The sequence below is a fragment of the Clostridioides sp. LIBA-7602 genome (genome assembly GCF_056688945.1).
This window is the reverse complement of record NZ_CP196991.1, coordinates 2018499-2076169: the sequence shown is the minus strand read 5'-3', so window position 1 is coordinate 2076169 and position 57671 is coordinate 2018499. Positions and strand designations below refer to the sequence as shown.

Genomic DNA, 57671 nt, shown 5'->3' with positions numbered 1-57671 from the left:
TACATTTATCTATAGCTCCAAGTACCATGAAGACTACCATTACATAGATTATAATTTCGTTTATACTCATAATTCCCCCCATTATTTTATTAGACTTGTTATTATTTGACTGTCTACTGATGATATTACAGTCTTATAGATTATTTCTTTTTCTTTTACAACATTTTCACTTTCTTTTAATGCATATTCTAAACTACTTAAATCTCCTGATACTATATATACTAATTTTCCACCTATAGCAAAAGATAATTGGAGTTTTACCAATACTAAGTCACCTGATTTTAAAGTCTTATCAAGCATTTTTATTCCAGCACATACTTTACTACTTTCAACAACACCTATAGAGACTATATTATCTAATGCCTGGTACTTATTTTTAAATCCATTTAATATTTCTTGTGAAATTGAATTTATTACAAAATTATCTACAATGTATCTTTCTCCAAGCTCCATTCCATAATTTATACATTCATTTACATAAGAAGTTTCTCCACCTACTATTATTAAAAATTTACCTGGACAAATACTCTTTAAATATAGTACATCAACTGAGGATTTTTTTACCATTTCATTAGATACTTCTATACCTTTAGCTATACTTTTAAACTCTATAGCACCTATGCTTTTATTCATCAAATACCTCAAATGAATCAACCACTCCAACTATAGTTGCATCTACTGGAACATGCTTTTTTTCAATAGACTCTCTTGCTGAGGAACCTTTGGATATAAGAACTAAGTCTCCATTTCCTGCTCCCGCATTATCGGCTGCAACCATGAAGCCTTCTTTGTATGTGTCTTTAGTTTTTAAAATCTTTACTACTAAAAGTTTTTGACCACACAGTTTTTCATCTTTTCTTGTAGCCCAAACATTACCTACAACTTTTCCTATATCCATAAAATTACCTCCTTACATTTTCTTTAGCTTGAGATGGTGTATTCTCATGAAGTCTACTGCTAATGGAGTTATTATACTTTTTTTATTAACCAATATATTCTTAACACCATTTATAGTAGGTTTTCTTAAATCAGCTTCTGATATAAGCTTTTTATTTCTTAAATCTAAACTAAATTCATTATCTATATTTGTATTCTCTGTATTGATTAAACTTATAGAGTCTTTATTTAAACTTTGTTTATTTTCGCTTTCAAAGCCTATATCACTTGATATTCCACTTTGTGTACTTAACTTACTTTTAGCTACAGTATTTAAATCTTTTATAATTTCTACACCAAATTTACATATTTCATCTTCAAATGATATAAATTTTTTATATAATGCTTTTGGTGCAGTATTTTTATATTTTTTGTATTCAATTCCTTCGTCTAAGACATATACTTTTTTACCCTTCATAATCATTTTTAGTATAAATCTTTCTTCTTCACTTGTTGAATTTCCAAGCGCTAAGTTTGATAATCCTCTCATACAAAGCTTTGAAACTATCACTATTTCACATTCTTTTACACTTTTATCAAATTCTACTATTTCAAGTTCATCTTTTAATACGTTGAATTTACTGATATCCTGTTCAAATACAATTACAGCTTTAGGCTTATTAGATACTTTTAGTTCATCGTTATTTATCTTTTTATAGATTTCTTCCATTATTAAATCTATAAGATTATCATAATTCATATTAAATCCTCCCTAGAGGTAATCTACATAGCAGATTAAATTTATGCTTTCTTTATTATTTTAGCAACAGTTCCCTTAGAATAACCACATGCATTGGCCTCATCATAATCTATGTGCATGTAAGTTTTAAAATTGTCACTAACTCTTATTACTACATCATCAAATGTTAAAGGTCTCTGACCCATAACCTTAGCTTCAACTATTTCTTTATCACATACATTGAATTTTTCAGCATCATTAGGAGTCATATGTATATGTCTTTTAGCAACCATTAACCCCTTGTTAAGTTCAACTTCACCATGTTGTGTTGATATTTTAATACTTAAAGTACCTTCTAAGTCTCCGCTTTGTTTTATAGGAGCTTTTAATCCAAGAGTTGAACCATCTGTTAAAGAGATTTCTACCTGAGTTTTTTCTCTACATGGCCCAAGTACAACTACATTTTTTATACTTCCTTTAGGTCCAGTTATTGTAACTCTTTCCTTACAAGCATATTGACCTGGTTGAGATAAGTCTTTTAATTTTGTAAGGGTATAGCCCTTTCCAAATAGCTTATCTACATCTTCTCTACTTAAGTGAACATGCCTTCCTGATGCTTCAACTTCTATAAACGCTTCCTTTTTAACTCTATTTATTACTTCTTCTACTATTTCGTTTAATAGACTCTCCATTACATCCTCCAACTACTTATACTTATTAGTTCTAATTTTATATATCATTATCCAAAATACAGATGATAATCTATTAAGTGCCCTTATTAAATCTTCTCTATGAACATTTCCATACTCACCTTTAAAAGCTTCATAAGCTGCAAGTTCAACCTCTCGTGTATTACTTCTTATACTATTTATAGCAACTACAGCTTCACCCATTTCATAACTTGGGAATTCGTGTCCTATGCCAAAATATTTTTTTGGATAGTGAGATTGTTCTCTAAGTTCTTGTGGAGTTAATCCTAAAAGTTTAAAGTCTTCTAGTTTTTCTTCCAAAACTTCACATCTCATTATATTTCTTACAAAGTCTAATACCTCTTGTAATTCCTTAACAAGCTTTGGCATATCTAGCTTTTGACAAAGAACTTGAGTTTTTAGTATTTCTGATTCAAGGGAATCTATTTTACCTCTTAGTATTATTCTTTTATGGTCTTTAAAAACTAAAAGATTTCCATATAATTGAGTCATATGTTCTGGCTTTTCATCCAATTTAGCACCAAATATAGTAGTATATTTATACGTTTTCTCTTTAACTACTTCTTTTATGACTTCTTTAGGTTCATTATTTATAGCTGAAAGTTTATCAACATATTTAAGTTCAATACTTCTCTCAGCTAAATAAGATTTTGCAGAAGGCGTTATTATTTGTCCTTTTTCTATATAAAATTCAGTTATATTGTCTTTGTTTTTTCCAATTTTTCTTTTTACTTCATTTTCTGTTAAAACACCCATTTTATCACATCTCCTATTAGATGTATAAAAAAGACTACCTCAAAATACATTGAGTTTATTGTAAGACTCATTTTTGAGATAGCCTCTTTTTTTAATCAAAATTTAAATTTTAAAAGTATGTTTATATTACTCAGCTGATACTTTTGGTAATATAGCATCTACTTCAAAATGTGGTCTTGGTATAACATGAACTGATATCAGTTCTCCAACTCTCTCAGCAGCTGCAGCTCCAGCATCTGTAGCAGCTTTAACAGCTCCAACATCTCCTCTTACCATTACAGTAACTAATCCTCCACCTACTTGTTCTTTTCCTACTAATTGCACGTTTGCAGCTTTAACCATTGCATCTGCTGCTTCTATCGCTCCTACTAATCCTTTAGTTTCTATCATTCCTAATGCATTTGCACTTGCCATAATCTTATCCTCCAAAAATTTAATATTATTTTATAGTTTGTATTTTTAGAAATCTATAGTTATAAACTATAAATTTCATTGTTTATTTTAGTTATGCTAGTTCTTTGACTAATCTTTGAACTAAAAGATTTATTAATTCTTCTTTGTCCATTGAGTCAAACATTGATTTTTCAACTTGAGATTTACTTCTTCCAAGTTCTTCTATTTCTTTGATTCCATAAGCCACTCTTTTAATATTTATCAAATCAAGTGGACCCACATTGTTTGAAGTTGAGCTTCCACCTATTGCACCACAACCAAGTGTTAGTGCTGGTATAAGGTTTGTTGATGCACCTATTCCTCCAAGTGCTGAAGGAGTATTCACAAGTATTCTTGATACTGGCATGTTAAGAGCAAATCTTTTTACCAATTCTTCATCATTTGCATGCATTGAGAAAGTGTGTCCAGCACCTTCATTTAACAGTATTTCTCTACATCTATTCATAATAGCATCCACATTATCTTCAACATAGAATGCGAGTATTGGTGTAAGTTTTTCTCTTGAATAGGCTACATTATGGCCAACTTTAGTTTCTCTTGCAATTAGAACTTTTGTATTTTTAGGTACATTTGTAAGGTCTGCTAAATTCGCTATTACTTCAACACTTTTACCAACTATTTGTGGATTCATAGTACCATTAGCTCTTAATATAAATTTTGCTAATCTTTCACTTTCTTCTTCATTTAAAAGATATGCACCTTGATTTTTAAGTTCTTTTAAAACAGTTTCTTCCATAGACTTTTCTACTACTATTGATTGCTCTGATGCACATATAACACCATTATCAAAAGTTTTAGAGTCTATTATTCTCTTGACTGCTAATTTAACATTTGCTGATTTATCTATAAATGCTGGTCCATTTCCAGGCCCAACTCCTATAGCTGGTGTTCCTGAAGAGTAAGCAGCTCTAACCATTGCTTCCCCTCCAGTTGCTAATATTAAGTTTGTATCCTTATGCTTCATTAATTCGTTTGTTCCAACTATACTTGGATTAGTTATACATAATATTGAATCCTCTGGTGCTCCAGCATTTATAGCTGCCTCATTTATTATTTTAACTGTTTCAAGTATGCATTTTTTTGCATTTGGATGTGGGGAGAAAACTATAGTATTTCCTGCTTTTATAGATATTATGGTTTTATATATTACTGTTGATGTTGGGTTTGTTGAAGGTATAAGCCCTGCTACAACTCCAACTGGTGTAGCTATATCTATAGTGTTTTCTTTTTTATCCTCGCCAATTATTCCAATAGTTTTTGTATCTTTTAAAGTTTCATAAACTCCCATAGATGCAAAAGTGTTTTTAATTACTTTGTCTTCCCATTTTCCAAATCCAGTTTCTTCATTTGCCATTTTAGCTAACTTAGTAGCATTATTAAATGCTGCATCTGCAATAGACTTTACTATTTTATCTATTTGCTCTTGGCTCATTTTAGAAAGTTTCTCTTGAGCCACTTTAGCCCTTTTTACAAGAGTTCTGACTTCTTGTATAGATACTAAATCTTTATCTAAAAGTGTCATAACTATCTATCCCCTCTGCTAAGCTTTTTAACTAAGTCTATTAACTCTTCTTTTTTAAGAATATTTAAATCCTTATAAGTTATTGAAGAATCTAACTTCTTAGCCATAGCTTTAAGTTTTTTCACACTGTTTTTTGATAAATCATCTTTATCAAAATCAATGTTTTCTATTTTAACTTGTTCTAATATTTCTTTACTAGCATTAGAATCTTCTATTTTTTCTTTATTAATTTCAGTTAAACTACCATCAACTATTTCTATTTCATCGTTGACTTTATCTATATGGCTATATAATTTTTCATTATCTTTTTCACTATTTTCAGTGCCATCTAAAATTACATTATCTTTTTCTGATGTAATATTTTCTAATGTATTTTCAAAATTCCTATCTATCTTTTCTAAAGCTTCGCACACTTTAGATTCTTCTTTTTTAAATAAAATATCTGTTACTTCATTATGAATTCTTGGTATAATATGTGATGCTCTTAATGTACCAATTCTTGAAGCTGCCATTTCACCCGCTTCTAGAGCAGATTTAACAGCACCAACGTCTCCACATATTGTTAAAGTAACAATACCTGCTCCAACCTTATCGATTCTTACAATGTTAACATTTGCAGATTTTAAACAAGCATCAGAAGCTTCTATCGCAGCAACATATCCTATTACTTCTATTAAACCTATAGCATCCATCTAACTATCCTAGAATCCTGTTGGATTATCTGCAACTGATTTTACTGCTTCGGCAAATGCATCACATGCTGCTTTACAAGCTGACTGAGAACCTGTAAGTAATGCTCCACCAAAGTTTGTTTCAGTTGGAGGTGCAAATAATTCGCACATTTTAACATCTGCTGCCTTCATCGCTGCATCTAAAGCATACATTGCTTCAAGTGGTGGTGCTACTAAATAAGCTAATGCCTCACCTTCTCTTATTCCTGCTACTTCTGAAAGGTATGTTCCTGTTCTTGATACACAATGAGCATAATATGCTATTGAATCATCATCATTTGCACTTATAAAAGTTGCTCCATACTCCATAAAATCAACTACTGCATTTAATCCACTTCTTACTTCAGCTGGACTTGGTCCTGCTATTATTCCTAACACTTCACCAGCAAGTTTTGTTGAAGCATTTGCTGCCCCTGCATACATTGATTTTGCATATACTACATCAACTTCTGAAGCTTTAGTTGCTTCATCAAGAGCTGTGTATGTAACATCATCACAGTCTGCTGTTATTAAGCCCAAGCTTTTATGATGTGCTTTTAATTCTAGTTTTTGTGCCATTTCTGGGCTTATATTTGAAATTATTTTAACTCCTAGTATATTAGGACGAATCATATCGTTTTTCATATTCTACACTCCCTCGACTTTATTTAAGGTCTATTCCTGAAGCTTTTTTGTCTAGCATAGTTTTTATCAGTTCAGCTATATGAGCACCTGCTTCGACTGCAGTTGTTCCACCTTTGTGAATGTTTGATATAACTGTTCTCTTTGCTTCAGCCATTCCTATATATGGCTTATATGCTATATATGCTGACATTGATTCAGCAGTAACCAATCCTGGTCTTTCTCCAACCAACATACATATAACTTCACAACCTAATTCTTCACCTAAGTGGTCCATAGCACCAACTCTACAGTGTTTAACAAATAAAATTTCACTTGAGTCTATGCCATACATTTTTAGACCTTGTTTTATAGCTGGCACACAATCTTTTAAGTTTGCTTCTATAGCGGCTGAACTAAGTCCATCTCCCACTAATATTAAAACCTTTTGATTTGTTCCAAATTTAGATTTTATACTGTTTATAGTTTCTGGAGAGAATTTTCTTCCTAGGTCTGGTCTAGTTAAGTATTCATCTTTATCTTTACATAAAGTTTCTACTGCAAACATATTGTTTTCTTTTATAAATTCTTCATCTACATAAGAGAATACAGCATCTTGTGCAGCAGCATGGTCTGCTCTAAATCTTAAAACTGTTTCTGTCTTATATCTTGTACCAGCTCTTCCTATACCTAATCTTGCAGGCGTTTTAGCTTTCATATCTAAGTAAGCTTCTGCATCCTTAGGTTTTTTTACTAGTAATTGCTTTCTTATATCAACTTCTGTTATATCATCTATACAAGCATCGTTATCAATTATAGTTTCAGTTGCTTTCTTAACAGTTTCAGATACAACATTAGTATCTAATTCTCCAACCATTTGTCCAACCAACTGTTCTACTAATGCTTTTAAATCCTTCTCATTCATACTAAATACCTCCTATCCTAATAATATAGATGCGTCTCCTGCTAACTCTGTTAACTTACCATCTTTAGAGAATCCCATCTTTTCCATCCAAGCATCAAATTCTTTTATTGCAGTCAATCCAAACATTTCTCTAAGTGATGCTGTTTCATGGTATCCTGTTGTCTGGTAGTTAAGCATAACATCATCTCCATGAGGTATTCCCATAAAGTATGTACATCCTGCTGTTGTCAATAGTATAGCTAAGTTTTCCATATCATTTTGGTCAGCCTTCATATGGTTAGTGTAACAAACATCAACACCCATTGGTAATCCATGTAATTTACCCATAAAATGGTCTTCAAGTCCTGCCCTTACTACTTCTCTAGCATCATATAAATACTCAGGCCCTATAAATCCAACAACTGTATTTACTAAGAATGGTTCATACTTTTTAGCGAATCCATAACATCTAGCTTCCATAGTAACCTGGTCTATTCCATGATGTGCTTCTGAAGAAAGTTCTGAACCTTGCCCAGTTTCAAAATACATAACATTAGGTCCAGTAGCTGTACCATGTTTTAAAGCTAGTTGTCTGGCTTCCTCGATAGTATCACCATTAAATCCAAATGCTTCATTTCCCTTTTCAGAACCTGCTATAGATTGGAATATTAAATCTGCAGGGGCACCATTTCTTATAGCTTCCATTTGTGTTGTAACATGTGCTAATACGCATGTTTGAGTTGGTATTTGATATTTTTGTTTTACTTCTTCAAATCTTTTTAACACTTTAGTAACACTTTCAACTGAGTCGTCAACTGGGTTTAAACCAAGTACTGCATCTCCTATACCAAAAGTTAAACCTTCAAGAAGTGATGCAAGTATTCCATCTGGGTCGTCTGTAGGATGATTAGGCTGAAGTCTTGCTGATAATGTACCTTGTTCTCCTATAGTTGTATTACAATGAGCAGTAACTTTTATTTTTTTAGCAGCATAAACTAAGTCCATATTTGACATTAACTTTGCAACTGCTGCTATTATTTCAGAAGTTAACCCTCTTGATATTCTTCTTATATCAAGACTTGTAGTATTTGAATCTAATATCCATTCTCTAAGTTCTGATACTGTCCATTCTTTTATTTCCTCATAAACTTTTTCATTTACAGCATCTTGTATTATTCTTGTTACTTCATCTTCTTCATACGCTACTGCAGGATTATTTCTTATATCCTCTAGCTTTATGTGTGATAAAACAACCTTTGCTGCTATTCTTTCTTCAGCTGATTCTGCTGCAAGACCTGCTAATTTATCTCCTGATTTTTCTTCATTAGCTTTAGCCATTACATCATATAAGCTTTTAAACTGATAAGTACGTCCAAATAATTTTGTCTTTAAAATCATTTACTTACCTCCTTCTATTAATTAAAAACTAATGTTTTTATTACCACAGGTAAAACTTTACCTTCAACTATAGGTTTCCCAATGTCAATATAGTCTCCATTTTCGACCTTGACACTGTCTATACAAACAATTTCTTTTTCATAATTTAACAATGCATATATTGCTTGACCTAATACTTTTGCCATATCATTTTCAACAATTACTACAAAAGGCAAATCATTTTCTATGATTTGTTGCATTCCATCCACAAATCCTTTGGCATATTCTTGTATATCTGAAAAGGCTGGATTTTTCTTGCCTATCATAGCTATAGCAACTTTCTGTAAATCATTTTCTAACTTAAACCAGTTAAGTTTATTTTTTATAGCTTCACTGATTTGTTTTGAAGTACCTACTTCTTCATCCATTGATAATTTTAAAACTGGCAAGTTTTTAAGTGGAAAATTTTTACTAGTATATGTTATTGTGCTTCCACTTACCTCAGTAGTATGAGAACCTGCACCAACTACTGTAGCTCTTATTGTCTCCATGGACTTGACTATGTTCACTTTTTTAAGGTATTCACAATTTTTTATTGCTTGACCAAGTAAAATTCCCAAATCACCATATTCAAAATAATCTTTTATTTCTCCATCATAGTAAATATAATCAGCTACCCCACCTGAAAATGAGACATTCTTAATATCTTCATCTATATTGATTGATTTATTAGTTATTATAAAATCAAATAAAGGTGTCTGAGTTTTTAATCCTATACTTTCCATTAATAAGTCAACCATTATATTAACTATTGGTTTTGTATTTTCTATTGTAGCTACAGTTCCCACTTGAAGATTTAAATTATTATCTTTTATGATTTTATCTATTTTAGGTGATATATACGTTATTTCTTTACTTATTTTATCTACTTTTATAAGCCTTCCACCTATATCTAAGCATCCAGTATCAGTTACTTCTCCTCTTTTAAATGAGGCTATATTACTAGTTCCCCCACCTATATCTATATTTACAATTGTAGTCGAATGTTCTTTTGAATAAATATGAGCTCCAGCTCCTTTACCTGATATTATACTTTCTAGGTCAGGACCTGCTGTTGCAACAACAAAATCTCCTGCAAATCCACTTAAAGTATGAAGCACATCATTTGCATTTTCTTTTCGGGCTGTTTCTCCAGTTATTATTACTGCTCCTGTATGTATATCTACTTTAGATATATTTGCTTTTTTATATTCACTTTCAACTATTTCTTTTATTTGCTGTCCATTTATTTCATTATTTGAGATAAGGGGAGTGAAATAAACCTTACTTTTATAAATAATTTCTTTGTCTACTATACTTATCCTAGGCACTGAAAAATTTGATTCAGTATTTTCTACTATTAACTTAGAAAAAATCAACTGAGTAGTACTTGTTCCAATGTCAATACCAACACTTAATAACTCTTCTCTCATTTTCTCACCTCCTAAAGTTTAAGTATGTCTTAAACAAGCAAAGAGGCTTAAAGCTATAATAAATATCTGTTAAATTGAATATATATTTACAAGTTTTATAAATACATTCAACTAACTTAATTTATTAATAACCTTAAGCCTCTTTGCTCAATTAAAACTACTACTTTGTAGATGAGTTATTATTTAAATATTAATTTGTGTAGGTATAGTAATTAATACTTCTGTCCCATTTTTACTACTCTTTCTTTTTATACTTCCTTTTAACATTTGAGTTATATAACTATCTATTATATATGTTCCTAAACTATTTTTATTTATATTGTCACTATCAAATCCAACTCCATCGTCTATAATAGCTATATTTCTAAAATCATTATCCTTATTTATTAGTATTTGTATGTTGCCACGTTCTCTATCAACGAAAGCATGGTCATAACAATTTTGTAATATTTCATTTATAACTAAAAGTATGGCTGTTGCTTTTTCTCCACTAATTTTAAAATCTTCACCTGTTATGCATATATCTATATCTTTACTAAACAGATAACCACCTTGAATATTTGATACTAATAAGTTGATACCTTCTCGTATAGATATATTATTATCTACTTCCTTGGATAATAGATAGTGAGTTGAAAGTATTGCAAACACTCTATTTATTATATTATCTAAACATTGTTTAACTTCCTCGTTTTGAGATAATCTACTTTGCTTTTTTATTATAGATATTACTGTATGAAGATTATTTTTCACTCTATGGTGAGCTTCTCTAATAGCTACTGTTTTTAAAACTAGTTCTTCTTCCTTTCGCTTTAAATCACTTATATCTTGTACTATTTTACAAACCTTAAATTCATCGTCTTTGATGTATATAGTTTTTATTTTGAAAAACATATTACCTATTGAAACTTCATTTGTTTCATCATAATTTTCATCTATTATTATATCTTCAAATACTTTAGTCTCTATATATAAGTCATTATAATGCATATCTTGTATATCACATTCAAATCCAAGGTTTTTATACATCTCATTTGCAATACGATTTTTAATTTTTAGTTTTCCATTTTTATCAAATATAAGTATAGCAGAATTTAAATTATCAACTAAAAAATCATTATTTCCTATCAATTTTATAAACTGGTGTAAACTTTTATTTTCTTCATCTTCGTTAGTTTCAAATTCGTTTTTAACTTCACTACTTATATCTTTTTCAACGATTAATACTGCTAGAACTTTGTCTTCTAATATTATTGGCTGAATATTTTGTTTAACCAGCTTGTATTCTTGTGTTAAAGCTTTTATATCTCTTGCTCTTTCTCCAGTTTTTAGACATTTTATAACTCCTGGTTCATTTTCAATTAGAGCCTTTTTACCTACAACACTTTCACTGTACACTGACTTTTCTTTAGGTCTGCTATGTGCTACAACAATTGCTTCATCATCAATTTTACTTAGTACATCTATAAAAACATCAGCTTCATAAAAGGAAGCCATTAAGTCTAAGGATTTTGATACCTCTATAATTTTTTCAATTTCATTATTATTTAAGTATGTTTGTGTAGTTGCTATTTTTTTTATCGTATTAGTCATCGTATCCTATTATAATCATTTTGGCAATTTCCATCATTGTAGTTCTTTTATCCATACTTAATTTTCTTATTCTAGTGTATGCTTCATCCTCAGAAATTTTAAATTCTCTTATAAGTATACCTTTTGCTCTTTCTACTAATTTTCTTTCATTTAATTTAGAATTTACCTTTTCTAAATCTTTTTTCATTTTTTCAAATTCATTTACCTTATTTAAACACATTTCTATAGTTGGTATAAGTGATTTTTCACTTGCTGTCTTTACTAAGTATCCATAAGCACCTATACTTTTGGCTTTTTCTATGTATTCTTTATCTTCAAATGAAGTTAGTAAAAGCACTCCACCTGCTAGATTTTCTTTACATATTATTTTGCCTGCTTTTATACCATCAAGTATTGGCATTTCTATATCCATTATAACTAAATCGGGTTTGTGTTTTTTGCACATTTCAACAGCTTCAAATCCATCACTTGCTTCTCCTATTATTTCATAACCATGACTTTCTAGTATATCTTTTGTATCCATTCTTAACAGTGGTTCATCATCAACCAATAGTATTTTTTTCCCCATGTTCCTACCTCACTTAAAGATTAAATCTTCTTAGAATAGTTTATATATTTTTTTATAAAATACTAATTTATATTTTCTTTAACTATCCATATAATTTTATCATATTTTTTAGTTAAAAAAACATTTCCCCTTAAATTTCATCTATATTTTTAGATTTTTCTAGATATTTAAATAATTTTTCAAGCCCTATATTATCCACTGTATCTACTTTAAAGATTTGGCTTGCTCCTGCTAGTGAGAGTCTCTCATAAGCTATGTTTACTTCATCTTTAGTAGCTTTATTTATTTTAGTTATAATCCCTATTACGTCTTTGCAAAACATACTTGCAAATCCTGGTGCTATATAATTTTCTTCTTGTGTAGCATCATACACTATGGCTATAATTTTAGCATCTGCTGATGTTGTTATTAATGCATTGTATAGACTTCTATTTTCCATATATTCACCTGGAGTATCTATTGCATTATTGTAGAGTTCTACTGACTGAGTTTTTCTATATTTCAATTCCAATTGGTCTAGTTTTTGACATAGAGTAGTTTTCCCACTACCTGTCTTTCCCATAAATATTATATTCTTCATTGTATTATTATGTCCTTGTTATTTTTGTAGATGAGAAGTTTAACATATTTCCTAAAACTTCTAAAACATCATCTAATGCTGATTCTACAGAACTTACATCACCTGATATTACTACAGAACCACTAAATCTATCTATAAAACCTAAAGATACATTTGAAGATTTTGTAGCAACATCTGCTGCTATTATTGATGCTTCACTTGGTGTTATAGTAAGTATTCCTATTGCATCTTTTTTATCGAGTACCAATCCTAACTTCTTATATATATCTTCATTAGGATTAGCTATTATATGTGCTAATGTGACCTGTTTCCCAGGAACATATTCTTGAATAACTCTTTGCTTAGATTCTTCAGCCAAATTTATTCCCTACTTTCTTTAAATATAGTTTACTAAAAAGTTATTTGCTTAAAATAAAAGAAGCTCCATAAGAATAGTATTAATATTCCTAAGAAGCTCCGTTGCTTTTTACTAAAGTATCACGCCTTTGTGATACTTTCATTATAGTTTTATGTTTTATATTTGTCAATATATTATTTATATTTTTAAAAACATTTTCCCTATTTGTATAATATTATGTTTACATGTAATAAAGTGTAATTATTTAATATTATTTAATATACTTATTATATCCTCTTCAGTTGGCACTTTAGGATTGGTTAATGTGCAAGTATCTTTTATAGCAAGTTTAGCTATTTCTCTTTCTTCATTAATTATATCTCCTAAACTTAATTTACACTGTGTCAATTTAGTTGGCATATTCATCTCTTTTTGTAATTTTTTTATTTCATTTACTAAGTTTTTAACAGCTATTCTTATATTACCATTCCCAAGCCCTACTAATTCTGCTATTTGTGCATACTTCATAGCTGTATCTGAGTAAGTTGGATTGGTATATCCGACTATTGATGCATTATATTCTATAACATGTGGAAGTAATATTGAATTTGCTCTTCCATGTGGTATATGAAATTTCCCACCTAATACATGTGCTATAGAATGATTTATACCAAGTGATGTTTGGTTAAATGCCATACCTGCCAGACAAGATGCATTGTGCATTTTTTCTCTAGCTTCTATATCATTTCCATCTTTATATGCCTTTATTAAGTACTTAAATACTAGTTTTATAGCTTTTTCGGCTAGTGCATCTGAAAAGTCATTAGAATTTGTAGATACATAAGCTTCTATAGCATGTGTCAATACATCCATACCTGTATCTGCTGTTATAAAGTTTGGTACAGTTTTTACAAGTTCTGGGTCTAGTATTGCCATATTTGGAAGTAAATCATCACTTACTAATGGATACTTACATCCCTTTTGATTATCTGATATTACTGCAAATGATGTTACCTCTGAACCTGTTCCACTTGTTGTTGGTATTGCTATAAATTCTACTTCGTCAGTTGTTAATATTTTTTTAGAAAAATCCATTATAGATTTCGCAGCATCTATTGCAGAACCTCCACCTAATGCTATTATTACATCTGGATTTATAGATTTAAATGCTTCTATTCCCGCTACTACTATTTCTATTGGTGGGTCTGGTACTATTTCTTCAAAAACTTGATATGTTGAATTTATTAAATTACATGTTATTTTATCTATTGTTTTTGATTTAACCATAAATGGGTCTGTTATTATTAATACGTTTTTGTTTTTTAATTCTTGTAGTGCTTTTAGTGAACCTTCTCCAAATTTTATTTTGGTTTTAATCTCAAAATTATTCAAATTACCATCCTCCTTAAGTTAAATACGCAAAAAAGCTCCATAGACTTTATCTATGGAGCTCCATTGCTCTTTTAACACTTCGTTGTGCTATATTTAAAAATATACTATTTGATTAATATAATGTCAAGTCATAGTATATTAAAATCAATAATCTAAGCTTATGTATCAACTTTACTTACATTTAATTCTTTTTCTAAAACAGTAAAAGCATTACTTAAAACTTCTTTAGGATATTTTTTACTTATTATATTCACAAACCAGTTGGCTTTAGCCATCTCTATTTCATTAAGTTTAGCTTCATCTTTAGGAAAAGTCTCTATAACCTTGATTTCCATATGCAAGCCTCCTACATGTTTTTGTTATAACCACTAATTTTAAAATATTTGGATTCTGACCCTCTTATATTAATCTATGAAGTTATAGATTTGTCCTGATACAACTAAGTATCAAAATTTCTAATTGATTTGAAATTTTAGTGGCAAAGAAATAAAAGAAATAAATAGTCATATATTATAAAGAGGAGAATTATATAAATTCAACCAATTAATATGTTCATTTGAAATACTTTATATAAATGATTTCAAATATATAGCCTAATTTGTAGGAGGTCTTAATTTTGAAAGCTGCTATTTATTCAAGAAAATCAAGATTTACTGGTAAAGGTGACTCTATAGAAAATCAAATACAATTATGCATGGATTATGCTAAATCTATTGGTATAAAAGATTTTTTTATATATGAGGATGAAGGTTTTAGTGGTAGTAACATAGATAGACCTCAATTTAAAAAGATGATGCAAGATGCAAAAGATAAAAAATTCAATCATCTAATTTGTTATAGATTAGATAGAATATCGAGAAATGTATCTGATTTTTCTACTTTAATAGAAAAATTAAACAAACTAGATATCTCATTTATATCAATTAAAGAGCAATTTGATACCTCTACTCCAATGGGAAGAGCTATGATGTTTATATCAAGTGTATTTGCCCAATTAGAAAGAGAAACAATTGCAGAACGTATAAAAGATAATATGTACGAATTAGCTCGTAGTGGTAGATGGCTTGGTGGTAAAACACCTCATGGATTTAATAGTGAAAAAATCACTTTTTTAGACGAAAACCTAAAAGAAAGAAGCATGTATAAGCTTCAAGTAAATAATGAACAAATGGAAGTTGTAAAGCTGATATATAATAAATACCTAGAACTTGGGTCTTTATCAAAATTATACAAATATGTCTATCATAATGGGATAAGAGGTCCTCATGGTGGTAAATTTGACCCTAGTTCTTTATCTAGGATACTTAGAAATCCAGCATATGTAAAAGCTAATGATGAAATTTTAAAATATCTTAGAAACAATGGTATGGACGTTGTAGGAACTCCAGATAGAAGATGTGGAATACTAACATATGCTAAAAATACATCTGATTCAATAGCAGCAATTGCAAAACATCATGGAGTCATAGAGCCTGACATATGGCTTGAAGTTCAAATTCAGCTAGATAAAAATCGTGATAAGACACCAAGAATAGCAACTGGTAAAACTGCTCTTTTATCTGGTCTTATAAAGTGTGGTAAGTGTGGTGCTAATATGAGAATCACTTATAAAGGTAAAAAAACTGATAAGGATTTAAAATATTATTATGTATGTGGTACTAAAAAAACACTTGGTGTTGATAGTTGTAACTGCAAAAACCTTAATGGACCATTAGTTGAAAGTTTAGTTGTAGATAAAATTAAAAACTGTAATGTAGAGTCTATCATAAGTGCATTTAATATCAATAAAATTAAAATTTGCAATATTTCTAATGATTTACACTCTGAAACTAATTTACTTAAAAGTCAGGTTTCAGATAAAGAGAAACTTATTAACAATTTAATTAAAGAACTTGCAAAAAATACTGGCAGTATCGCTTCTGATTACATAATTTCTCAAGTTGAAAGTTTAAATAATGAGATTAGTATCTTAAAGGGTAAAATTAATGACTTGAAATCTAGAGATGTAAATATTAGTAGTAATCATCTTAATTTAGACATCATCGTTAGCAATTTAAAAAGATTTAGTGATGAAGTTGATAATGCTAATTTAGATGATAAGAGATTATTGTTATCTACTATTATTGATTCTGTTATTTGGGATAGCAGTTTAGGAAATCTTAATATTATTTATATGGGTGCTGAAATAGATGATTCTGTTTCTTTAAAACATTAGTTGCACTTTCTTAGCGATAGTAGAAGCAATAAGCATATCAGATAAGGTTGCAATATTATCTAAAAGACCTGCTACCATAAAAAACATTTACGACATTGAACTTAATATGGATGGAACAAAAACGCCTCTCAAAACACGTAAAGTTCCTGATTTTCAAAAGTATTTCGACATATTATGGAAGGAGCTAGATACACATGAGGCTTAATAAAAGATCTGAAGGATATATAAACTATGTTAAAGGTGTAAAAAGAGAAAAAAGAAATGTATTGTTCTACCAGTTATTAATTCTAATTGGTTTTATTGTAGTCTGGGAGCTTCTAGCCGACTTAAATGTTATAAATACATTTCTATTTAGCAAACCAAGTGATATTTACAATTTATTTATTCAATATGCATCTAGTGGTCAATTATTTAAGCATATTGGAATATCTGTATATGAAACTGTTCTTGGTCTTGTTATAGGGACTGTTTTAGGTATTTTGGTAGCAATTGCTCTTTGGTGGTCAGAGAAATTATCAAAAATATTAGACCCATTTTTGGTAGTTTTAAATGCTCTTCCTAAGACTGCTTTGGCTCCTATAATCATAGTTTGGGTAGGTGCTGGAATAGAAGGAATCGTCGTAACAGCTGTAACTATTTCTGTTGTTGTTACTATACTTTCAGCTTATAATTATTTTATAAATATGGATGAAGAGAAAATTAAAATGTTAAAAAGTTTTGGAGCGAGTAAATCTCAAATACTTTTTAAACTTATACTACCTGCAAATACAGGAAACTTGATAAATTTAACTAAGATTAATATTGGTATGGCATGGGTAGGAGTAATAGTTGGAGAATTTTTGGTTTCAAGATATGGAATAGGATACTTAATAGTATACGGCTCTCAAGTATTCAAATTAGATTTAGTAATGATGGGTGTATTTGTATTGGCTATCTGTGCATGGGCAATGTACGCTGTAGTTAATATTATAGAAAAAATATACAATTCTAGATAAATAAAATTTTATTCAAGATATTTGATTATTTTAGTGATTATAATAAGGAATGATTTCTTATAAGTAATCATTTTTCGAAATTAAAGAGATACATTTTTAATAATTAAAGCTGTAGGAATATTTGTGAAGATATAAGACAAATTTACCTACAGTTTTTAGTGTGTAAATAAGAAAGTAAATAATAAAAAAGATTAAATAGTAATTATTTAAGTGATAATTTTAAAACTTACTGAATATAATTATATGTCGGTTAACGACGTATGAAAATAAAAGGAATTTAGAAGTTCTATGTTGTATAAATAGTGTATATGCAGCATGTAATAAATCTTAGCACTATTTATATTCTGTACAAAAAGATATTTGAAGGGAGATTAAAAATGGGAATATTAGAGGGAGCTGCAATGATAAGAAAAATTGCAATTAAAATAGCTAAAGAAAAAGGAATTACAGAACAAAAGGCATGGCCTGAAGCTGTAAAAGAATTTAAAGAAAAATATGAACTTGTATTATAAACCTTGATTATAAAACTGTCTCGATTTTATTGAGACAGTTTTCTTATTTTAAATTACTTTATTTATAGTATATTTATAATATAAATTTGTTTTTAATACTACTTTTAAGGTATAAATCTTATATATTAGACATAAGTTTGGAGGGATTAATTTGGAAAATAAAATTGAAAATAGATGTTCATGGCAAGAATATTTTATGAGATTGTGTGAAACAGTAGCTGAAAGAGGGACTTGTGATAGAGCTTATGTAGGCGCTATAATTGTAAACTCAGAAAATAGAATTGTGTCTACTGGTTATAATGGTAGTATTTCTGGAGATAAGCATTGTAGCGAAGTTGGTCATGAGATGAGAGATGGACATTGTATTAGAACAATTCATGCTGAACAAAATGCTCTTTACTATTGCGCAAAAGAAGGTATTGCAGTTAAGGACTGTTCCATTTATGTAACTCATTTTCCTTGTTTAAATTGTACTAAGGCTATAATTCAATCTGGAATTAAACATATATATTATAGAAATGGATATAGAATGGACGAATATGCTATAAAATTATTGCAATCAAGCAATGTCTTATATACAAAACTATAACTTTAATACATTTACCTAAATACTCTATGAATTTACAAGATATCTTATATTAAATCTATAGGATATAAAAAGAAACAAATTTCTAAGTTATGCATATATTAAATAGAAGTTAAATTTAATTGAAAAGGAGATGCATAATTTGAAAGTAGTAGTAATACCAGGGCATACTTTAACTGGAAAAGGTACAGGAGCTGTTGGGTATATAAATGAAGGTAAAGAAACAAGAATAATGAGCGACTTGATTGTCAAATGGCTTAAAATAGGAGGGGCTACTGTTTATACAGGAAGAGTTGATGAATCAAATAATCATTTGGCAGACCAATGTAAAATAGCAAACAAACAAGAAACTGACTTAGCTGTTCAAATTCATTTTAATGCAAATGTCACAACTTCAGCTCCAGAAGGTACAGAAACAATATATAAAACTACTAATGGTAAAATACATGCAGAAAGAGTAAATGCTAAATTAGCTACAGTATTCAAAAATAGGGGTGCAAAATCTGATGTTAGAGGTCTTTATTGGCTTAATCATACTGATGCACCAGCAATATTGATAGAAGTTTGTTTTGTAGATAGTAAGGCAGATACAGATTACTATATTAACAATAAAGATAAAGTTGCTAAATTGATAGCAGAAGGAATATTAAACAAATCTATATCAAATTCTCAAGGGGGAAATAAAGTGTATGAAAATGTAATAGTTTATACAGGAGACGCAGACAAAGTAGCGGCTCAAATTTTATACTGGCAATTAAAAGATGCTTTAATGGTTGAAGCATCTAGTTATAAGCAAGGTTTAGGTAAAAAAGTTTATGTTGTAGGTGGAGAAGCTAATAGGCTTGTAAAAGGCGATGTAGTAATAAATGGTGCTGATAGATATGAAACTGTTAAATTGGCATTAAAACAAATAGATAAATTATAAAATAAGAATTATTTTTTAAAAACCTAATAAAAGATGTATCTAATTATTAGTTTATTAATTAATAGATACATCTTTTATTCATATTCATTTTATTGACAAATTATTTTCTGTTTTAATACTAACTTTCTTATTAAAACCAATATTATTTTTTATCTAGAAAAATATTTTTAATTATGGTCAATATATCAACTATAACATCCATATTTGATTTGACACTATCTTTAGTAACAAGAAAGTCTGCTGTAACTTCAGTAACCGCTTCTGTTACATCTTTCATATTTTCGCCTACTTCTCCAAAATTCTCTACAACACTAGGAAGATTATTTAAAGTTGTATTTATATTTTGAGTATTTTCATTTAACATATTTCCAACAGTATTTAAAATCTTATGTAATTTAACAAGTACAATAATTAAATAAACTAGAGCAACACATCCAAGTACAGCTAATAATATATATATTATACTTATATTAATTGTTATTGTATTGTTCATTCCTATTCCTCAGTAACACTAACTGGTTCAACAATATCTATTACTTTATCTTCCTCATTAGAATGTTCAATATTCTTTTTGTTATCTATATACTTTCTTATTTTTTTCTTTGATTCTATAAAATTTCCTTTTCTATCCTCTAGTTTATCAGACATTTTATCTTTTATATCTACTGTTTTTATGTTTATTTTTTCAACAATTTGTTGTGAAGCATCTTTTATATCTTCTCTTGTCTCTTTGCCTGACTTAGGAGCCAACAACACTCCACTCACTGCACCAGTAACAGCTCCTAGCACTACACCGGCTGTAGCAACTTTGGCTTGTTTAATTTTTTCAGCTCTTTGTTTAGCTTTTCTTTTATCTTCTATTTTCTTTGATAAACTCATATCCAATCGCCCCTTATTATAATATTTCTAAATATTATAATACATTTTTTTCCATAATGATATAGTTTCTAACTAAATTTTTAGAAAGCAATAAAAATTCTTTTATATATTTTCACATGATGATAAGATTATTCATATTATTCCATAAATTACATTGCATTGATGGCTAAAATACAAAAAAATCTTTAACATAAGTAAATATATTTATACTCTAATTCTTCTATATAAAGTTATTTAGTAGCTCAAAAAACAATAAGAGAGGAATTAATCCTCTCTTTTAAATTTAATTAGATTTGGCAGGGCGGCGTATCCTGCATCTCTATTAACTACTCCATAGTAGCGTATTGGGTGCCTTTTCCAACCTCAAATCTAACTAATAAATATCTACGTATATATTATTATTATAACTTATTTAATAATATTCTTCAATAGTTTTGGAAAAATAATAATATTATGTTAACTGTCGTATTGTTTTACTCTTCCACTACTAATTCTACTTTCTAGTTTTGCTTCTTTTATGGCATATAGCGAAGATACATATAAGTAGCCTTTTTTTGTATCTAGTTCTGTAGCTACTAAAATATAATCATCAATTTTTTTTATAAACTCTACACTTTTCCCAGGTTTTTTGGGATGACTACCTATATATTCAGGAGACTTGAGTACCATTTTTATAGTATCTATTATATCATTAACAATATCCTTGCTTAATTGACACCTATGTTTTTTCTTTATATGTTTTATAACACCAGAAGAAGCATAAATTTTACCAGTATATTCAATTCCAGCAAGTTCTGATATTTCTTCATCTATGATTCCAACAACTTTGTCTGTAGACATATAAAGCACGTTCCTTTCTAAGATAAATTACTGTTAATACAGTAAAATTTATTAAAATTAAATATATCTATTTAAAGTATAGTTTATTCCAAAAAGAAAAGATAGTATAATATAGTTTTTTCATATGTGACTTTATATAATCTCTTTTTATATAATTTATAAATAGTAAATAATGTCCTTTTTACAAGTATTTTTTAAATTTATTTAGCTTTGTAGATTTATATTGTTCATATAGGATTATTTGACTAAAAGAAAATAATCTAGTATTTACATGTTACAAAACGTTTTCTTTTAAAGTTTTCTATGATAATATTATTTATATATAAAATAAATTTCCAATAGGAGGATATTATGAACACTCAACAACAAGAAGTATATAGAAAATTGGATGAATTAAATATACCTTATGAAGCTGTGAGTCATCCACCAGTCTATACAATTGAAGAAATGGAACAATTAAAGACATTACATATGGAATTTGTTGTAAAAAATTTATTTCTTCGCGATGCTAAAGGGAAAGAACATTTTTTAGTTGTATTAGGTAAAGACAAAAAAGCAGACTTAAAAGATATTCGTCAACAAATTGATAGTAAACCTCTTAGTTTTGCATCAGAAGAAAGACTTCAAAAATACTTAAAACTTACTAAGGGAGCTGTAACTCCTTTTGGTATATTAAACGATACAGAGGCTATTGTAAAAGTTGTATTTGATAAAGATTTATTAAAAATGGATAAAATAGGTATACATCCAAATGATAATACTGCTACTGTGTTTTTAAAATTTGAAGATATGAAAAAACTTATCGAACAAAATGGAAATGAAATATATTATGTAGAAGTATAATTATTACTTGATAGAAAGGGCAAAAGAGCTCACTACTTTTGCCTTCTTTAAAAATACGATTGCCCTTTCAGTTTATCAGTTGAAATTTTATTTATAGTTAAATTTACTGTTTTTACTATCTTTTTCTTGCAGCTACAAGCAACATCATAGGTCTGCGTAGCTCATCTTTCATTTCAGGAATTGTATCTAATAGTTTTTCTTCTGGTTGAGGTTCGATTATTTCTAATATTTCAAATCCAGTTTTATTCAAAGTATTTAGATAAGTTGTTAGTGTTTTATGATATTTTATAACTTCTTCTCCTAAAAAATTAGCTTTACGTACTCCTTCTGTAAAGTATCTATCTACTGGCCAATGAAGATGATTACCATCCTTGTCACAATACCATTCTTGAGTTCCATATGCAGTGAATATAGGGTGTTCAACAGAAAATACAAAGTCACCTCCACTTGAAAGGCAATCACTTATTTTCTTACATATATCTTCAAATGATTGAATGTAATGCAATGCCAAAGAGCTAATAACCATATCAAAACTATCTTTTGGAAAATTAATATCTTCAATAGGCATACATATGTATTTTATATTATCAAATTTTGTTTTACTTCTAGCTTCTTTTAGCATTTTATCTGAAATATCAATTCCAACAGCAGATTCTGCTCCATTTTCAACTGCATATTGACAGTGCCATCCAAATCCACAACCTAAATCTAAAACTCGTTTTCCTTTAAAGTTAGGTAACATTTTTTTTAAAACATGCCATTCTCCAGCACCTGCTAGTCCATTTATAGAACGTTCCATTTTACTATATTTGTCAAAGAATTCGTCATTATCATATTTATTTTGTTTCATATAATTTCCTCCATTTTTATTATGTTTACCCAGTAATTCTCAATTAAATTTGCACTATAAAGTTAGGTAATTTCATATAAAAACAATCATAATATAACTTTATATATATAAATTCTTTTCATATAAATTAATCTATTTTGTATATATAATAAATTAGTATTTATATATAATACATGAAAATGATAGTATTTTAATTTTACCCTTTAAATTATAAATAATCAATATAATTTACCCACGATTATATATTACTTAAAATCTAAACATAAAACTTAAATTTATTTTTAGGTTTTTGTAGAAATAGAATAAATATAGATACGTTTTTGTAACAACTACAATAAATATTTAATACTATATATTATTCGGATGTCTTATGGGAGGTATTTATTATGTTAAAAAAAATAGTCGCAATTGCAAGTTCTATTATTGTAGGCACGCTATGTCTAACTGGATGTGATTTTAATTCTAATGATAAAAAGGATGACTCTTCTTCATCTAAAAATCTAGATAAAGTAACTATAGCAGAAGTTACTCATTCTGTTTTTTATGCTCCTCAATACGCTGCTATTACAAAAGGTTTTTTTGAAGATGAAGGTATAAAAATAGACCTTATAAATACTCAAGGTGCAGATAAAACTATGGCTGCTTTGATTTCAGGCGAAGCAAATGTAGGTCTAATGGGTCCTGAAGCATCTATATATGTATATAATCAAAACAAAAATGATTATGCAGTAAACTTTGCTCAATTGACTAAAAGAGATGGAAGTTTTCTAGTGGCTAGAAAAAAAATGTCTAATTTCTCTTATGAGGATTTAAAAGGAAAAGAAATATTAGGTGGTAGAAAAGGTGGAGTTCCACTTATGACTTTTGAATATGTTCTAAAAGATAAAGGACTTACTATTGGAGAAAATCTAAAAGCAGGTAATGTTAATGTAAGAACTGATGTACAAAAATCAGTATGTTTATAACATAAACTTATAATCCCTAAACTACATATTTTATAATTGCTTAACTTAAATACAAAACTTCAAAGCTTGAGGATACAGAAATTAACCATAATTTATTTCTGTATCCTCGAGTTTTTTATATTATATAGTTTAATTAACTTGGTGTTTTTTAAAATTATTTTTAATAAAAGGTAAGAAAAGAATTGCAAATACTAAACATGTAAAAATAATCATAGTTGGTAAATCTATTATTAGATTGCCAATCTTGTAATCTATATAATTAGCAAACGAAAATGAAATAGCATTTGATGGCAAAATTCGTAAAATCAGATTATAAAGTTTGTTGGTTTCGCTATATTGTAAAAATATCGGTACGAAAAGTATTATTATATTCGTAATTAAAACTGGAAAAGGTGATTTCATGCAAGAGGATAATAAAAGTGTAAAACTAATTAATGCTATTAATATAATATAAATAACTAATATACTTAGTAAGGTTGCCTGTAAAAGTGTATATGGATATGGAACTGAACTAGTTGTAAGTTGTAATGGTAAATTCCATCCATCCATTCCAAAAGACAAAGTGAGTATCCCAACACATACAATTGTGTTTATTATAAAAATAATTGTCCCAAATAAAAAGGAACTTATTATTTTGGCTGTTATAACTTTACTTTTTCCATATTTAGAAGATAATATCACTGAATCAGTACCCGATTGATATTCTCCTGAAAATACAGAAGCTATACTTATACAAATAGCTAATATAGTAAAAATCAGTAAATCTCTCGATAATATGAAATAATCCCAACCTTGATAATATCCATTTAAATAGGGTTCGCTTATTTCCTTATTCTTAGATAACCAAAAGTCCTTTTCTTTTTGTGTATAATTTCCATCTGCATATTCCATATTTAAGATTGTATTTATTTTTTCATTTCTAGACTTATAAAAATCAACACCATTTTTTAGTGACATTGTTTTAATTATAGAGGAATCAAAATCATTAGGCTTACTATATGACTCTATTATAAAACTGTAAAAACTCTTATTAGGATAAAAAAATTTCCAATAAATATCTGGTTTAAAATCTGAAAAACCATTTTCATCTTTTATAATATTGTCTGGATTATTAAACATTTTTTGATATTCTTTAACTGAGCTTTCTACTTTTTTATCTGTTATGTATCCATCATTTAATTTAGATTGTTGCTTTTTTAGTTCAATAGCCTGTAGACCTCTATACTCTTTTCCACTCTCATCATTAGCTCTTTCTTGAAGTGGCATTAAAGAAAAAAGAATTATGCTTAAGGCTAAACTTCCTAAAATAACTGCTACTGTAGACTTTCTTTTTATTATTTTTTTTAGTTCAAATTTAATTAGTGTAGACATACTTATCTCCTTATATATATTTATAGTACCTCATTAATACAATATAAATACAAATCTTCTAATGTTGGTTTTAAATTACATGCATTATCATGTGGTTTCATATCACTTATAATTCTAAGATTTACGACTCCTCCAGAATGATGAATATTTGCTAAACAATATTTATCCGACATATAGTCTACTTCATTTTCATTAACGACACATTTCCATATTTTATCTTTTATTTTTGAAGTTACCTCTTCAACTGAACCAGTTAAAATAAATTTTCCTTTTTTCATTATCAAAATCTTATCTGCAATATGTTCTACATCAGATACAATATGAGTAGATAAAACAACTATTTTCTTTTTAGAGAATTCTGAAATTAAATTACGAAATCTAACTCGTTCTTTAGGGTCTAGCCCTGCTGTTGGTTCATCTAATATTAAAATTTTAGGGTCATTAAGTAGTGTCTGAGCAAATCCTAGCCTTTGTTTCATGCCTCCAGAGAAAGTTTTTATTTTTTTATTGATTACACCTGATAAACCGACCATTTCTAATAATTCTTGTGTTTTTTTCTTTGCATGACTAGGTATCAACCCTTTTAATGAAGCTATATATAGCATAAATTCTTTTGCAGTAAAATCTGGATAATATCCAAAGTCTTGTGGAAGGTATCCAACCATATCTCTAAAATCTTCTCCCATATCCAAGTTATTTTTCCCATCTATCTTTACTTCTCCAGATGATGGGCTTAATATCCCACAAATCATTCTCATAAGAGTTGTCTTTCCTGCTCCATTTTCTCCTAAAAATCCATATATACCTTCATTTAATCTAAATTCTATTTTATCTACTATAATTTTGTTATTATACTGTTTTGTTAAGCCTTCTACACTTAGCTCCATACTTATTCCTCCCAATACTGTATATTCTTATTTTTTACTTACACAATAATATTTTCAAATGAACGAATATGTCTCCATGTTTTTCTTGTTTCATACATTAAGATTACTGATGTGATTATAAAAACAATTAACCATTGGTTTATTGCTTCAAATTGATATATACTTTTTCTAAAAGTACCTAGTGTAAATATTAATAATACAAGAAATACGCCATATATCATACAATAATAATTTGTATTTTTACATTTGTTTCTATTTATAATTTCCATACATCCTATACACATTAGATTAAAAGGCACTAGTATATAAATTATTATGTACAGGATATCTAGATTAATGGTTTGTTTTGCAGATATCAAGATAATAAGCATAAACAATAAATCACTTATCCCAAATACAAGCATTCTAGTAGTAATAATTTTATGTAACGTATTTTTTGTTGAAAATTCTATCTCTAAAACACTACTATTATATACTTTTGCTAACTCTTCTATATTAGTTAATATAAGAAGTGGAAATGTCGCAGAAATCAAGGACAAAGTATTGTAAAGTGAATTACTATCTCTTGATGTACTGAATAAAAATACGCATATTATACACAGTACTAAAAATTGAATAACCCAAGTTCTTTTTCGTATAAAACCAATTTGAGAGATGAAAAATTCCATACTATTCATCCTTTTATTAGCATTATTAAATGTTAACTCATGTATAGTTTTAACAGTCTTTTCAAATGCCGAAACATCATATTTTGGAACCTTATATTTAGATAGACTTTCTTTAACTTCTTTATTATTCATAGTTTACCCCCTTCCAGATATAATTTTAGTTTTTTTAATGCTCTATTCATCCTGTACTTAGTAACAGAAACACTTGAATCCATAATCTTAGCAATATCCTTAAATTTTAAATCATGATAATACCTTAAAATTATCACTTCAAATTCTACTTCTGGCAATTTAACCAAAGCTTCTTTTACAAATATTTTGTTTTCAACATCTACTAATTCTTGCTTTGACATCTCTTTATCTAATGACTCTAAATATATTGGTTGCTTTTTCTTCCATAAGTCCTTACACTTGTTTTTTGCAATAACATATAAATAGTTTTCAAACTTACCATAATGTTTATAATCACTTATGTTTTTTATAACTGTTATAAATACATCTTGGGTTAAATCTTGTGCAGTCATTTGATTGTCTACATGGCGATAACAATAACAATAGATGCTGTCATAGTATTTTTTTATTAGAGTATCAAACAATTCTTTTTCTCCTGCTTTTATTCGTGATATAATCCGAGCATCATTCACTATTATCACCTCCGTCATTATATATAACGATTCAAATTATAAAAAAGTCAGTATAAAAAATAATTTATTATTTTTTATAATTATTTATAAATGCAACTATCTAACAATTACCCATACTATTAATCAATACACAAACGATTCCATTATGTCAAATATTATACTTTTCATTTTAAGTACTTATAACTCAATAACGAATAGTTTTATCTTTATAAATCCAGTCTGCATAGTACAAATGACTTTTATCATTTTATATAATAAAAACATACTAAAAATCTGATTATCCCCTAGAACACAGTACCTATCCGCATATATACAGGACTAACAAAGCCATTTTACTACTAATTTACTACTACCGAATGAGCCTTGATACGTTGATAAGTCCTAGAAATGCAAAGATATGGTATTAACACATCAGTATTGTATCAAAAAAAACTAAATATTTTATAGAACATGGAACACGAAAAAAGATGTTCCTTTTCTATTTGCAGGCGTTCTTAATTGAGCGTCTTCTTTCATACAAAATTACTATGAAAGGAAATACTAATCTGACTGAAAACCTACAACAGTTGAATAGTGAAATGGTTCGCTCGGATATTCCTACTAGTTCTATTGTCAACAGCTTTCAAGTATGGAGTGCGACACAGAACAATGAAAATGCCTATGATGTACTCTTTTCAGTAGGACAACAGATTTCAGAGGGCGAGAACAAAAAGAATATCGCTTCCACCTATACTGTTACTGTCTATGTAGATGAAGTAGGCAATATGGTAATTATTAAGAACCCTACCATTGACAGCAAGCCACAAAAGTCAAGCTATGAGCCTGTACTTTCTGATAGTGACTAAACGGTGGACGCAAATACAACAGAGGAAATTAATAGTTTCCTAGACACATTCTTCAAGCTCTATCCTACTGCAGCAGAAAAAGAGCTATCTTACTATGTAAGTAATCAAGCACTTAATGTAATTAATAAAGATTATGTATTTGTGGAACTTGTGAATCCTGTTTATACACAAGTTAACAATCAAGTGACCGCTATTGTAACAGTGAAATACCTTGATAAGGAAACCAAAGTTACACAGCTTTCCCAGTTTGAGCTTACTTTGCAGAAAAATGACAACTGGAAAATAATAATGGAATAGTTTCTATGTAAATATATTTTTACTATCTTACCTAACTAATTGAAAGATGATATAATTTAATCAAAGATTTGGTAAGGAGGGATGAATATGCATTTAATTGATTTTATGAATGAAGATATTAAAAAGAAGCTTGTTAAAAAAACGTATAAAAAGAAAGAGACTATTCTTTTTGCTGAGCAAGAAAATGAATATGTAATTCTTATGATTGACGGTATTGCAGAAGCATTCATCTTAAATGTGAAAGGAAACATCTCAACTATTCATCTTTATAGAAGTGGTAGTTTTTTTGGAGAAATGGAACAATTTAATGATGGTAAAAAACCCGTTGAAATTGTCGCTTTCACAGATTGTAATGTATATAAACTTCATAGAGATGATTTTTTAAACTGGTTAAAGGGAGATTTTGAAGCTACAAAATTTCTGATTCGAGAAATATCTAGTAAATTAGTTGTAAATGCTGAATTAATTGAAGAATTATCATCTTTAAGTGTTAAAGAACGACTTCTGAGGTGTATATCCTTACACTATTATAGAAGTGAATTAAATCTGCTTACCAAAAAACAGCTTGCTAGCGAAGTAAACGCTCCAATTAGAAGCATTAATCGTGCTATAAATGAATGTGTACAAGAACATCTAATTGCTTATGAAAACAAAAGATTTAGTGTAATTAATCAGCGAGAGGTATTAAAGAATCTTCCTACAACATAAGTATAATTTCAAAAAAGTATTGGATAATAATTATTCAATACTTTTTTATTTCGGGTCAAGTGACCTATTTTTTTTTATTTCTTCATTATATAATACTCCTATGTATAATTATGTTGGATTGATAGCTAATAAAAGAAAGTGAGAGGTGTTATATTATGACTAAAGCACAACAGGAAATGATACAAAACGTATTAGAATTTTCAAAAAGAGATAGTAGGATAATAGGACTTGCAATTAGTGGTTCTTATATCACAAAATCGTTAGATGAATATTCTGATTTGGATTTTCTGATTGTAGCAGATGATAAATCCTATGAAGAAGTTATCGAAGAGAGATTACTTATTGTGGAACAGTTTGGAACATTAGTTTCTGCTTTTACTGGCGAACACGTTGGAGAACCTAGATTGATAATTTCCCTATATGATTCCCCTGTTCTTCATGTTGATTTTAAGTTTACAACCTTAGATGGTTTACTAGATAGGGTTGAAGATTCAGCTATTCTCTATGAAGAAAACAACTGCATAACAGAAATTTATTCTAAAAAAGAAGCATACTTACCAACTCCAGACTTACAGTGGATTGAAGATAGATTTTGGATTTGGGTTCATTACGCTTGCACTAAGATTGGACGCAGAGAACTATTTGAAACAATTGATTTTTTATCTTTTTTAAGACAATCAGTACTTGCCCCATTAATACAGCTTCTCTTAGGTAAATTACCTCGTGGAGTTAGAAAAATTGAATTGGACGCACCCCAATATATTGAAGCATTAGAAAAGACGGTTGCTACCCATGAATATGAAAGCTGTGTTAATGCATTGCAGGCTACTATCAACCTGTATCTTGAGTTAAGAGAGGAATTATCACAAAGTCCTATTGTCCGAAAGGTTGAAGCTGAAAGGGTTGCATTACAGTATTTTCAAGATTTAATCAAATAAACCCAAAGTAAAAAAACATTGAATAGTAAATATTCAGTGTTTTTTCATCTTTGGTCAAACGACCTAGATTAGCTGTTGTAACCATTCTATAATTATTTTGAAAGTAACAGTAAGGAGGATAACTATGAGTGATATTTTAAGTAGAATTACAAATAAAATTGGGGATAAGAATATAGTTGATAAGTTATCAGCTCTATCAAAATCAGATTTGAACTCACTTCTATTAGAAGTGTTTGATAGACAAGCAAATACTTTAACTGCAACTGATATTCTAAAGTCATACCAACTAAATAGATTTACTATCCCTAGCGGTATAGATCCAGAAGAAATTCATGCTTTGGAATCAAAATTATTGAGAAAAGCATTCAATATGGATATCAAGACGATTATGCTTTCTCCCTCTGCTCCATTAGGTAGCTGTAGCGTTTTTGGCTCCGTAGATCAATATAACGTAGTAAGTGCTCTACGAGGGACAGAAACACTTGCAGACCCCTCAAATATGTTGGCAATAATTATTGCTGATAAATTAAAAAGAAAAGAAGAAAATAATACCATACCTATCCACATGGCTACTACTGCTAGGGCAATAAGAGCACAAAATTTTGTAGGTAAAGGTTTATATTCACATTTTGGCTTATATTGTATGGTTTCATCTGGTATAGATACAGGGTCTTACACTTGTGAAAAAATGTTGTTAGAAAAGCACTTAAACTATTATAAAGATATATTAAGTGAAATAGAAAATGTTCGTTTCTCTATTATTCTACGCAAAAGAAACGGATACAAAGATAATGACGGATTTTTCGACAGAATGGTTGAAACTATCAAACTTATTTTTCCTAATATAGAGTTATCAATTCATAATGATGATGTTGATAATAATTATTATAAAGGTATCAATTTCAAATTATCGGTCAAACAAGGAAATGAAACCGTTGAAATGGTTGACGGTGGATTTGTTGACTGGACTTATCAAATGCTTGGAAATAAAAAAGAACGCTGTTTGATAAGTGGTATTGGCTTAGAAAGATTTCTTGTAGCTGTTTCATAAAAGAAGAAGAAAAATGGAACTTATAGAGTGGAATTATGCTTATATTACCGATTTAGTTGAGTTTGCGAATGATAAAGAAATTGCAAAGAATCTTCGTGACAACTTCCCCCACCCTTATACGGAGCAAAACGCTAGAGATTTTATTAGTTTTTGTTTGGCAACTCCAGATGTTAAACAACTTAGCTATGCTATTTTTTATCAAGAAAGGGCTATTGGAAGTATCAGCCTAACATTTGAAGAAGATACCTCTATTAATAAAAATGCTGAATTAGGTTACTGGCTTGGTAGGAACGGCAAAGGGATAGCAACAAATGCAGTAAAAGAAATATGCAAAATTGCCTTTGAAAAATACAACCTTAACAAAATTCATGCTAATGTATATTCCTACAATAGAGGGTCAAGTAAATTATTGGAAAAATGTGGTTTTAAGATTGAAGAATACTGTCACAATTCCATAATAAAGAATAGAAACATGATTGATTGCCATGTATATAGTTTAATTCGACCGCAATAGCATTTATTAGAATTAACCTACTTTTTAATAACAGAATAAGTTTTTCCCCTCTATTAATTTCTTATGCATCTTTGTATTTTTATGAAAAGCTAGCCAATGCATATTTCCATACATCAATATGGTGGTGGCTTACAACCAATATAAATTAAATACGTTTTAAAGAATACACATTTTTGCCCTATAGGAAGAGTGTGTATTTTTTTCTCTTTTTTTGAAATTTATCGAAGATTTAACGCCCTCCCACCGTGATAGGAGTAAGCAAGGTTATTTAACTCCTTGTGATGGAAAGGGGGTGAAATCTTATGGTTGATGAAAAGACAATTGAATATCAATTCGACAGTTTCTGTAAAACAGTTTTACGTAACTATGCTAGAGATATTTATGACGAAAATAAACGCAGAAATGATTATTTGGTATCTCTCGAATCTTTGTCACTTGCAGAATTAAGTAAATTGAGTATTTTAGATGATTATGATTCTAACTACATCTGTATGGTTTCTTACGACTACAACATACGAATTGAAGATGTATTAATGGCACAAGCAATCGGAAAACTTACAAAAAGAAAACAAGATATAATTCTACTTTCATTCTTTCTCAACATGACAAATGCTGACATAGCAACATTGATGGATTTAGCAGAAAGTACCGTACATTATCACAAAACAAATGCACTAAAAGAGTTGAAAGAACTCATGGAGGAACATTGAAATGAAACCTACTAAAGAAGTATTACCTTTTACAATTATTTTACTTGCTGTACATGACGATGTAAATGCAATAAACGGAATACTTAAACATTTTGAACACTATATCATTCGTCTTTTTCATATGACGTATCAAGCTCAATTCGGTTATTGAGAGGAGCTTCTTATCATGTCAACTAAAAAAAGACGAGATAATAAAGATAGAATTTTAAGAACTGGAGAGAACCAGAGAAAAGATGGAAGATACGCATATAAGTATGTAGATTCATTTGGTAAACCACAATTTGTTTACTCTTGGAAACTTGTACCTACTGATAAACCCCCAAAGGGAAAATATGATGATATATTATTAAGGGATAAGGAAAAAGCAATACAAAATGACCTTGATGATAGCATTGACACTATTGGTAAGAAAATGACAGTTTGTCAGTTATACGCTAAAAAGAATGGACTAAGAAAGAATATCCGACTTAACACTAAAAAAGGACGCCATTATCTTATGAAGATTCTGAACAATGACCCACTAGGTGCGAAAAGCATTGATATGGTTAAATTATCAGACGCTAAAAGCTGGGCTATCCGAATGAGTGAAGATGGGTGTGCTTATAAATCCATTGACAATTATAAGCGTTCACTGAAAGCGTCGTTTTTCATGGCAATTCAAGACGACTGTATTAGAAAGAATCCATTTAATTTTCAGTTAAGTGATGTTTTGGAAGATACAACAGAACCAAAAATCGCTCTAACACCAGAACAGGAAATGGGCTTATTATCCTTTATGGAGAGCGATAAGACTTATTGTAAATATTATGATGATGTTGTTATCCTCTTAGAAACAGGACTACGCATTTCTGAATTATGCGGTTTGACTTTAGAATTGGATATGAAAAATAAAGCCATTATGGTAGACCATCAATTGTTGAGTTATACTAAGGTTGGCTATTATGTAGAAGTTCCAAAGACCACACAGGGTAAGCGAGAAATTCCAATGACTGAAAGAGCTTATCAATTATTTGAACGTATCGTGGAACGGCGTAAGAACGCTAAAGCAGAACCAATCATTGTTGATGGTTACCAGAACTTCCTATTTCTTAAACAAGATGGATTCCCAAAACAAGCAACTCATTATCAAAGCATGTTAAGAGCGTTAGTCAAGAAGTATAACAAGACCCATGAGGACAAGCTACCAAAGATTACGCCACATACCTTTAGGCATACATTCTGTACAAATATGGCTAACAAAGGAATGAGTCCTAATATATTGCAATATATTATGGGGCATAAAAACATTACTATGACGCTTGGCTATTATGCACATGGTTCATTTTATTTACTACTTTTGATGGCATTCTTATACGGTTAAATGCCAACTTATGCAAAGTATCTTCCAAAAAGAAAATGCCGATACTCCTTGTAGATACAGGATATATCGACATTTACCAACTTATGAAAAGATAATCAAATTTAATATAAGTTTTTATAATAAAAAGACAGATATCCCAATAGAAATTATCTGTCTTATTTTAATCTATGTACCTATATTACATTTATATAAAGTATATATAGGTTTATTTTTGTTACTAGCATCAATCTTTAATATCATTTAATAACTTCTCAAACCATTCAATATTCACTAAATGATGAGAACGAGAATTCTCTAACATCCTTTTAAAATAGTGTGAATTTGTTTTATCATTTTCTATAGCTTCATTTAATAGAGAAATTCTTACTTGAGTTTGCTTGATTTGCATCTTTAATAATTCTATTAACTTTTCATTTTTATAGTCATTTGCAAACAATAGTGTTGCGTAAAATGATAGATTTACATACTCTGTCTTAGAACCATATTTATACATTAGTTTTTCAAATTCTTGGCATCCAAGTTCAGTAATCATATAGTTATGAGTTTCCCTATTTTTATTAGGTTGACTATTCTCAACTTTTTCAATTAACTTTTTTTCCTCGAGTTGCTGTAAGTTATAATAAAAAGAACCTTTAGTGAAATTTACTATATACTTGTAATGCTTCTTTTCCATTAATGCTAATAACTCATATCCATAAGAATTTGGATTTTGTTTTAATAATCCTAAAATTAATAATGGTATCAAAAAATCACCTCTTTCAAGCTAAATTTGCGAATATATTAATGGATATTTTATCTAATTATCATTAAGTTTTATAAGTTGAGATTCAAATTCATCATATGATATCTTTCCTAATGCTAAATCCATACTATTTATATATATTTTTTCTGTTTTTGTATATGTTTTAGAATTACTAGATGTTATCAATTCTCTTTCGTTAACTAATGCTTCCATAACGTGCTTTCTCTTATAAAAAGCTTTAAAATAACGCAATCCAAATTTTCTTTGGGATATGGCATCAATATGAATACCATCAGGATTAGATGTCAGACCTGATGCTGTGACAAAATAACAGTTTTCTTGTTCGAAAGCAAATTTTTGCAACTCTTTATTGATAAACTCATGCTCAGTACAACTTTTTCCAAAGCCTACTTTTCCTAAGAAGTCTCCCAAACCACCAATAATAATAGGTATATCTGGAATATTTAATTCTTTTCTAAGAGCCTCAATAATAGAAAGTAATTTTTTATAATAAAATTTATAGTTACCATTATTACTGTCATTTTCTCCTTGATGCCACAAAATCCCTGTCAATTCACTACTTTGCATAGCAAATTTAGCTTCATTTATAGCATGTTTGAAAAGTATACCATCTATATTCCATTCATCTAATGAACTGCCCCCCTCAGCACAAGGAATTAGCCCAATTCTATCCTCTTTATTTTCACAACACCATGCCTCTGCAAATGATGCAGCAAGACTTATCCCAGATACTGGGCGGTCATAATTAATAGGCTCTGTCATCATTTGCCATCTTCCATTACGTAACATCTGTATTCTTTCATTATAAATTGGAGGTACTTCACTTATGAATCCTCTTCCAGCCATATTGGACTGTCCTAACATTAAAAATGATTTAATCATTGTTATTATCCTTTCTTAAACTCTTATTGTACTTATTTTTTATGATAGTCTAATTAGACTATCTATGTTTATATTATAGTCTAATTAGACTATAAGTCAATAGTATTATAGAATATATATAAAATACTTGTCCTACTTAGTTTATCAAAGAAGTGCTAATGACTAGCAACTTCTTTATTTGAATTTTTTATTTGTAATTGTCTATCTACCATTATTTTTTCTATTGCTTCATATATTATTGTATCTTTTTCTTGTTTTTCTTCTAGTGTGAGTGTTCTTCCTAATATTGTTTCAGGAGATACTACATGGCATATTGTCTTTCCATGTAGTACTGTCATGGATATTTTATAACCGTTCTCGTCTGTTGGAACATCTACATCATCATTTAGGTATGTTATAGTAGTTGTACCATCCAAGTCTTTTTCTATCTTTGGCATTTAAATCCCCTCCTTTTTATATTTTATGTATCTTAAAAATTGTCCTATTCTCAATCAATATTTATAATTGGCTGACTAAGATTAGTTTGATTAATGATAAACTTTAAAAAGAATGGGCTTATAGATAAAATGTTATATACGATTAAATATTTAACCTAAAAGATTATAAAAATTTCACAATAAATTAAAACTGTTATCTTACATAAAATTAAATATTAAATTGTGATATACTTTAATATGAAAAACAATACTATTTACTCATTTTTGTGGTTAATTACATACTTTCTCATGTTTATTCTTTATTAAGCTTTATTAAGCTAGTTAATTAGTGCATAGAAAGAGAGGATTAACTATTTCAAAATATATATTATATAAATTACAAGGAGCTGATTTTATGGAATGGATTGAAAGATTAAACAAAGCAATTAACTATATTGAAGAAAACATAACAAAAGAAATTGAATATGAACAAGTTGCAAAAATAGCTTGTTGCTCTACATATCATTTTCAAAGGATGTTTGCTTATATGGCAAATGTACCACTTTCTGAATATATTCGTCGTAGACGAATGTCTTTAGCAGCTGTAGAATTACAGAATGATGATAAAAAAATAATTGATGTGGCTTTAAAATATGGCTACTCTTCTCCGACAGCATTCAATCGTGCTTTTAAAAGTATTCATGGTGTTGCTCCATCAGTTATAAAAAGAGGAGAAATAATAACTTTGAAAGCCTTTCCTCCAATCAGCTTTAAAATTAGTATAAAAGGAGCAGAAGAAATGAATTATAGAATTGAAAAAAAAGAAGCATTTCGTATAGTTGGTGTATCTCAACCACTTCACACTGAATTAGAAAAGAATTTTGAGATTGTTCCTCAAATGTGGCAAAAGGTTGCTTTAGATGGAACTCTTCAAAAGTTAATACCTATGATGGATAGTCAGCCTCAAGGTGTATTAGGTATAAGCATTTGTAACGATTCAGAAGAATGGAAGTATTTTATCTCTGTTTCAAGTACAAAATCTGCAGATGATACATTGGATGAATACACTATTCCAGCTTTTACTTGGGCGATATTCTCTGGAGAAGGACAATGCCCACAAGCAATCCAAGAACTAGAAAAGCGTATTGTAACAGAATGGCTGCCTACTTCTGGATATGAATATGATAATGGTCCTGATATTGAGCTTTACTTAAATCCAGACCCACAAAATGCTAAGTTTGAAGTATGGATACCTGTTGTAAAAAAATAGTTTGAAATTTAAAATATAACTAAGGTATAAAGCTAGTAATATAAATATTTACCTAGACTATAAGATTTTAAATATATTATAGAAATAACATATAAAAATAAACCTGTAAAATATATTCTATATTTTACAGGTTTATTTTTATATGTTAAATATAATCATATTGCTGTTGAATATAATATATTCAAGGAGTGTGATTTAATGAATGTCTCAATTTATTTACGTAAAAGTAGAGCCGATGAAGAAGCAGAGCATAGAGGCGAATTTGAAACATTAAGCAGACATAAGACAACTCTTTTAAAATTAGCAAAAGAACAGAGTTTAAATGTTATTGATATTAAAGAGGAACTTATTTCTGGTGAGAGTATAGAATATAGACCTAAGATGATAGAATTACTAGATGAAGTCAAAAATAATAACTACGATGCTGTTTTGGTAATGGACATTGACCGCTTAGGACGTGGAAATATGCAAGACCAGGGATTAATATTAGACACATTTAAAAAATCTAAGACAAAAATTATTACTCCTAGAAAAATTTATGATTTAAATGATGAGTTTGATGAAGAATATTCCGAATTTGAAGCTTTTATGGCTCGTAAAGAATTAAAGTTAATATCTAGGCGTATGCAAAGAGGAAAAATTAAAAGTATTGAAGAAGGTAAATTTATAGCTCAAGCATCTCCTTATGGGTATGATATTAAATATTTAAACAATAAAGAAAGAATACTTATAATAAATGAAGATAAAGCAACTGTTATTAAGCTAATCTTTGATATGTATTTAAAGGGAGATGGAGCATGTAAAATAGCTAGTTATTTAAATGAACTTGGTTATAAAACCACAACAGGTAGAACTTGGTATGAAAAAGGAGTTAGAGATATTATAAAAAATAAAGTATACTGTGGATATATAGTATGGAATAAAGTTGAGAGAAAAAGAAATTCTAGTAGAACTAGGGGGATTGAAGAGCAAATTGAAGTAAAAGGAAAACACGAACCAATAATAAGTGAAGATATATGGAATAAAGCACAGAATATAAGAAAAAAACGTAGCAATTCTCCTACACCAAACAATAAAATAACTAATCCCTTAGCTGGTATTGTAAAATGTGGATATTGTAATCATACTTTAGTAGCTAAATCTAATACTACATCAAGTGGATGTGAGAAATACATGGTCTGTACTAATTGTAAAAATAAAGCTACGAAATTGTACATATTAGAAAATAAAATCTTACTTGTCTTAAATAAATGGCTAATGGATTATAGGCTATCTTTGAAAGAAGAAAAAGATAATTTTAAAATCAAGGGTAATTTAGAACATACTTTAGTAAGTCTGAATAAAGAATTAAATAACCTAGAAAAACAAAGAGAGAGATTGCATGATTTTTTAGAACAAGGAATTTATGACAGCGATACATTTCTACAACGTTCAAAAATACTTATGTCTCGTTTAGAAAATATAAGAAAATCTATAAACAAAACAAATATAGATATTGAAATGGAAAAAGAAAGAAAAGTAGTTAAAACACAAGTCGTTCCTCAACTTGAAAGAGTTTTAAATGAATATACGGAAGATAAAGAACCTTATTTAAAAAACATACTACTTAAAACTGTAATTAATTATGCCATGTACAAAAAAGAACCAAATCAAAGAACTGATGATTTTTCTTTAATACTCTACCCTAATATTTCAAAAAATTAAGTGCATATTTTGATGTTATAATCAAACTGATTACCAATTTGGTGTAATGGCAGGAGCTTTTGCAGGTGGAGAAGGAGACTTCACAACAGCTTTTGAACCTACAGCTACAGCTATGGAAAAAGAAGGCAGTGGATATATAGTTACGTCTATAGGAAAAGATTCTGGAGAGATACCATTTACAGCCTACTCTACTACTAGATCATATATGAAAAGTAATAAAGATTTAATTCAAAGATTTACAAATGCTGTTTATAAAGGTCAACTATGGGTTCAACAAGCACCTAGTAAAGATATAGCTAAAGCTATGCAACCTTTCTTTGAAGATATATCTTTAGAAGACTTAACAACAGTTGTAGATAGATATAAATCAATAGATGCATGGTCACAAAATCCGGTACTAAAAGAAGAAGGTTTGAATAAATTAATGGATGTTATGAAAGAGGCTAAAGAATTAGATAAAGAAGCTCCTTATAAAGATATTGTAAATACTGAATTTGCTGAGAATGCTATAAAAAATATAAAATAAGGTTATATTTAACTTTAACTAAAAAACTTCTTATTTAAGTAGAATCTTTAAGTAAAAAATCTATATAAAGAATATGAAAATATAAAAAGAGTCTTTTAAAAGACTCTTTTTATATTTTGAGATTAAAGTTTATATAAAAAAATAGAAATCAAAGTACTACTTGTACTTATATATCTATCCTCTGTATTCTGCTCCAGCATTAATTTTTGTAATTTGAACAGCTACCATTTCTTCATTGCTTCCATTCGTAATCTCATGCCATTCTCCTGTTGGTACAAAGACAGTATCACCATTTTTTACATCACATTCATGTTCGCCAAGTTTCATTTTTCCTTCACCTTTTAAGAACACAAATATTTGCTCGCCATTAGGATGTCTATGAGCTTTAAGAACTTGATTAGGTTTAAAATAATAAACTTCTGAAGTTATATCACTACCAGCAAATACTGGTATTTTTGGAACAGCTGCATCATTATATTGAGCTAAACTTCCATCTAATAGATTCTTTTTATTTTCATGCATACTAGAAATACCTCTTTTCTATATTATAGATTTACTCTTATTATTCCAATATAAAAAAATAGTATTCTCCTCATCAATAATAGGAATAAAATTCTTTTCTTATCTTACTAAAAAATAGTAAATGGCATAAAATATACTATTTTATGCCGTTTTTTACTAAGTAAGTATTTTCAATATATTCATAACGAAAAAAACACGATTTGTCAGTAGTATGTCAGTAATTTTTTTCTTATTTTTCCTCTTTTTTAGATTTAAATATATTAAAAATATACTTTTATACTCTAAAACATCAAACAAAATATTATAAAAATTAAACTTAATTTCTTAAGATATGTTTTAAGATTAAACCATACATGTTTCATTTTTATTTATTTTTCACTTTAATTACAAAAACTTCTTGGCATTTTTATTTTCTTCATAACAATCACAAATTAAAAACAAGCTTGAAAATATATGCTAAAACCTATCTGAGTTTTATACCACTTATTTACTTTCATTATTTTGATATTTTCCTTCTAATTAATCTTTATAATTTTAGTTTCGCCCAAAATAACGGCTTTTTATTTTAGTTTTTAAAGAGCTTATATATTTTTCGTTGATGTTTTATACCTTCAAGAGCATAATAAGCTTAAAATCTATTTAAATGTCTAATTAAATAATCGAACTCAAAACAAGAATTTTTAGTTAACTTTAATTTTATTATGTGAACTTTATGAATAATTTCAATAATTAGTATAACAATAAAATTATCTTTATATTGATTTGTATTAATATTTTGAATATTTTATTTATATTCATGATACTAATATAAAATACAAAGGAGATTTAGTCATAGGAAAAATAATGAGTTTTTTAAAAGAAAATCCAACATTCTATTTTGCTACAGTTGAATATAATAAATCAAGAGTAAGACCATTTGGATTTGTAATGGATTATGAAGGGAAATTATATTTTGGAATCGGAAAACATAAAACCTCTTATAAACAATTACTTTTAAATCATAATGTTGAAATTTCTACAGTAAGTAAAGATGAGAAATAGATATAGATGCTGAACCTGCTTACTTAATGACAGGAAGTTTTGAAAAAATAATTTTATAGTTTTTAATTTATTACATAGAGAAAGACTAGGTATAAATTTATAATTTATATCTAGCCTTTTTATTTATTATCTATCAAAAACAATTGTTTTCCATAGAGCAAAAAATTCTCTTGTATAATAAGTAGGTACAAATGAAAGTTTTGATTTACTAGCATAAAAAGAAGTATTTTTATATCCATTTCTATATGCTAATATCTTACTCCTAAGAACATGAAAATCCGTTGTTACTATTTTCACTTCTAAGTCTTGTAGTTTTCTTTTGCTATGTTCTTCTATCTTTAATTTTGAATACTTAAAGTTTTCGTAAGTATTAGTAGATTTATCTTCTTCTATTATTCTATTCTTATCTATACCACTTTTTATAAGATAGTCTTTCATAGCTTTTGCCTCAGTTATATTTTCTCCATTACCTTTACCACCTGATACAATCACATCACAATCACTGTTAACTCTTAAATATTTCAAGGCAGTATTTAATCTTCCTTTTAAAGTTGTGCTTGGTGTATTTTTTTTGACAGCAGCTCCTAAAATCAATAGATAATCACTCTTTGACTCAAAACTATTTTTAGGATAAAAAATAATTAAACTTTCAGTGATTATGAATACTATTAGGAAAACACTGATTATTATCTTTAACACTTTATAAAAAACCTTCTTTTCCTTAATTTTCTTCTTAAATATTTGATAAACAATTAATAGAATTCCTACAATCAAGAAAATTTCACTAAATGAAATTCCTCCAAAAACCATTTTAAGATAAAAATAGTAAATTATAAATATTATACCCAATATCAAATTTATACTATTTAACATATTCTCATAATCCTTTTTATTTATTTTTGTACAAAGAAATATCTATACACTCTATAAGACAGTTATATTCTCCATCTATCCAATTAATCCAACTTGCTATGCTGATATTTGTACCAAATGTATTTGTCTCTATTTTGAATTTTGAATGTTTATTTTCTTCCAATCCATTGAGAGGACAATTATTACAAGGTTCGTTGGATTTTAATAATGATTTATAACAAGCCTCTCCCAATTTTATTTCTAAATCTAGACTTAATATCTTATTATTGGCAAAAATAAGTTCATAAGTGTTCGGATTTACTACATATACATAATTATCAATGGAATCAAGTGCTTTTTTAAGTACTGGTTTAGATTTTTCATATTCATTTACTTCTTTTATATTGTCATAATCTATATTATTAGTTTCATTTTGATAGATACAATCACTATAAAGTGCATATTTATCTTTACCTTTACTTTTTGCATAATAAAGTGCTATGTCCGCTTTTTGATAAAGGTCTTCAAAGATAGTTCCATGTTCTGGAACAAATGAAATTCCAACCGTACCAGATATCTTATATGTCTTGTTATTTTCGGTGTAAGAATTTCTAAATATAGCACATATTTTTTCTGCTTTCTTTTTAGCATTATCAAAAGATTGAATATTTTTTAAGAATACTATAAATTCATCTCCACCAATACGACCCACTATATCATCTTTTCTAAATATAGGTTTTAAATGTTTAGAAACTTCAAATAATACTTTATCTCCAAATACATGTCCTAAATTATCATTTACAGATTTAAAGTTATCTATATCAATAATTAAAAATGCATGAATTCCTAGACTGGCTTCTTCAGAAGCTAAGAAATCATTAATCAGTTTTTCTGTAGTTCCTTTATTATATAATCCTGTAAGGGTATCTCTTTCCGCTTTTATTTTTAATCTAATTTCCTCATTCTTCTGTTTGTCAATATCTTTTACATAAGCAAGAGCTTTTATATCATTTGTAATAGAATCTTTTATTAAGTGCATTGTACAAATAACCCAAATCATTTTATTTTCCTGATTCATTCTTCGATATTCCAACTTTATTTCACTTATATTCTTCTTGTATGCAGCTAATAGGTCCTTACATAGAAATGTGTTTAAAAACACATCTTTATCATTTTTATAAATGATACTATTTGCTATAGTTTTTACCATTTCAGAATAGTTATTCTCAGGCTTAATTCCAAATTCTTTATACCAGTTTTCATTTCCTCTTATAAAAGTGTCCTTCGATACATTTATCTCATAAGTTATCATTGCTTCTGATAATATAGCTGAATGATATTTACCTTCTTGGTTATATCTTATTTCTGCTTCTTTTTGCTCACTTATATCTTCTTGTATACCAATTGCTCTTACGGGTATCCCGTCTTCATCAAAAACTGTAGTTAAAGTAAGTTTATTCCATATATAACTTTCATTTGGAAGTTTTATCTTAACTATACAACTTGCTATTTTTGCTCCATTTATTATTTTCTCGTACATATTTATAAAATCATCACTAAAATCTTTATGAATTATTCCTGATTCTACCAAAGAATATGGAACATTTTTAGTGATATCAGGAATATCGTATTTATCAAGTTCTTTGTTAGCATTTAAAAGTGATTTGGTTTTTATATCATATTCAAATATAGTGTTTGATGTTTGTTTTAATGCAATTCTAACTCTTTCATCATTAATTTTAAGTTTTTGCTCTGCATTTTTCAAATCTGTTATATCAGTCAGAATCCAAATACCTTTTTTACTCCCATCACTATCAACAATAAGCTTTCCTTTTACAGAAACCCAGATAATATTACCATCTCGCCTTCTTATCCTATGTTCATATACAGCTATACCCTTTATACCTAACTGATATTGTATATTTTCAAGAGTCTTTTTTCTATCATCATAAAAAACGAGATTACATGCTTTGTATTGAAGCTCTTCTTCTAGTTGTTTGCGAGTATATCCAATCATCGAAAGATAACCAGCATTAGTATATTGTATCGTAAAATCTTCATTAAACTCAGTTATAAGTATACCACCTAAAACATTTTCGGATACCATTTCAAGTTCTAGATTCTTTTGTTCCATTTCTTTTTCCAATTGTTTTGTTTTTGTAATATCTACTGTTACACAACAAAGATACTCTTTTCCATCGGGTTCTGTTATAACTTCGCCTTTATTTAAAACCCACACTATATCACGACTTTTTGTCATAACTCTGTATTCTAGTTCAATAGTTTTATTTTTATGAAGTTGTTCAGAAATTTCTTCTTTTATTCTTTTTACATCATCTTTATGTATTAAATTATAAAAGTCGTTATTAAATACTGTTTTTATTTCTTCTCTTGTATACCCAAATAAATCTATAAAACCATCACTTAAAAAATTAAATTCATATGTTTCACCAATAGTACATTTTTGTACGCCTCCAGGAATGCTATTCGTAATAGATGATATTTCTTTATTAGTTTTTAATATATGTTTTTGAGATTTATTGTTTTTATAAAAGATATATATTATAAGTATAATAAACAGTAAAAATATTTTAAAAATAAGAGAAAATGCTAATTGATTTATTTTATCAATATTTTTTCTTACAGTATATTGTGGTATCACAGAAAGTACATACCAATCATTTACACCAATTGGTGTATAAGTGGCATAACGCTTTTCACCTTTATATTCGTATGATGTAAAGCCACTTTTGTTATTCTTCGTATCCTCATATATTTTTTTATAGCTATAGCTTTCATCAAAAGAAGCTTTTTTAAATATATCATATATATTACTACTTGATTTGATAAGATTGTCCGTATGTGAAGATTTTAGAACAAATTGTCCACTAGATTCAAATATATCTATATATCCTTCACTATTAAAACTTGTTATATCTATAAATTCAGCTAATTTATCATTATAGTAAGAACCATATAAAATACCAATCACCTTATTATTTTTAAATACAGGTGTAGCTATAACAAAAGTATCTTTTCCATCAATTGGAGATTTTACAACTTCAGATATATTACTTTCTCCTCTAATTGCTTTCTTGAAATATTCATAATTTGATACATCAATAATTTTCCCATCACTAGTATGACTTATTCCATTAGGAGATACAATAGATATTCTTTGAAAGTCAGATTCCTTCGATATTCTAGATAACAATGGAATTACTTCTGGATTATCTATAGTAGCAAAATATGAAACCATATTTGATACACTTTTAATGAATGATAATGAACTATCCAATTTTATTTTTATAGCATTAGAACTTTGAAGAGATATCTCCTTTAAGTTAACTTTATTATTTTCTTCTTCTTGAACATTAGTTTTAAATGCAAAATCAGAAAAAGAAATTATTGTAAATAAAAATATTAAAACAATACTCAGTATACTTTTTAAAGATTTTGCTCTTATCATTTAATTACCACCTCCCATTTAAGATTTATTGACTATATTTTATAGACTAATTTTTCAAATTCTTTAACTGGTAATGGTTTTGAAAAATAATATCCTTGAACAATATCACAATTTGCTTCTTTTAACATTTTTATTTGACTTTTAGTTTCTATTCCTTCTGCAACGACACTTATACCTAATTGCTTGATAAGAGAAACTATACTTTTTATAACAATCTGGCTCTTATCAATATCTTTATCATCTATAAAAAATCCTCTATCCAATTTTATTACATTTAATGGTATGTTTTTAAGCATATTTACAGAAGAATATCCTGAGCCAAAATCATCCATTGAAACTATAAAACCAATGTCTTGCAGATTTCTACTCACATCAAATAGGGTATCAGTATCTCCAAACATACTAGACTCAGTAATTTCAATTTCTATTAAACTATATGGTATTTTATATCTATCACATACATTTACTATCTTTGAAGTAAAATCTTTTTTTAAAAAATCAACTCTTGAGAAGTTTACAGATATAGGCAAAGGAGAAATACCTTTATCAAATAAAAATCTAATTTCTTTACAAGCTTGTTCTAATATGTACATATCAATCTTTCTAATAAATCCATTTTTTTCAAATATGGGAATAAAATCTCCTGGATATATGACTTCTGTTTCTGTATATTGCCATCTTACTAAGGCTTCGCTCCCACAAAATTTATCTAATTTAATATTATATTTTGGTTGTAAATACATTACGAATTGCCCATTTTCAAGTGCATATTCCATTTCTTTTTCTATCTTATCTTCAAGTAATAACTTATCTCTTAGTTTATCATTAAAAAAAGCAAAGTTTATATCACTATTATTTTTTATTGAAGCTCTTGCAAGTGAAGCTCTATCACTATATACACTTACAGTTAAAGTTTTATCTTTAATTTCATAAATTCCAAAAGATAAGTTTACAAATTCATTATTCGTCATAATCTTTTTGATGGTATTTATTATATCTTCTTTTGTATCATATGTTAATAAGATATTAAAATTATCAGCACTTACACGAGCGAAAGTTTCATTATTATTGGTTAATTCATGTAGAGTATTAGCAATATTTTTTAAAATTAAATTTCCCTTTTTATGACCGTATATATCATTAATCGCTTTAAATTTATCGATATCAAATATAATCATTGCATATTTATTATTTTGTGAAGTTTTCTTCAGTAAGTTTGTAACATCCAATTCAAACTTTCTCCAATTTGAATAACCAGTTACAAAATCTGTATATGCTATTTTTTCTATAGTTTTTTGACTCTTTGTCTTTGAATATAATATGTACATTATAATACCTAAAAATAAAAATGAAAGTACAATCCATCCAATAATTGTAACTATCATTAAATTATTCAGTTTTTTAGATACAACTATTTTTGGAACAAAGGATGCTATAAACCAATCATTAATTCCTAGAGATGTATATGCCATATAAAATTTTTCATCTAATTTTTTAACTTGCACTACGCCTTGGTCTGACATTTTCATATTTTTAAAATTAAATCTTTTTTCAAAGTTAATTTGGGATAGATTTGTAATATTTGAGTTTAAATTTTTATGATATGGTGGAATAATTATATTACCATTGCTATCACATATAAGTGAAAAACCTTCTCCATTAAATGTAGAAATGGATAATAATTCAGATATAAACTCAACATCATAATCAGCTGCAATCACAGCAACAATTTTACCTTTATTGTATAATGGCACAGCGTATGTCTCAGTAAGTTTTCCTGTCGCTTTATCTATTAATGGTTTTGATATATTAGATTCACCTTTAATTGCAAGTTTAAAATAGTCTCTATCTGAAAAATCTATTCCCAAAATTTCTTCAGCATATCCTTTCCCATTTGGTAAAATCATACCAATATTATTATAATTACTATTTTCGTTATATGATTTTAGCATTTTTAAAGTTTTTTCTAAATTGAAGCTGTCTTCTGTTTCTAAAATTTTAGAAATACTCTCTAATTTGTCTAAATTACTTTTCAATTTACTATTGATGGCAATTTTACTTTCTGCACTAATTTCAGACAAATAATTTTTTGTTTCATATTCTAACACATTATCCATGTTGCTCACATAAAAAAATGCAAATATACTAAAAAAGAATAGTACTATAAATGCAATTAACACATTTTTCACTATTGGCCTACTATTTTTCAAGTAGCTACACCTCACCCTCTTTTCCAATTGTAATTTCATTGATTCACTTTATTTTACTATTAATAACTCTTTTTTACAATTAAGTTTCATAAATTGTTAATAAAGGGCAATTTAAAAAAATGTTATTTATAGGGTAATAATATTTAAGGGTATAAATACATCAATAACATATTAAATTATATTAAAGCTATAAATACTAATATAATTTAATATGCTATCACTTATATCTATACCCATCTACATATACCTTAAATAGCAATCTTTATTTTTCTAGAATTTCTCTTCTTATTGATGATTTTTTAAAATATTCTACCAATTTATTTTTATCATTATTAAAAATAGCATCTTTTATCAAATTTACTTCTGATTCAAAATTTTCTATAGATTTTAGTAAATTATCTCTATTTCCTAAAAAAAGTTCACTCCATAAGTCTTCATTCATATTTGCAATTCTAGTTAAATCTCTATAACTATCTCCTATAAATTTACCAGTATCTCTGTCTTCTTCATCACTATTTATAAGAGCAACTGCCATAACATGAGGAAGTTGAGATGTAAAAGCTATAATCTCATCATGTTTCTGTGAAGTTAATTTTTTTACTCTTTTAAATCCTATTTCTAAAATTAAATTTTCAACTAATTCTAAATTCTTTATATTATTTCTACCAGTTGGAGTAATTATATAATTTGCTCCTTTAAAGACCTGTTCACTTGCAAAATCAATTCCTTTTTTTTCTCTTCCTGCCATTGGATGCCCAAATATAAAATCTATATCATCTGGAATTATTTTTAATACATCATTAATAATTGCTTCTTTTATTCCTGTGGTATCAGTAATTATAGTTCCTTTTTTAAAGAATTCTTTATTATTATTTAAAAAGTCCACAATTAATCTAGGATATATAGATAATATGATTAAATCAGCTTCTTTAAAAAACTCGTTACCCGTAGTACTTCCTTCTTTTATGATTTTTATTTCTTCTGCTTTTTTTAAAGTTTCTAAATCTACATCTACCCCAAATACATTTTCATATCCTGCTTTTTTTAGTGCTTTAGCAAAAGAACCTCCTATAACTCCTAGCCCTACAATAACAATATTCATTAGCTTCACTCCCCCAGATTATTTTTCTTTAAACTCAAATTTAAATTTATCACTAATTTCATTCGTAATATTATATATAGCAGTATTTAATGATTTATCATTTAAAATCTCGATATCCGAAAATTTTTTATAAAGACTTATTCTCTCATCATAAAGGTTGTATAATCTATCTTTGCCATTCTTTAATAAAGGTCTTGAATTAATATTTATATCTTCTAAAATTTTTTGTACAGGTCTATCAATAAAAATAATTATACCTGTTTCTTTTAGTATTTCCATATTGATATCTTTCTTTATTACACCACCACCAGTAGACACTACGGTCTTATCACTTACAGAAAGTTCTTTACACGCTTGAGTCTCATAGTCTCTAAAAACAGATTCTCCTTCTGAAAATAATTCTGCTATACTTTTTTGAGAAATTTCACTTATATAATCATCCATGTCACAGAAACTACAACTATACTCTTGAGACAAAAGTTTACCAATTGTAGTTTTTCCACTCCCTGGCATACCTATTAATATTAATTTTTCTTTTGATTTATTTATCATAACAATCCCCCTTACAAAAACTCTAATTTTAATTCATTATATATAACATCTAAAATATCATTATTTATTTTTTTATCCTGCCAAATTTCTTGAGATTTTATTGCTTGACCTACCAACATATATAATCCATCACAAGTTTTTTTACCTACATCATTGCCAATTTTTAAAAACTCGGTTTCTCCAGGATTATAAATTAAATCTACTAAGGTATCAAAATTTTGTATAATTGATTTTGATACTGGTGATATCCCTATATTAGGATACATTCCTACTGGTGTAGCATTTAACATTATATTTCCTTTTATATGCTTAAGTTCCTCATAGTCTATTAATATAGCTTTATCATTTAATAATTTTTTATTATCCTTTTTTCTAGTTGAAACATAAACTTTATCTACTCCAGAATCAAGAAGATATGTAAGAGCAGCTTTAGAAGCACCACCAGTTCCTAATATAACAGCTACTTTTCCTTGTACATCAATATGTGCCATTTTGAACATACTGTCGAGACCAAAGTAATCCGTATTATAGCCATATAATATATTTTCTTTAAGTAAAACTGTATTAACTGCTCCTATACGTTTTGCTTCTGGTGATATAAAATCCAAATATTTCATAATACGTTCCTTATATGGCACAGTAACATTTACTCCTTGTATTCCTAATAATTTTATAGCACCACCTAACTTAGATATATCTTCTTTTGAAATTTCAAAGTTTTTATATGCACTTTCAATATTTAATATCTCAAATATTCGTTTATGGATTTGAGGTGAAACACTATGAGAGAGTTTTTCACCTACTAGACCAAAAAAATTCATCTTTGTACCTCCTAATAACTACAATCAAATAAAGAATTCTATTCCCTATTCAATCTTATTTTTATATACACCTATAAATTTAAAATATGCTGTATTATTCTCTATCAATTCTAATAAATTGTATACTTTAGGATTATATATAGAACATTCAAAATCTATATAAAAGAAATATCTCCATGAAGCATTTTGCATAGGTCTTGATTCTATTTTTGTCATATTTATATTATTTTCAGCAAAGTATCCAAGTACTTTATACAGTTTTCCTGCTTCATGTTCAACAGAAAATACTATGCTCATCTTGTTTGATTCTTCATCAATGTGTATCTGGTTACTGATTACCACAAATCTGGTATAATTATTCGTAATATCATTTATACAAGGGCTTATTATTTCTAGTTCATAAATATTTGCAGCTTTTTTACTTGCAATTGCTGCTTTTGTTTTGTCTTGAAGTTTTTTTACAAGTTCAGCACTTGTTGCTGTATTATTAAATGGTATCAGCTTCCAATTACTATTCTGTTTTAAAAATTCACTACTTTGCCCTATTCCTTGTGGATGAGAGTATATTTCTTTTATATCTTCAAGTTTTGTACCTTTTATTCCAATTAAATTTTGGTCTATTTTTATACATTCTTCTCCAACTATATAAAATCCATATTTTCTTAAAAGGTCATAAGTTTCAGAAATAGCTCCTGTAGATGAATTTTCTATAGGTATTATTCCATAATCTATTTCTTTATTTTTAAGTGCTGCGAAAACATCTTCAAATTCTTTAAATTGTTTTTTGGATATTTTTTTGTTGAAGAATTTATTTAGTGCTTCTTCTGTAAATGAACCTGATATTCCTGGAAACCCTACTAGGATATTTTTTTTATTAATTTCATATTTTAAGGTTTTATATTTATCTATGTTCAATAAATCAATTTTCTCATTTGATGAATTCAGGCTACATTCAAATTTATGTTCACTATCATTATCCATTAATCTCTTTTGTAACCCTCTACTAATTTTCATTATGGAATTAAAAAACTGTATGGTTTCTTGTGAATATGATTTATTATTCAAATTATCTACAGCTTTATTTAATACTTTTTCTTCTCTATCTTTTTGAAATATAGTAGTGTTATTTTTCATTTTATGTTTAGCAATCTCAAGAACTGTATTCATTCTCTTTTCAAATAATTGAATAAGCTCTTTATCTATGTCATCAATTTCATTTCTATATCTTGTTAAATCCTCCATTATTATCGTCCTTTCCTGAACCTCCCATGACTAAAGTCACGAGTGTGCGTAGCTATTTTTTAATCAAATCAAAAATTCCAATAGCCGTTACTGCTTCTATTACAGGTACTGCTCTTTGAACTATACAAGGGTCATGTCTACCTTTAATAGATAAAATATCATCTTTTTTATCTTTTATATTAATTGTTTTCTGCTGAACACTAATTGATGGTGTTGGCTTTATTGCCACTTTGAAAATTATTGGCATTCCAGTTGTAATACCTCCAATGATTCCTCCATTATTATTTGTTTTACTCTTAACTTGATTACCTTCATAATACATTTCATCATTACTTTGAGAGCCATACATATCTGTAATTCCAAAACCTAGACCAAATTCTACACCTTTTACAGATGGAACAGAAAACAATAAATGAGATAGAGTAGATTCAACAGAATCAAAAAATGGATTTCCAATTCCTACATTAATTCCTACTACTGCACATTCAATTATACCACCAACTGAATCTCCTTGATTTTTTGCATCTATAATAGTATCCCTCATAGCTTCTTCCTTTGATAAATCAAGCAAAGGTAACTCTAAAGTTTGTAAATTGGTTAATTGTTGTTTTGATATATCTACATAATCAAAGCTCGTATCTTCTATATCTTTAACTTTTTTTATGTGTGCTCCTACCTCTATTCCTTCTCGTGATAGAATTTGTTTACATATAGCACCACAAAATACTAATGGAGCTGTTATCCTACCCGAAAAGTGTCCTCCCCCTCTGTAGTCATTAAACCCAGAATATCTTACATGTCCTGTATAATCTGCATGTCCTGGTCTCATCAAATTTTTAAGTTCACCATAATCTTTTGAACGAGTATCACTATTTCTTATGATCGCACATAGTGGAGTTCCTGTAGTTCTTCCATCAAAATAACCACTTAAAATTTCTGGTATATCTCTTTCATTTCTTGAGGTAGAAATAGCATTTTTTCCAGGTGCCCTTCTTTTCATTTCTTTATCAATCTTATCAAGGTCAAGTTCAATACCTGCAGGAAAACCATCTATATTTATACCTATAGCATTTCCATGAGATTCTCCAAAAATGGATATTTTTAAATTATTTCCCCATGTTCCACTCATCAATTCGCCCTCCTAACATCTCAAAATCTTTAAAAAAATGTGGATAAGATTTAGATACACACTCAAAATCTTTTAATACTATTGGCTTGTCACATCTACAAGAAGCTATTGCAAGTGTCATTGCAATTCTATGGTCTTTATGACTCCATACTTCTACTCCACCATTTAGTTTACTTACTCCATCAATTATTAAACTATCCTCTTTTTCTTCTATATTCGCTCCAAGTTTGCTCAATTCGACACTTATTGCATGAAGTCTATCACATTCCTTAATTCTAAGCCTTCCAGCATTTATTATTGTAGTTCTTCCTCTACTTAAAGCTGCTACCACAGATAAAACTGGTATTATATCTGGACATTGAGATGCATCTATTAAAGTACTATTTAAGCAATTAACTATACCTTTTATTTTTTCATCTTGTCTTAAAATTTCCATACCCATTCTAGATAAAATATCAATAACTTCACTATCGCCTTGAAGAGAATCTTCTTTAAGGTCTAGTACATTAATATTTCCTCCAATAGCATCTGCTGATAAATAAAATGCACCTTGAGAATAATCGCCTTCAACTTTATAATCTCTAGCTTTATACATTTGATTTCCTTTTATAATAAATTCTTTATAATCATTATTTACAATTTCTATTCCAAAATCTCTCATAGTTGAAAGAGTTAAATCCAAATATCCTTTGGATTCTAGCTCAGTTGTAATTATTATTTTTGAATCATTATCTAATGTAGGTAAAATAAATAATAAACCTGTTATAAATTGAGAACTTATATTTCCTTTTACTTTAAATTCATCTGGTTTAAGTTTTCCTGATATGATTAAATCCAGTTGATTTTCTTTATAGCTATACTCTATGTTTTGTCTATCAAAAATCTCATAATAAGTATCAAGTGGTCTTTTACCAAGGTTTCCTCTACCTACAAATCTTTTTATTCCATCAAATGCTAGTGATATAGGCACTAAAAATCTTAAAGTAGAACCTGATTCATTGCAATCTATAGTCAACTTAGGTTGATTTAATTGATTTTCTTTATTCAAAATTGCTTCTTTTGAAAAAATACCTGTAATTTCTAAAATGTCGTCCTTCTTTTCTATAATAGCTCCAAGTGATGTCATTGCCCTTATAGTAGCTATAATATCATCAGAAAAATCTATATTAGAAATTCTACTTTTTCCATCACTTAAAGATGAACAAATAACTGCCCTATGTGCCATACTTTTTGATGGTGGGATTTTTACATCTCCAGACAATCTACTTGGATATATTTTTAAACTTCCCATCAGTTTACCTCCTGAAAAAATTTAGAAGTAGTATTATATATAATACTCTCTCCAATATTCTTTAAAAGTATTATTTTTAATGTATCACCTAGATTCTTTTTATCAAGAGATATTACATCTATTATCGACTTGTTATCTCTTAATTCAATTTCATAAGGTAAATCATAATTTATTAAGATTGATTTTATAAGCTCTGATGTACCCTTCTTTGTAATTCCTCTTTTTTCACTCTCTAAAGTTATCTTATACATTCCTAGACCAACAGCTTCCCCATGAGTATAACCAGAAAAATTGTAATATGTCTCAATAGCATGACCTAATGTATGACCAAAATTTAGAAGCATTCTGTCTCCAAAATCTCTTTCATCAGCTTCAACCACTGTTTTTTTAATAAAGCAACACTCATGTATAATGTATTCTATATGTTGCATTACTTCGTCTCTATTTTTTAAACTCAAAAGCTTATCAAAAAAGGTTTTGTCTTTTATACAACCATATTTTATGACTTCTGCCATCCCATCTCTATAAAATTTTTCTGGAAGTGACAATAATACATTTGGGTCAATAAACACAGCTTTAGGTTGATAAAAGCTTCCCACTAAGTTTTTTCCTCTTTCAAGGTCAACTCCAACTTTTCCACCTACAGAACTATCAACTTGTGCTAACAGAGATGTTGGAATTTGAACAAAATTTACACTTCTTAGAAAAGTTGCTGCTACAAATCCACCTAAATCTCCTATTACCCCTCCTCCTAAAGTAATAATCAAATCTTTTCTAGTCAACTTAAAGTCAAGTAAACTATCGTATATTTTAGGAAGAGTATTAAATGACTTTGTTTCTTCACCAGCTTTTAATATTATAGCTTTAGTTTCAAATCCAGATTCATTTAAATTATTTTTTACTTCATTTAAATATAATTTCGCTATATTTTCATCAGTTACAATAAAAATCTTATTCCCAGAATATATTTTTTTAATTTCTTTACCTATATCTTTTAGTATATTTTTTTTAATAAATATGTTATAGCTATTCTCTTTTAAATTTACTAATAATTTTTCTTCCACACTTAACCATCCTTTTATAGATTATATTTCTCTTCCAACTGCTAATGCGATAGTTTTTAATTCACTTATTAATTCATCATATTCATTTGGTTTAATTGATTGTTTACCATCACAAAGTGCATGTGCTGGGTCATTATGAACTTCTATTATAAGACCATCTGCTCCAACTGCAATTGCTGCTTTAGATAGAGAGTCTACCATCCATGATTTTCCTGCTGCATGACTTGGGTCAACTATTACTGGTAAATGACTAAGTTTCTTTACAGCTAAAATAGCACTTAAATCCAAAGTATTTCTAGTATATGTTTCGAAAGTTCTTATACCTCTTTCACAAAGGACTACATTTTCATTTCCTCCAGCCATTATATACTCTGCTGACATTAACCACTCTTCAATTGTAGCAGATAATCCTCTTTTTAAAAGTATTGTTTTATTTGTTTTTCCTAATTCTTTTAATAAATCGAAGTTTTGCATGTTTCTAGCTCCAACTTGAATTACATCTACATTTTCTTCAAATATATCTATATCTTGCGTTGACATTATTTCTGTAACTATAGGAAGACCTGTTTTTTCTTTTGCTTTCTTTAATAAATCTAATCCATCGTATCTTAATCCTTGGAAAGCGTATGGTGATGTTCTTGGTTTGAATGCTCCTCCTCTTAAGAATCCTGCTCCTGATTTTTTTACATCTTCAGCTATAGATACTATTTGTTCTTCTGTTTCAACAGAACAAGGTCCAGCTATCATGGCAATTTTTTTTGAACCAATTTCCACACCATTAACATTTATAATAGAAGGTTCTGGATGAAACTTTCTATTTGCTTTTTTAAAAGGCTCTACTACATGCATAACTTTTTCAACTATCTTATTTGCTTCTATTCTTTTTGCATCTATTTTACTAGTATCCCCAACTAATCCTAAAACAGTTAGTTCTGTCCCATCTATGGGATTAACTTCTACTCCTTCTCTCCCAATAGCTTCTATTAATTTCTTAACTTCACTTTTATCTGCTCCCATTTTTAATACTACTATCATTTTTACTACCTCCCAATATTATAATTTTATATTTAAAATAAAAAAGAGAACTCACTAATGAGTTCTCCAAAATAATCTATTAAGCATTAAACCTTATATAAATATATAAAATAATCATTTTTATAAAATTTACTTATGCTCAAAATCATTAAAACAAGGCCTCACCAGAAAGGAATTACATGTATTTTTGTAAAAGAAATAGCCAGCGCTAAAATAAAAGCCCCAGAACATAAAGTAATAAAAGCTATAAAGTTTTGCTGTTAGTTCTTTTAATATTCCTTTCATAGTATTATCCTCCATTTTTATAATTTATTATTCTTCTTGTTTAATAATTATAGCAAAGAAAATATAATTGTCAATATTTTCTATAAATATTTTCAATTTAAAATATTTTTTCATTTACTTAAATTAGTTTCTTAATTGTTGCATTTTTATAAAATTGTTTAAAAATCATCTGCTATTTATAATAGTTTTTTTATTTTAAATATTACAATTCCAACAAAAATTATACATAACATAAAAAGTAAAGTTGCTGGATATCCATAGACCCAATTTAATTCTGGCATATATCTAAAGTTCATTCCATATATCCCAGTTATAATTGTAAGTGGTGCAGATATAGCTGTTAATAAAGTTAATTTTGTAATTAAATGATTTGTTTTTTCACCTACTCTAGAGGAGTAAATGTCTAAGAGTTTATCTGCTAACTCTCGTGTTGATAATGCAAAATTATATAATTTGTCAATTCCAAAATCTATACCTTGAAAATTTTCAAGATTATATTTTTTTACATTGGAATATTTCAAATACCTTATATTTTCTTTTACTATTCTGTCACCAATATATAAAAGAGGTCTTGTATTTTTAACTATAGTTCTTGTTAGTCCTCTTACATCACTTATTCTAGATACATGATTTTTATGAATATTATCCATCATCTCATCTTCTATTTGAAGAATTAATTCTTCAACTTTTTCCAAAGATTCAAAACCATTTTTTATAACTTCTCTAAAAATTAAATAGTTTATTTTAAATAGGTTTATAACTGGATTTTTTTCAAGTTGAGAATTTTTCAAAATAATATTTTTTACAAATTCAAATAAAAAATGTTCCTCATTTACTACAACCAATATAAAATTATCTGATAGATACATATTAACTTCTTCTATAACAGCATCTCCATCTCTTAATTCAAATGTATTTAAACTCAAAAAATCATAATTATCAAATAAGTCAAGTTTCGTTATTTCATCAAATTTAAGACAATCATTAAAGGTTATCTCATCTATATCCAAGATTTCCTTGAGTAATTTCAAATTTTTTGGAGCACTTAATATGAGGTAAGAATTTTCTGCTGTATAAAATTTTTTTCTAAAATCTTCGATAATCTCTCTTGTATTCAAATTCAGTATATACATACATCTACTCCTAAATTTCAATTTACATTTTAAAAATTTTCTATAATCATTACTGTAATTATTTTACACTATTTTAATAATTATTATTTAATATTTATATTAAATTTATTATAAGATAAGTGCTGATGTTTTTATTATTTGACCAAAAA

61 protein-coding genes and 1 pseudogene (1 of these 62 only partly in view) are annotated in these 57671 nt (G+C 28.1%); 19 read left to right on the top strand and 43 right to left on the bottom strand.

Features of this window, described 5'->3' with window-relative positions:
- From eutH to ACTG45_RS09830, 19 genes are all read right to left on the bottom strand, one after another.
- Positions 1-70, bottom strand: the beginning of a protein-coding gene (gene eutH, locus ACTG45_RS09920; protein WP_021384683.1) for an ethanolamine utilization protein EutH. The gene continues 1022 nt to the left of window position 1, outside the view; 70 of the gene's 1092 nt are visible here — the first part of the coding sequence; the start codon lies at positions 68-70; its stop codon lies off the left edge, out of view.
- Positions 71-81: 11 nt separating this feature from the next.
- Entirely contained in the window at positions 82-633 is a 552-nt protein-coding gene (locus ACTG45_RS09915; protein WP_479920255.1) for a BMC domain-containing protein, read from the bottom strand.
- A complete protein-coding gene (locus ACTG45_RS09910; protein WP_021384701.1) occupies positions 626-898 on the bottom strand; it encodes a EutN/CcmL family microcompartment protein in 273 nt (90 codons plus the stop codon). The genes ACTG45_RS09915 and ACTG45_RS09910 overlap by 8 nt, the downstream gene beginning before the upstream one ends.
- A gap of 12 nt (positions 899-910) precedes the next feature.
- Positions 911-1636, bottom strand: coding sequence for a TIGR02536 family ethanolamine utilization protein (locus tag ACTG45_RS09905; protein ID WP_479918738.1), 726 nt, complete (start codon positions 1634-1636; stop codon positions 911-913).
- 41 nt (positions 1637-1677) lie between these two features.
- Positions 1678-2307, bottom strand: a complete 630-nt coding sequence (eutD, locus tag ACTG45_RS09900; protein WP_021384702.1) for an ethanolamine utilization phosphate acetyltransferase EutD — start codon at positions 2305-2307, stop codon at positions 1678-1680.
- A gap of 12 nt (positions 2308-2319) precedes the next feature.
- Entirely contained in the window at positions 2320-3081 is a 762-nt protein-coding gene (locus ACTG45_RS09895; protein WP_021384703.1) for a cobalamin adenosyltransferase, read from the bottom strand.
- Between the two features lie 126 nt (positions 3082-3207).
- Positions 3208-3495, bottom strand: coding sequence for an ethanolamine utilization microcompartment protein EutM (gene eutM, locus ACTG45_RS09890; protein WP_003423991.1), 288 nt, complete (start codon positions 3493-3495; stop codon positions 3208-3210).
- A gap of 91 nt (positions 3496-3586) precedes the next feature.
- Positions 3587-5056, bottom strand: coding sequence for an acetaldehyde dehydrogenase (acetylating) (locus ACTG45_RS09885; protein WP_021384695.1), 1470 nt, complete (start codon positions 5054-5056; stop codon positions 3587-3589).
- A 2-nt stretch (positions 5057-5058) separates the two neighbouring features.
- Positions 5059-5748 carry a BMC domain-containing protein gene (locus ACTG45_RS09880; RefSeq protein WP_479920254.1) on the bottom strand — a complete coding sequence of 230 codons (690 nt, stop codon included), beginning with the start codon at positions 5746-5748 and terminating at the stop codon, positions 5059-5061.
- A 9-nt stretch (positions 5749-5757) separates the two neighbouring features.
- On the bottom strand, positions 5758-6411 hold the full coding sequence (gene eutL, locus ACTG45_RS09875; protein WP_021384681.1) for an ethanolamine utilization microcompartment protein EutL: 654 nt from the start codon (positions 6409-6411) through the stop codon (positions 5758-5760).
- A gap of 19 nt (positions 6412-6430) precedes the next feature.
- Positions 6431-7312, bottom strand: coding sequence for an ethanolamine ammonia-lyase subunit EutC (gene eutC, locus ACTG45_RS09870; RefSeq protein WP_021384684.1), 882 nt, complete (start codon positions 7310-7312; stop codon positions 6431-6433).
- A 12-nt stretch (positions 7313-7324) separates the two neighbouring features.
- Entirely contained in the window at positions 7325-8689 is a 1365-nt protein-coding gene (locus ACTG45_RS09865; protein ID WP_021384698.1) for an ethanolamine ammonia-lyase subunit EutB, read from the bottom strand.
- 17 nt (positions 8690-8706) lie between these two features.
- Positions 8707-10140: an ethanolamine ammonia-lyase reactivating factor EutA gene (gene eutA / locus ACTG45_RS09860; protein WP_479918735.1), complete on the bottom strand. Its 1434-nt coding sequence runs from the start codon at positions 10138-10140 to the stop codon at positions 8707-8709.
- Between the two features lie 183 nt (positions 10141-10323).
- Complete coding sequence (locus ACTG45_RS09855) at positions 10324-11733, bottom strand: histidine kinase N-terminal domain-containing protein (RefSeq protein WP_479920253.1); 1410 nt, start codon at positions 11731-11733, stop codon at positions 10324-10326.
- Positions 11726-12301, bottom strand: a complete 576-nt coding sequence (locus ACTG45_RS09850; protein WP_021384697.1) for an ANTAR domain-containing response regulator — start codon at positions 12299-12301, stop codon at positions 11726-11728. Before ACTG45_RS09850 ends, ACTG45_RS09855 begins: the two co-directional genes overlap by 8 nt.
- Before the next feature lie 130 nt (positions 12302-12431).
- Positions 12432-12881 (bottom strand): EutP/PduV family microcompartment system protein, encoded by a 450-nt coding sequence (locus ACTG45_RS09845; protein ID WP_021384679.1) that lies wholly within the window; start codon positions 12879-12881, stop codon positions 12432-12434.
- 7 nt (positions 12882-12888) lie between these two features.
- Complete coding sequence (locus tag ACTG45_RS09840; protein WP_021384706.1) at positions 12889-13239, bottom strand: BMC domain-containing protein; 351 nt, start codon at positions 13237-13239, stop codon at positions 12889-12891.
- 240 nt (positions 13240-13479) lie between these two features.
- On the bottom strand, positions 13480-14610 hold the full coding sequence (locus ACTG45_RS09835) for a 1-propanol dehydrogenase PduQ (RefSeq protein WP_479920252.1): 1131 nt from the start codon (positions 14608-14610) through the stop codon (positions 13480-13482).
- 158 nt (positions 14611-14768) lie between these two features.
- Positions 14769-14945, bottom strand: coding sequence for a hypothetical protein (locus tag ACTG45_RS09830; RefSeq protein ID WP_479918732.1), 177 nt, complete (start codon positions 14943-14945; stop codon positions 14769-14771).
- Between the two features lie 281 nt (positions 14946-15226).
- On the opposite strand from ACTG45_RS09830, the gene ACTG45_RS09825 reads away from it, so the two are divergent.
- From ACTG45_RS09825 to ACTG45_RS09805, 5 genes are all read left to right on the top strand, one after another.
- Positions 15227-16825, top strand: a complete 1599-nt coding sequence (locus tag ACTG45_RS09825) for a recombinase family protein (protein WP_479920251.1) — start codon at positions 15227-15229, stop codon at positions 16823-16825.
- A 194-nt stretch (positions 16826-17019) separates the two neighbouring features.
- Positions 17020-17820 (top strand): ABC transporter permease, encoded by an 801-nt coding sequence (locus ACTG45_RS09820; RefSeq protein ID WP_021384690.1) that lies wholly within the window; start codon positions 17020-17022, stop codon positions 17818-17820.
- Positions 17821-18197: 377 nt separating this feature from the next.
- Positions 18198-18332 (top strand): hypothetical protein, encoded by a 135-nt coding sequence (locus ACTG45_RS09815; RefSeq protein ID WP_021384696.1) that lies wholly within the window; start codon positions 18198-18200, stop codon positions 18330-18332.
- A gap of 151 nt (positions 18333-18483) precedes the next feature.
- On the top strand, positions 18484-18921 hold the full coding sequence (locus ACTG45_RS09810; RefSeq protein WP_479920250.1) for a deoxycytidylate deaminase: 438 nt from the start codon (positions 18484-18486) through the stop codon (positions 18919-18921).
- Between the two features lie 139 nt (positions 18922-19060).
- Positions 19061-19843, top strand: coding sequence for an N-acetylmuramoyl-L-alanine amidase (locus ACTG45_RS09805; RefSeq protein ID WP_479918730.1), 783 nt, complete (start codon positions 19061-19063; stop codon positions 19841-19843).
- A 142-nt stretch (positions 19844-19985) separates the two neighbouring features.
- On the opposite strand, the gene ACTG45_RS09800 is transcribed toward ACTG45_RS09805, so the two are convergent.
- The 3 genes from ACTG45_RS09800 to ACTG45_RS09790 form a co-directional block, all read right to left on the bottom strand.
- Positions 19986-20336: a hypothetical protein gene (locus tag ACTG45_RS09800; protein WP_479918729.1), complete on the bottom strand. Its 351-nt coding sequence runs from the start codon at positions 20334-20336 to the stop codon at positions 19986-19988.
- 2 nt (positions 20337-20338) lie between these two features.
- Positions 20339-20722 carry a YtxH domain-containing protein gene (locus ACTG45_RS09795; RefSeq protein ID WP_479920249.1) on the bottom strand — a complete coding sequence of 128 codons (384 nt, stop codon included), beginning with the start codon at positions 20720-20722 and terminating at the stop codon, positions 20339-20341.
- 456 nt (positions 20723-21178) lie between these two features.
- On the bottom strand, positions 21179-21562 hold the full coding sequence (locus ACTG45_RS09790) for a PBECR3 domain-containing polyvalent protein (RefSeq protein ID WP_021384664.1): 384 nt from the start codon (positions 21560-21562) through the stop codon (positions 21179-21181).
- A 351-nt stretch (positions 21563-21913) separates the two neighbouring features.
- Between ACTG45_RS09790 and ACTG45_RS09785 the strand changes: the two genes are divergently transcribed.
- Positions 21914-22405, top strand: a complete 492-nt coding sequence (locus tag ACTG45_RS09785) for a prolyl-tRNA synthetase associated domain-containing protein (RefSeq protein WP_021384645.1) — start codon at positions 21914-21916, stop codon at positions 22403-22405.
- A 115-nt stretch (positions 22406-22520) separates the two neighbouring features.
- On the opposite strand, the gene ACTG45_RS09780 is transcribed toward ACTG45_RS09785, so the two are convergent.
- The gene (locus tag ACTG45_RS09780; protein WP_479920248.1) at positions 22521-23255 is read right to left on the bottom strand and encodes a class I SAM-dependent methyltransferase; all 735 of its coding nucleotides are present in this window, start codon (positions 23253-23255) and stop codon (positions 22521-22523) included.
- 386 nt (positions 23256-23641) lie between these two features.
- Between ACTG45_RS09780 and ACTG45_RS09775 the strand changes: the two genes are divergently transcribed.
- The gene (locus tag ACTG45_RS09775; RefSeq protein WP_479920247.1) at positions 23642-24220 is read left to right on the top strand and encodes an ABC transporter substrate-binding protein; all 579 of its coding nucleotides are present in this window, start codon (positions 23642-23644) and stop codon (positions 24218-24220) included.
- A gap of 129 nt (positions 24221-24349) precedes the next feature.
- Here the strand turns inward: ACTG45_RS09775 and ACTG45_RS09770 are convergent, their stop codons facing one another.
- Genes ACTG45_RS09770 through ACTG45_RS09755 form a run of 4 tightly spaced genes read right to left on the bottom strand, consistent with a single transcriptional unit; the run spans position 24350 to position 27790 of the window.
- On the bottom strand, positions 24350-25591 hold the full coding sequence (locus tag ACTG45_RS09770; RefSeq protein ID WP_479920246.1) for an ABC transporter permease: 1242 nt from the start codon (positions 25589-25591) through the stop codon (positions 24350-24352).
- A gap of 20 nt (positions 25592-25611) precedes the next feature.
- Positions 25612-26478 carry an ABC transporter ATP-binding protein gene (locus tag ACTG45_RS09765; RefSeq protein WP_479920245.1) on the bottom strand — a complete coding sequence of 289 codons (867 nt, stop codon included), beginning with the start codon at positions 26476-26478 and terminating at the stop codon, positions 25612-25614.
- Between the two features lie 38 nt (positions 26479-26516).
- A complete protein-coding gene (locus ACTG45_RS09760; protein ID WP_479920244.1) occupies positions 26517-27278 on the bottom strand; it encodes a hypothetical protein in 762 nt (253 codons plus the stop codon).
- Positions 27275-27790, bottom strand: a complete 516-nt coding sequence (locus ACTG45_RS09755; protein WP_021384659.1) for an RNA polymerase sigma factor — start codon at positions 27788-27790, stop codon at positions 27275-27277. The genes ACTG45_RS09760 and ACTG45_RS09755 overlap by 4 nt, the downstream gene beginning before the upstream one ends.
- Before the next feature lie 467 nt (positions 27791-28257).
- Here ACTG45_RS09755 and ACTG45_RS09750 point away from each other — a divergent pair.
- From ACTG45_RS09750 to ACTG45_RS09715, 8 genes and pseudogenes are all read left to right on the top strand, one after another.
- Positions 28258-28932: pseudogene (locus ACTG45_RS09750) on the top strand (conjugal transfer protein).
- Positions 28933-29019: 87 nt separating this feature from the next.
- The gene (locus tag ACTG45_RS09745; protein ID WP_021384639.1) at positions 29020-29640 is read left to right on the top strand and encodes a Crp/Fnr family transcriptional regulator; all 621 of its coding nucleotides are present in this window, start codon (positions 29020-29022) and stop codon (positions 29638-29640) included.
- Between the two features lie 155 nt (positions 29641-29795).
- Complete coding sequence (locus ACTG45_RS09740) at positions 29796-30578, top strand: aminoglycoside 6-adenylyltransferase (protein WP_479920243.1); 783 nt, start codon at positions 29796-29798, stop codon at positions 30576-30578.
- Between the two features lie 124 nt (positions 30579-30702).
- Complete coding sequence (locus ACTG45_RS09735) at positions 30703-31629, top strand: hypothetical protein (RefSeq protein ID WP_021384670.1); 927 nt, start codon at positions 30703-30705, stop codon at positions 31627-31629.
- Positions 31630-31642: 13 nt separating this feature from the next.
- Positions 31643-32143 (top strand): GNAT family N-acetyltransferase, encoded by a 501-nt coding sequence (locus ACTG45_RS09730; protein WP_479918722.1) that lies wholly within the window; start codon positions 31643-31645, stop codon positions 32141-32143.
- A gap of 302 nt (positions 32144-32445) precedes the next feature.
- Positions 32446-32853, top strand: coding sequence for an RNA polymerase sigma factor (locus ACTG45_RS09725; protein ID WP_021384653.1), 408 nt, complete (start codon positions 32446-32448; stop codon positions 32851-32853).
- Between the two features lies 1 nt (position 32854).
- The gene (locus ACTG45_RS09720; protein WP_079746985.1) at positions 32855-33004 is read left to right on the top strand and encodes a helix-turn-helix domain-containing protein; all 150 of its coding nucleotides are present in this window, start codon (positions 32855-32857) and stop codon (positions 33002-33004) included.
- A gap of 15 nt (positions 33005-33019) precedes the next feature.
- On the top strand, positions 33020-34213 hold the full coding sequence (locus ACTG45_RS09715; RefSeq protein ID WP_479920242.1) for a tyrosine-type recombinase/integrase: 1194 nt from the start codon (positions 33020-33022) through the stop codon (positions 34211-34213).
- Positions 34214-34436: 223 nt separating this feature from the next.
- Here ACTG45_RS09715 and ACTG45_RS09710 read toward each other — a convergent pair whose 3' ends face one another.
- The 3 genes from ACTG45_RS09710 to ACTG45_RS09700 form a co-directional block, all read right to left on the bottom strand.
- Positions 34437-34958: a PadR family transcriptional regulator gene (locus ACTG45_RS09710; RefSeq protein ID WP_479920241.1), complete on the bottom strand. Its 522-nt coding sequence runs from the start codon at positions 34956-34958 to the stop codon at positions 34437-34439.
- Between the two features lie 51 nt (positions 34959-35009).
- Positions 35010-35858, bottom strand: a complete 849-nt coding sequence (locus ACTG45_RS09705) for a sialate O-acetylesterase (RefSeq protein ID WP_479920240.1) — start codon at positions 35856-35858, stop codon at positions 35010-35012.
- 155 nt (positions 35859-36013) lie between these two features.
- Entirely contained in the window at positions 36014-36295 is a 282-nt protein-coding gene (locus ACTG45_RS09700) for a hypothetical protein (RefSeq protein ID WP_021384660.1), read from the bottom strand.
- Positions 36296-36689: 394 nt separating this feature from the next.
- Between ACTG45_RS09700 and ACTG45_RS09695 the strand changes: the two genes are divergently transcribed.
- The 3 genes from ACTG45_RS09695 to ACTG45_RS09685 all read left to right on the top strand — a co-directional run bounded on the left by ACTG45_RS09695 (position 36690) and on the right by ACTG45_RS09685 (position 39774).
- On the top strand, positions 36690-37544 hold the full coding sequence (locus tag ACTG45_RS09695; protein ID WP_479920239.1) for an AraC family transcriptional regulator: 855 nt from the start codon (positions 36690-36692) through the stop codon (positions 37542-37544).
- Positions 37545-37742: 198 nt separating this feature from the next.
- Positions 37743-39248, top strand: coding sequence for a recombinase family protein (locus ACTG45_RS09690; RefSeq protein WP_479920238.1), 1506 nt, complete (start codon positions 37743-37745; stop codon positions 39246-39248).
- Between the two features lie 46 nt (positions 39249-39294).
- Positions 39295-39774, top strand: coding sequence for an ABC transporter substrate-binding protein (locus tag ACTG45_RS09685; RefSeq protein WP_021384663.1), 480 nt, complete (start codon positions 39295-39297; stop codon positions 39772-39774).
- Positions 39775-39948: 174 nt separating this feature from the next.
- Here the strand turns inward: ACTG45_RS09685 and ACTG45_RS09680 are convergent, their stop codons facing one another.
- Positions 39949-40296 carry a cupin domain-containing protein gene (locus tag ACTG45_RS09680; protein WP_021384642.1) on the bottom strand — a complete coding sequence of 116 codons (348 nt, stop codon included), beginning with the start codon at positions 40294-40296 and terminating at the stop codon, positions 39949-39951.
- Positions 40297-41139: 843 nt separating this feature from the next.
- Here ACTG45_RS09680 and ACTG45_RS09675 point away from each other — a divergent pair.
- Complete coding sequence (locus ACTG45_RS09675) at positions 41140-41337, top strand: hypothetical protein (protein WP_479920237.1); 198 nt, start codon at positions 41140-41142, stop codon at positions 41335-41337.
- A 126-nt stretch (positions 41338-41463) separates the two neighbouring features.
- Here ACTG45_RS09675 and ACTG45_RS09670 read toward each other — a convergent pair whose 3' ends face one another.
- The 12 genes from ACTG45_RS09670 to ACTG45_RS09615 all read right to left on the bottom strand — a co-directional run bounded on the left by ACTG45_RS09670 (position 41464) and on the right by ACTG45_RS09615 (position 57522).
- Positions 41464-42210, bottom strand: coding sequence for a YdcF family protein (locus ACTG45_RS09670; RefSeq protein ID WP_479920236.1), 747 nt, complete (start codon positions 42208-42210; stop codon positions 41464-41466).
- Between the two features lie 16 nt (positions 42211-42226).
- The gene (locus tag ACTG45_RS09665) at positions 42227-45658 is read right to left on the bottom strand and encodes a sensor domain-containing diguanylate cyclase (protein ID WP_479920235.1); all 3432 of its coding nucleotides are present in this window, start codon (positions 45656-45658) and stop codon (positions 42227-42229) included.
- Positions 45659-45690: 32 nt separating this feature from the next.
- Positions 45691-47868, bottom strand: a complete 2178-nt coding sequence (locus ACTG45_RS09660; protein WP_479918713.1) for a bifunctional diguanylate cyclase/phosphodiesterase — start codon at positions 47866-47868, stop codon at positions 45691-45693.
- A 262-nt stretch (positions 47869-48130) separates the two neighbouring features.
- Entirely contained in the window at positions 48131-48970 is an 840-nt protein-coding gene (locus tag ACTG45_RS09655; protein ID WP_479918712.1) for a prephenate dehydrogenase, read from the bottom strand.
- A gap of 18 nt (positions 48971-48988) precedes the next feature.
- On the bottom strand, positions 48989-49522 hold the full coding sequence (locus ACTG45_RS09650) for a shikimate kinase (RefSeq protein WP_021384672.1): 534 nt from the start codon (positions 49520-49522) through the stop codon (positions 48989-48991).
- Positions 49523-49533: 11 nt separating this feature from the next.
- Positions 49534-50343, bottom strand: coding sequence for a shikimate dehydrogenase (aroE, locus tag ACTG45_RS09645; protein ID WP_021384644.1), 810 nt, complete (start codon positions 50341-50343; stop codon positions 49534-49536).
- Between the two features lie 45 nt (positions 50344-50388).
- A complete protein-coding gene (gene pheA, locus ACTG45_RS09640) occupies positions 50389-51585 on the bottom strand; it encodes a prephenate dehydratase (RefSeq protein ID WP_021384673.1) in 1197 nt (398 codons plus the stop codon).
- 52 nt (positions 51586-51637) lie between these two features.
- Positions 51638-52714 carry a chorismate synthase gene (gene aroC / locus ACTG45_RS09635; RefSeq protein WP_479920234.1) on the bottom strand — a complete coding sequence of 359 codons (1077 nt, stop codon included), beginning with the start codon at positions 52712-52714 and terminating at the stop codon, positions 51638-51640.
- Positions 52692-54005, bottom strand: a complete 1314-nt coding sequence (aroA, locus tag ACTG45_RS09630) for a 3-phosphoshikimate 1-carboxyvinyltransferase (RefSeq protein WP_021384661.1) — start codon at positions 54003-54005, stop codon at positions 52692-52694. The genes aroC and aroA overlap by 23 nt, the downstream gene beginning before the upstream one ends.
- Positions 54005-55069: a 3-dehydroquinate synthase gene (gene aroB, locus ACTG45_RS09625; RefSeq protein WP_479920233.1), complete on the bottom strand. Its 1065-nt coding sequence runs from the start codon at positions 55067-55069 to the stop codon at positions 54005-54007. The genes aroA and aroB overlap by 1 nt, the downstream gene beginning before the upstream one ends.
- Before the next feature lie 21 nt (positions 55070-55090).
- Positions 55091-56104, bottom strand: a complete 1014-nt coding sequence (gene aroF, locus ACTG45_RS09620; RefSeq protein ID WP_479920232.1) for a 3-deoxy-7-phosphoheptulonate synthase — start codon at positions 56102-56104, stop codon at positions 55091-55093.
- Between the two features lie 461 nt (positions 56105-56565).
- Positions 56566-57522 (bottom strand): magnesium transporter CorA family protein, encoded by a 957-nt coding sequence (locus tag ACTG45_RS09615; protein ID WP_021384658.1) that lies wholly within the window; start codon positions 57520-57522, stop codon positions 56566-56568.
- Between the last annotated feature and the right edge of the window lie 149 nt (positions 57523-57671).

What these genes read in the sequence shown, in the direction of transcription:
- ACTG45_RS09800 (WP_479918729.1), bottom strand. Translation starts at nt 20,336, where the DNA reads ATGAACAATACAATAACAATTAATATAAGTATAATATATATATTATTA.
- ACTG45_RS09745 (WP_021384639.1), top strand. Translation starts at nt 29,020, where the DNA reads ATGCATTTAATTGATTTTATGAATGAAGATATTAAAAAGAAGCTTGTT.
- ACTG45_RS09820 (WP_021384690.1), top strand. Translation starts at nt 17,020, where the DNA reads ATGAGGCTTAATAAAAGATCTGAAGGATATATAAACTATGTTAAAGGT.
- aroF (WP_479920232.1), bottom strand. Translation starts at nt 56,104, where the DNA reads ATGATAGTAGTATTAAAAATGGGAGCAGATAAAAGTGAAGTTAAGAAA.
- ACTG45_RS09815 (WP_021384696.1), top strand. Translation starts at nt 18,198, where the DNA reads ATGGGAATATTAGAGGGAGCTGCAATGATAAGAAAAATTGCAATTAAA.
- ACTG45_RS09865 (WP_021384698.1), bottom strand. Translation starts at nt 8,689, where the DNA reads ATGATTTTAAAGACAAAATTATTTGGACGTACTTATCAGTTTAAAAGC.
- ACTG45_RS09845 (WP_021384679.1), bottom strand. Translation starts at nt 12,881, where the DNA reads ATGAAGAATATAATATTTATGGGAAAGACAGGTAGTGGGAAAACTACT.
- ACTG45_RS09775 (WP_479920247.1), top strand. Translation starts at nt 23,642, where the DNA reads ATGTTAAAAAAAATAGTCGCAATTGCAAGTTCTATTATTGTAGGCACG.
- ACTG45_RS09655 (WP_479918712.1), bottom strand. Translation starts at nt 48,970, where the DNA reads ATGAATATTGTTATTGTAGGGCTAGGAGTTATAGGAGGTTCTTTTGCT.
- ACTG45_RS09730 (WP_479918722.1), top strand. Translation starts at nt 31,643, where the DNA reads ATGGAACTTATAGAGTGGAATTATGCTTATATTACCGATTTAGTTGAG.
- ACTG45_RS09885 (WP_021384695.1), bottom strand. Translation starts at nt 5,056, where the DNA reads ATGACACTTTTAGATAAAGATTTAGTATCTATACAAGAAGTCAGAACT.
- ACTG45_RS09790 (WP_021384664.1), bottom strand. Translation starts at nt 21,562, where the DNA reads ATGTCTACAGACAAAGTTGTTGGAATCATAGATGAAGAAATATCAGAA.
- ACTG45_RS09765 (WP_479920245.1), bottom strand. Translation starts at nt 26,478, where the DNA reads ATGGAGCTAAGTGTAGAAGGCTTAACAAAACAGTATAATAACAAAATT.
- ACTG45_RS09675 (WP_479920237.1), top strand. Translation starts at nt 41,140, where the DNA reads ATGAGTTTTTTAAAAGAAAATCCAACATTCTATTTTGCTACAGTTGAA.
- ACTG45_RS09910 (WP_021384701.1), bottom strand. Translation starts at nt 898, where the DNA reads ATGGATATAGGAAAAGTTGTAGGTAATGTTTGGGCTACAAGAAAAGAT.
- eutL (WP_021384681.1), bottom strand. Translation starts at nt 6,411, where the DNA reads ATGAAAAACGATATGATTCGTCCTAATATACTAGGAGTTAAAATAATT.
- aroA (WP_021384661.1), bottom strand. Translation starts at nt 54,005, where the DNA reads ATGGGAAGTTTAAAAATATATCCAAGTAGATTGTCTGGAGATGTAAAA.
- ACTG45_RS09705 (WP_479920240.1), bottom strand. Translation starts at nt 35,858, where the DNA reads ATGATTAAATCATTTTTAATGTTAGGACAGTCCAATATGGCTGGAAGA.
- ACTG45_RS09795 (WP_479920249.1), bottom strand. Translation starts at nt 20,722, where the DNA reads ATGAGTTTATCAAAGAAAATAGAAGATAAAAGAAAAGCTAAACAAAGA.
- ACTG45_RS09690 (WP_479920238.1), top strand. Translation starts at nt 37,743, where the DNA reads ATGAATGTCTCAATTTATTTACGTAAAAGTAGAGCCGATGAAGAAGCA.
- ACTG45_RS09905 (WP_479918738.1), bottom strand. Translation starts at nt 1,636, where the DNA reads ATGAATTATGATAATCTTATAGATTTAATAATGGAAGAAATCTATAAA.
- ACTG45_RS09780 (WP_479920248.1), bottom strand. Translation starts at nt 23,255, where the DNA reads ATGAAACAAAATAAATATGATAATGACGAATTCTTTGACAAATATAGT.
- ACTG45_RS09740 (WP_479920243.1), top strand. Translation starts at nt 29,796, where the DNA reads ATGACTAAAGCACAACAGGAAATGATACAAAACGTATTAGAATTTTCA.
- ACTG45_RS09880 (WP_479920254.1), bottom strand. Translation starts at nt 5,748, where the DNA reads ATGGATGCTATAGGTTTAATAGAAGTAATAGGATATGTTGCTGCGATA.
- ACTG45_RS09680 (WP_021384642.1), bottom strand. Translation starts at nt 40,296, where the DNA reads ATGCATGAAAATAAAAAGAATCTATTAGATGGAAGTTTAGCTCAATAT.
- eutA (WP_479918735.1), bottom strand. Translation starts at nt 10,140, where the DNA reads ATGAGAGAAGAGTTATTAAGTGTTGGTATTGACATTGGAACAAGTACT.
- eutC (WP_021384684.1), bottom strand. Translation starts at nt 7,312, where the DNA reads ATGAATGAGAAGGATTTAAAAGCATTAGTAGAACAGTTGGTTGGACAA.
- aroC (WP_479920234.1), bottom strand. Translation starts at nt 52,714, where the DNA reads ATGAGTGGAACATGGGGAAATAATTTAAAAATATCCATTTTTGGAGAA.
- ACTG45_RS09770 (WP_479920246.1), bottom strand. Translation starts at nt 25,591, where the DNA reads ATGTCTACACTAATTAAATTTGAACTAAAAAAAATAATAAAAAGAAAG.
- ACTG45_RS09695 (WP_479920239.1), top strand. Translation starts at nt 36,690, where the DNA reads ATGGAATGGATTGAAAGATTAAACAAAGCAATTAACTATATTGAAGAA.
- ACTG45_RS09665 (WP_479920235.1), bottom strand. Translation starts at nt 45,658, where the DNA reads ATGATAAGAGCAAAATCTTTAAAAAGTATACTGAGTATTGTTTTAATA.
- ACTG45_RS09830 (WP_479918732.1), bottom strand. Translation starts at nt 14,945, where the DNA reads ATGGAAATCAAGGTTATAGAGACTTTTCCTAAAGATGAAGCTAAACTT.
- ACTG45_RS09720 (WP_079746985.1), top strand. Translation starts at nt 32,855, where the DNA reads ATGAAACCTACTAAAGAAGTATTACCTTTTACAATTATTTTACTTGCT.
- ACTG45_RS09670 (WP_479920236.1), bottom strand. Translation starts at nt 42,210, where the DNA reads ATGTTAAATAGTATAAATTTGATATTGGGTATAATATTTATAATTTAC.
- ACTG45_RS09650 (WP_021384672.1), bottom strand. Translation starts at nt 49,522, where the DNA reads ATGATAAATAAATCAAAAGAAAAATTAATATTAATAGGTATGCCAGGG.
- eutM (WP_003423991.1), bottom strand. Translation starts at nt 3,495, where the DNA reads ATGGCAAGTGCAAATGCATTAGGAATGATAGAAACTAAAGGATTAGTA.
- eutD (WP_021384702.1), bottom strand. Translation starts at nt 2,307, where the DNA reads ATGGAGAGTCTATTAAACGAAATAGTAGAAGAAGTAATAAATAGAGTT.
- ACTG45_RS09725 (WP_021384653.1), top strand. Translation starts at nt 32,446, where the DNA reads ATGGTTGATGAAAAGACAATTGAATATCAATTCGACAGTTTCTGTAAA.
- ACTG45_RS09615 (WP_021384658.1), bottom strand. Translation starts at nt 57,522, where the DNA reads ATGTATATACTGAATTTGAATACAAGAGAGATTATCGAAGATTTTAGA.
- ACTG45_RS09735 (WP_021384670.1), top strand. Translation starts at nt 30,703, where the DNA reads ATGAGTGATATTTTAAGTAGAATTACAAATAAAATTGGGGATAAGAAT.
- ACTG45_RS09855 (WP_479920253.1), bottom strand. Translation starts at nt 11,733, where the DNA reads ATGACTAATACGATAAAAAAAATAGCAACTACACAAACATACTTAAAT.
- ACTG45_RS09715 (WP_479920242.1), top strand. Translation starts at nt 33,020, where the DNA reads ATGTCAACTAAAAAAAGACGAGATAATAAAGATAGAATTTTAAGAACT.
- pheA (WP_021384673.1), bottom strand. Translation starts at nt 51,585, where the DNA reads ATGGAGGATTTAACAAGATATAGAAATGAAATTGATGACATAGATAAA.
- ACTG45_RS09850 (WP_021384697.1), bottom strand. Translation starts at nt 12,301, where the DNA reads ATGGGGAAAAAAATACTATTGGTTGATGATGAACCACTGTTAAGAATG.
- ACTG45_RS09685 (WP_021384663.1), top strand. Translation starts at nt 39,295, where the DNA reads ATGGCAGGAGCTTTTGCAGGTGGAGAAGGAGACTTCACAACAGCTTTT.
- ACTG45_RS09785 (WP_021384645.1), top strand. Translation starts at nt 21,914, where the DNA reads ATGAACACTCAACAACAAGAAGTATATAGAAAATTGGATGAATTAAAT.
- ACTG45_RS09895 (WP_021384703.1), bottom strand. Translation starts at nt 3,081, where the DNA reads ATGGGTGTTTTAACAGAAAATGAAGTAAAAAGAAAAATTGGAAAAAAC.
- ACTG45_RS09760 (WP_479920244.1), bottom strand. Translation starts at nt 27,278, where the DNA reads ATGAATAATAAAGAAGTTAAAGAAAGTCTATCTAAATATAAGGTTCCA.
- ACTG45_RS09700 (WP_021384660.1), bottom strand. Translation starts at nt 36,295, where the DNA reads ATGCCAAAGATAGAAAAAGACTTGGATGGTACAACTACTATAACATAC.
- aroE (WP_021384644.1), bottom strand. Translation starts at nt 50,343, where the DNA reads ATGAATTTTTTTGGTCTAGTAGGTGAAAAACTCTCTCATAGTGTTTCA.
- ACTG45_RS09915 (WP_479920255.1), bottom strand. Translation starts at nt 633, where the DNA reads ATGAATAAAAGCATAGGTGCTATAGAGTTTAAAAGTATAGCTAAAGGT.